Consider the following 57,671-nt stretch of genomic DNA (forward strand, 5'->3'; position numbering starts at 1 on the left):
GCGGGCACATCGCCTTCGCCATGGACAGCTTGAAAAACCTCGTGGCCAACGTCGCCGACCTGCTGGACCGGCAACTCGCGCTGCTGGTGGATGAGCGCTACAACCATGGCCTGCCGAGCAACCTGTCCGGCGCCACGGCGGACCGCGCCATGCTCAACCACGGTTTCAAGGCGGTGCAGATCGGCACCAGCGCCTGGACCGCCGAAGCACTGAAGAACACCATGCCGGCCAGCGTCTTTTCGCGCTCCACCGAATGCCACAACCAGGACAAAGTGAGCATGGGCACCATTGCCGCCCGGGATGCGATCCGCGTGCTGGAACTCACCGAACAGGTGGCGGCCGCCACGCTGCTGGCAGCCAATCAGGGCGTCTGGCTGCGCGCCCAGGCCGAAGATGCACGACCACTGCCACCCGCCCTGGCCGCCATGCACGAAGCACTGGCCAGGGATTTCCCGCCGGTCATCGAAGACCGCGCGCTGGAAGGCGAATTGCGCCTGTGCCTGCAACGCATCGCCGAACAACACTGGAGGCTGCATGCGTAGCAAGGGGTTCCTGCACACCGACACGGAAATCGTCGTACCGTTCTTTGACGTCGACAGCATGCACGTGGTCTGGCACGGCCATTACGTCAAATACCTGGAAGTCGCCCGCTGTGCGCTGCTGGACCGGATCGGCCACAACTACACGGCGATGAACGAGTCAGGCTACGCGTGGCCGGTGATCGACCTGCAATTGCGCTACGTGCGCGGCGCGGTGTTCGGCCAGAAACTCAACGTGCGCGCCAACCTGGTGGAGTGGGAGAACCGTTTGAAGATCAACTACCTGATCAGCGATCTGCAAACCGGTGAACGCTTGACCCGGGCCCTGTCGATACAGGTCGCCGTCGACCTCGCCAGCCGCGAGATGCAACTGGCCTCGCCGACTGTGTTCACCGACGCCGTAGAGAGAGCTCTGCGATGAATCACAGTCCTTCCCGCTCCCCTGTAGGAGCGAGCTTGCTCGCGATGGTCGTCAACGATAACGCTGGGTATCTGACACCCCGTGGCGCCCTCAGGTTTTTCGCGAGCAAGCTCGCTCCTACAGTCTTTTGCGTGTTACTGGGCATTCCTGGGCTGGCCAACGCCTTCGATCTGCAACAACTCAGCGATCAACTGGCCAGGCCCGAAGTCATCCACGGCAATTTCATCCAGGAAAAACACCTGCGCGCCCTGCCCCAGCCGCTGGTCAGCAAGGGCACGTTCGTCCTGGCAAAAAACCACGGCTTGTTGTGGCTGCTCAAAACGCCACTGCAACAGGACTATCGCATCAACGCCAAGGGCATTGCCCGACGTGACGGTATTGTCTGGCAAATGCTGCCGGGCAAAAGCGCCGGTGCCGAGCAGAACCGTTTGTTCCTGGCCGTGCTGCAAGGCGACAGCAGCGGCCTGCAACGGGATTTCGAGTTGTCCCTGAGCGGCGATGCGCAGAACTGGAAGCTCACGCTGGTGCCGCGCTCGATGTTGCTCAAGCAGGTGTTCAACCAGATCAACATTGCTGGCGCAGAACTGGTGCACAGCATCGAACTGCTCGAAACCCAGGGCGACAGTACTGTGTTGCGCATGCAGGACAGCACCGCCACCCAACCGTTGAGCGACGCGGAGCAACATGACTTTGCCGAGTGAACGGTTCCTGCCACGGCTGTTTCTGATCCTGTTGCTGGCAGTGCTCGCGCTCGCCGGTTGGCAATGGCGTGACGGCGCGCCACTGTCGGCCAATCTGATGGAGCTGGTGCCCGGCACGGCGCCCGATGCCCTGGAACTGCGCGCCGAACAACGCATGCAAGAACCACTGAATCGAGAAATGCTGGTGCTGGTCGGCCACACCGATCGCCAGCAGGCCGTCGCCATGGCGCAAGCCCTCGGCGAGCAATGGCAGGCCAGCGGATTGTTCGAAAAGGTCCAGTGGACCCTGCAAGCCGACTTGCCGGCGCTGCGCACGCAATTGCTGCAAGGTCGCCTGGCGATGCTCTCGGCGGCGGACCGACAACTGCTGGTCGAGCACCCTGATCTCTTTGTCCAGCAACGGGTGCAGGCCTTGTTCGACCCGTTCAACGGTTACAGCCTGGTGCCGAGCCAGGATGACTGGCTGGGCCTGACCGGGCGCATCCAGAACAGCCAGCCGCAACGCGGTTCGGTGCAACTGGACATCGGTAGCGGCGCCTTGATTGCCGATGCCGATGGCAAGAGCTGGGTGCTGCTGCGCGCACGCACCACCGGCAACGCCTTCGACATGAACCTGCCGCTGCAAGTGGCCGACCTGCTCAAGCACAGCCGCGAAGAAGCCGCACGACACCACGTGCAACTACTCGCCGCCAGCGGCTTGCTGTACGCAGCCAACGGGCAACAGCAGGCCACCCGGGAGATGACCTGGGTCGGTGGCGGCGCCACCCTCGGGATTCTGTTGTTGCTGCTACTGGCCTTCCGGCGCTGGCGCGTCTTGCTGGCGTTCGTGCCGGTGCTGGTGGGCATGCTCTTCGGTGCGGTGGCCTGCGTGGCGTCGTTCGGCCATATGCACGTGATGACACTGGTGCTGGGCTCGAGCCTGATCGGTGTCGCAGTCGATTACCCGCTGCACTACCTGTCCAAGAGCTGGAGCCTGAAACCCTGGCACAGCTGGCCCGCCCTGCGCCTGACCCTGCCCGGGTTGACGCTGAGCCTGATCACCAGCGGTATCGGCTACCTGGCCCTGGCCTGGACACCCTTCCCGGCGCTGACCCAGATCGCCGTGTTCTCTGCCGCCGGCTTGCTTGGCGCCTATCTGTCCGCCGTGTGCCTGCTGCCGGCCTTGCTCAAGGGCGTGGACCTGCGCCCGGCACAGTGGCCATTGCGCGCTTGTGTGTTTTTGCTGGACTGCCGCGAAGCGCTGCTCAGACTGGCGAAAACACCGGTCCTGCTGGCGCTGCTGATCGCCTTTTGCGTGGGCGGCCTGTTACAGCTCAACAGCAAGAACGACATCCGCCAGTGGATCGGCGCCCCCCAGCAATTGACCGACGAAGCCCGGACCATTGCGCGGATTACCGGCTATCAACCCACCAGCCAGTTCTTCCTGATACGCGCCGCCAACCAGCAGCAACTGCTCGAGCGCCAGACCGCCCTGAACGAGCGACTGGACCAATTGATCGGCCTGGAAAAGCTCCAGGGTTATCTGTCGCTCAATCAACTGGTCAGCCCGCCGAACGTCCAGCAACAGGTGCGCGAAGCGTTGAACAGACTGCCGTCGCTCTGGCAACCGTTGCTCGACATCGGCATTCCGGGCGAGGCGCTGCAAGCCGAGTTGACCAAGCTGCAGGCATTGCCGACCGTGGACATCGACGCAGCGCTCACCGGCCCGTTGGCAGAGCCCTACCGGGCCCTGTGGCTGGGGCCGACCGATGACGGCGTGGCGGCGATGGTCAGCCTGCAAGGCATCAACAACCCGGCCCTTCTGCGGCTCCAGGGTGAGGACCTGCCCGGCGTGACACTGGTGGATCGACTGGGTGAATTGAACAATGTCTTCGCGGCCACTCAAATCAGCGCCGCAGAACTGAAACTCGCCTCCTGCGTGCTGATCGTGCTGGTGCTGATCCTGCCCTTCGGTCTCGGCGGTGCGTTGCGCATCGTGTCCCTGCCGCTGCTGGCGGCCTTGTGCAGCCTGGCCAGCCTCGGCTGGCTGGGGCAACCGTTGACCCTGTTCAGCCTGTTCGGCCTGCTGCTGGTGACGGCGATCAGCGTCGACTACGCGATCCTGATGCGCGAACAGGTCGGCGGCGCGGCCGTGAGCCTGCTCGGCGCCCTGCTGGCGGCGTTGACCACTTGGCTGTCGTTCGGCCTGCTGGCGGTGTCGAGCACTCCGGCGGTGAGCAACTTCGGGCTGTCGGTGAGCCTGGGCCTGATCTTCAGCTTCCTGCTCGCGCCATGGGCCGGTCGACAGGTGCATGAGCCCGCGACCGTGGAGCGTGCAACGTGATGGTCGTGCTGTTCTGGGCAATGGCGCTGGCGTTGTTCGCGGTGGCGACCCGTGTCGGCCGGCATTTCGGTTTGATTCCCATCGTCAGCCAGTTGTTGCTGGCGACCCTCGGCTTGCCGCTGTTGATGTATTTCTGGATCGAGCCGAACTGGCAATTGAGCGGTGCGCAACTGGTGTCGCCGGGCTGGCTGAAGAACGTCTACAGCCTGAGCTTTGCCCTGTTGCTGGGCTACATCCTCAGCGATGTGATCGACCTGCACCTGGATCGCCAAAGCCTGAAAATAGCCCTGCCCAGCTTTTGCGTCCCGTTTGCCTGTGGCCTGGCCACGGCCGTCTGGTTGCTGGCGCCGCAACCCTGGATCAGTTCGCTGGCCGTCGGCCTGTTGTTCGCCATCACCGCGATTCCGGTGTTGTACCTGTACCTGCGGCACATCGATTACCCACCCGCCGCCACCCGGCGCTTGGTGCAAACCGCAATCCTCATCGACCTCGCCTGCTGGACCCTGTTCGGCATTGCCCAGGGCAGCCTGCACCTGGGCAGCCTGTTGCTGCCACTGGCCGGCGCCTGCCTGCCGGTACTGCTGCGGCTGCTGGGCCTGCGCCAGACGTGGCTCTACAGCCTGGGCTTTTTCGCCCTGCTGGTGGTCGCTGAACACTACAAGCTCAATGCGCTGATATTCGGCATCGGTTATGTGCTGATCATGGCCGCACTGAAGGCGCCGCTGGTGCTGCCGTTGCCGGCCGTGTGGATGAGTCGTTTGCAGACGTACATCGCCATTCCGTTGATCCTCACGTTCGGCATCGTGCAGATCAACGTGCACAGCGCGCTGGACAGCCTCGGCTGGATGCAATTGGCGGCCCTGCTGCTGTTGCCGATGCTCAGCAAACTGCTGGGCAACTGGCTCGGTCTCGGCTGGGCCGGGGCCTCGTTCAAAGGCGCCAGCCGCTGGCGGGAAAGTGTGCTGCTGAACATCCGTGGCCTGAGCGAGATCGTTTTTCTCAACCTGCTGCTGCAACAGCAACTCATCAGCCCGCCGCTGTACTTTGCCCTGATGCTGATGGGCCTGATCGCCACGCTGCTGCCGGCCCTGACCGGCATGCACCGAATCCCCCTGAAAACCGCTGTCCCGGCAAGGAGCCCCCATGCCAACCGTTGAAATGGAAAATCGCCAGGTCGTGGTCATCGGCGCCGGTCCTTCCGGTGCCATCGCCGCCGCGTTGCTCAAGCGCAAGGGACACGATGTGCTGGTGATCGAGCGTCAGCATTTTCCACGGTTTTCCATCGGTGAAAGCCTGTTGGCCCATTGCCTGGACTTCGTCGAAGAGGCGGGCATGCTCGACGCCGTCAACGCAGCTGGCTTCCAGTTGAAAACCGGTGCAGCGTTTGCCTGGGGCGAACGTTACAGCGCGTTCGATTTTGGCGAGACGTTCAGCCACGGCAAATCGACGACATTTCAGGTCCAGCGCGCCGACTTCGACAAGCTGCTGGCTGACCAGGCCACGCTGCAAGGCGTCGAGATCCGCTATGGCGAAACCATCGTCAGCGTCGACATTGATCCGGAAAAACCGCAGCTCGGTGTGCGCCGCGAAGACGGCAGCGAGTACCGCATCGAGGCCGGCTTCCTGCTCGACGCAAGTGGCTACGGCCGCGTGCTGCCGCGCTTGCTCGACCTGGAGGCGCCGTCGAACTTCCCGGTGCGCCAGGCCGTGTTCACCCACGTCGAAGACCGTATCGACCACCCGGCCTTCGACCGCAGCAAGATCCTCGTGACCACTCATCCGACCCAGCGCGACGTGTGGTTCTGGACCATCCCGTTCAGCAACGGGCGCTGCTCGGTCGGCGTGGTTGCCGCCGAGGAACGGTTCGCCGGCCGCAGCGACAACCTGGACGAGTGCCTGCGCGGCTTTATCGCCGAGACGCCAAGCCTGGCCGGCGTGTTGCAAAATGCGCAGTGGGACACCGCGGCCCGCACCATCGGCGGTTACTCGGCCAACGTCAAAACCCTGCACGGCCGGGGCTTCGCGCTGCTGGGCAATGCCGCGGAATTCCTCGACCCGGTGTTTTCCTCCGGCGTGACGATCGCCATGCGTTCGGCGAGCATGGCCGCCGGAGTATTGCACCGCCAGCTGCAAGGCGAAGCCGTCGACTGGCAAACCGAGTTCGCCGAACCGCTCAAGCGCGGCGTCGACACGTTCCGTTGCTATGTCGAAGGCTGGTACGCCGGGACTTTCCAGGATGTGATTTTCCATGAGAGCAGTTCGCCGGAAATCCGCGGGATGATCAGCTCCATACTTGCCGGATATGCCTGGGACCCGCGCAACCCGTTCGTCAGCGAAGCCCGGCGCCGGTTGAAGGTAATATCAGAGTTCTGTGCAAGGGATGCGTCATGAACGACTTGAGCGACACTTACGTCGAGGAAACCCGTTTCGGCTTGTGGTTCCTGCGCAGCCGGATCTGGCAACACTATGTGCTGCGGGCGGCAATCGACGATTTGCGCAACCTGTTCAGCGAAGCGCTGCCTGCCGGCCCGGTGCTGCTGGATGCCGGTTGTGGCCAGGGCAAGTCATTCCCCCTGCTGCGCCAGGCCTTTGCGCCCTCGCGCCTGATCGGCATCGATGCCGACCCGCAGAGCCTGGCCCAGAGCGCCGAAGAAGCGGCCCGCCAGGGCATGGACGTGGAGTTGATCGGCAGTGACTGCGCCAGCCTCAAGCTGCCGGACGCCAGTATCGACCTGCTGTTCTGTCACCAGACCTTCCATCACCTGGTGGAGCAGGAGCAGGCACTGGCCGAGTTCTACCGCGTGCTCAAGCCCGGCGGTTATCTGCTGTTCGCCGAATCCACCGAGGCTTACATTGATACCTGGGTGATCCGCTGGTTGTTCCGCCACCCCATGCACGTGCAGAAAAGCGCTGAGCAGTATCTGCAAATGATTCGCCGGCAGGGTTTCGAATTTACCGCGCAAAACGTGTCTTATCCGTACCTGTGGTGGAGTCGTGCCACGGATTTCGGCCTGCTGGAACATTTGGGTGTGTGCAAGCCGAAACCCTTTGGCCAACGGGAAGAAACCCTGGTGAATGTGGTGGCGCGCAAACCTTTTGAAGGAACTGTGTGATGTTCATTGCCAGTCGCTCGAAGCACAAAATCTGTGGGAGCGGGCTTGCTCGCGAAAGCGGTGGGTCAGCCGACATCAGTGTTGAAAGTACTGCCGTCTTCGCGAGCAAGTCGAATCGTCGCACCGCCGCTCCCACATGGATCGCAGGCATCTTACTGCTCACTGCAACCCTGCTACTGAGCGCCTGCACCAGCCGGGCACCGCTGCCCGAGAAAATCCCGGATCTGCCGTTGCCGATGCAACTGCACATCCAGCGCCTGCAGGACGACAAACGGCAGGACTGGGTGCTGGTGATCCAGCGCGAGGAGCCGGGTATTCGCTGGTCGATGATGGACCTGCTGGGCATTCCCCAGGCTCGCCAGAAACTGATCGATAAAACCTGGGAGTCCGACGGCTTTTTGCCACCCAACCCGGAAGCCCGGGAGCTGTTCGCGGCGCTGCTGTTTGCGCTGACGCCCAAGGATGAACTGGCGACCAACTATCCCACTGCCTGGCAGCACGGCACACAACGGTCCCTGCCCGAGCGCTGGGACATACGCTACGCACAACTGCAGAATTTTGAATTGAAGTTTCCGAAAGGTCCGACCTATCAAGTCACGCCCCTGAGCGGTGAAGCGCCATGACGGCCTACCTCAATGCCCTCGGCCTGGTCTGCGCGCTGGGCCGCGACAGGCAAGAGGTTGCCCGCAACCTGTTTGCCGGCGACTGTGGCGGCATGCGCGAACAAGCCGGGTGGGTGCCGCAACGCACGCTGCCGGTAGGAGCGGTCATGGGCAAGCTGGCAACCCTGCCAGCTGACATGTCGCACCATCACAGTCGCAACAATCAGCTGCTGCTGGAAGCTACGCTGCAAATCCAAGCAGACATCGACAGCGCGATCCAGACCTACGGCCGCGATCGCATCGGCGTCGTGCTGGGCACCAGCACCTCGGGTATCGACGAGGCCAGCCAGGGCCTGGCGCATTACCTGCGCGAAAAGCAGTTCCCTGCCGAGTACGACTATCAGCAACAGGAACTCGGGGCGCCGGCCAACTTCCTCGCCGAGTGGCTGCAATTGAGCGGCCCGGCCTATGTCATCTCCACGGCCTGCACCTCCAGTGCCCGAGCCCTGATGAGCGCCCGGCGCCTGTTGGACCTGGGCATTTGCGACGCGGTGCTGTGCGGCGGCGTCGACACCTTGTGCAAGCTGACCCTCAACGGTTTCTCTGCGCTGGAAGCGGTCTCGCAACAGCGTTGCAATCCGTTTTCGGTGAACCGCAACGGCATCAACATTGGCGAAGCGGCAGTGCTGTTCCTGATGACCAGGCGTGCAGGCGACAGCCAGCCGATTGCCTTGCTTGGCAGCGGCGCCAGCTCCGATGCGCATCACATTTCCGCCCCGGAGCCGACGGGTCGTGGCGCCCTGCAGGCCATGCGCAAGGCCCTGGGTCGCGCCAACCTGCAACCGCAGCAGATCGCTTATCTGAACCTGCACGGCACTGCCACCCAGCACAACGACGCCATGGAAAGCCAGGCCGTGGCAACGCTGTTCCCGGCCGGCGTGCCCTGTTCGTCGAGCAAACCCATGACCGGCCACACCCTCGGCGCCGCCGGGGCGCTGGAAGCGGCGTTCTGCTGGTTGAGCCTGAGCCCGGACAATCGCGAGCATGCCCTGCCGCCGCACGTCTGGGACGGGCAGCCCGACCCCGAACTGCCGCCGCTGCAATGGGTGACCCCGGCCACTCGCCTGACGTCCATTGCACCCCGCTACCTGATGAGCAATTCCTTCGCCTTCGGTGGCAACAACGTCAGCCTGATTATCGGAGACGCCCCATGATTGACTGGCCGCTCGCCGAACTGCTGCCCCACGCTGGCGACATGATCCTCATCGATCAGATCCTGGCGTTCGATGAAGAGCAGATTCACACCCGCCTGACCGTCAAGCCCGATGGCCTGTTCAGTCTCCCCGACGGCAGCCTGCCGGCCTGGGTCGGCATCGAACTGATGGCGCAGAGCGTGGCCGCCTTTGCCGGCTGCCAAGCGCGTCAGCGCGGTGATGCGGTGGAATTGGGCTTCCTGCTCGGCAGCCGCAAGTTCGAATGCAACGTTGAAAGCTTTCCGGCCGGCACCGAGTTGACCATCCACGGGATCCGCTCGCTGGAAGACGATAACGGCATGGGCGTGTTCGAATGCCACATCAACGCCCAGGGGATCCACGCCACCGCCCGTCTGAATGTGTATCGCCCACCCCAGGCCGCTCAATATCTCCATGAACCCGAAGGAGTCCAGTCATGACTGAATCCGTACTGGTCACCGGTTCCAGCCGTGGCATCGGCCGCGCCATCGCCTTGCGTCTGGCCCGGGCCGGGCACGACATCGTGCTGCATTGCCGCAGCGGCCTGGCCGACGCCGAAGCCGTCAAGGCCGAAGTCGAGGCCTTGGGCCGTCGTGCGCGGATCCTGCAGTTCGACGTGGCCGACCGCGCCCGTTGCAAGGAAATTCTCGAAGCAGACGTGGAAACCCACGGTGCCTATTACGGCGTCGTGCTCAACGCCGGCCTGACCCGCGACGGTGCTTTTCCGGCCTTGAGCGAGGAAGACTGGGATGTGGTGATGCGCACCAACCTCGACGGCTTCTACAACGTGCTGCACCCGGTGATGATGCCGATGATTCGTCGGCGCGCCGCCGGGCGGATTGTCTGCATCACCTCGGTGTCCGGGCTGATCGGCAACCGTGGCCAGGTCAACTACAGCGCCTCCAAGGCCGGGTTGATCGGCGCGGCCAAGGCATTGGCGATTGAGTTGGGCAAGCGCAAAATCACCGTCAACTGTGTCGCACCCGGCCTGATCGACACCGCCATGCTCGACGAAAACGTACCGCTGGAAGAACTGATGAAAATGATCCCCGCACAACGCATGGGCACCCCTGAAGAGGTGGCCGGTGCGGTGAATTTCCTGATGTCGGCGGAAGCCTCGTACATCACCCGGCAGGTTCTGGCCGTCAATGGAGGCCTGTGCTGATGAAGCGCGTCGTCGTCACCGGCATGGCCGGCATCACCTCACTGGGCAGCGATTGGGAGACCATCGCCGGCAACTTCGCGGCCAACCGCAGCGGCATCCGCCGGATGGACGAGTGGGATCGTTTCACCGAACTCAACACGCGCCTGGCCGGCCCCATCGATGACTTCAAGGTGCCGAGCCACTGGACCCGCAAGCAACTGCGCAGCATGGGCCGGGTTTCACGGCTTGCCGTGGGTGCGGCAGAGATGGCGCTGGCCGACGCCGGCCTGTTGGGCGACGAGTCGATCAAGGACGGGCGCATGGGCGTCGCCTGCGGCTCCTCCACCGGCAGCACCGACGAGATCAAGGCATTCGGCAACATGCTGCTCAACTCGGTGGCCGAAGGCCTGAACGCCAACTCCTACGTGCGGATGATGCCGCACACCACCGCGGCGAACATCAGCATCTTCTTCGGCCTCACCGGTCGCCTGATTCCCACCTCCAGCGCCTGCACCAGCGGCAGCCAGGGCATCGGCTATGCCTACGAAGCCATCAAGTTCGGGCGCCTGCCACTGATGCTCGCTGGCGGCGCCGAAGAACTGTGCCCGACCGAAGCCATGGTCTTCGACGCGCTCTACGCCACCAGCCTGAAGAACGACACCCCGCAACGCAGCCCGCGCCCTTACGACAGCGCACGCGACGGCCTGGTGATCGGCGAAGGCGGCGGCATGCTGGTGCTCGAAGAACTGGAGCACGCCCTGGCCCGTGGCGCACGCATCCATGCCGAAATCGTCGGTTTTGGCAGCAACGCCGACGGCCAGCACACCACCCGTCCCGAACAAGTCACCATGCGCCGGGCCATGGAACTGGCCCTGGAAGACGCCGGGCTGAAACCGTCGGACATCGGCTACGTCAACGGCCACGGCACCGCCACCGAACAGGGCGACATCGCCGAAACCCTGGCCACCAGCAGCCTGTTCGGCGAGCACATGCCGATCAGCTCGCAAAAAAGCTTCCTCGGCCACACCCTCGGCGCCTGTGGTGCTTTGGAGTCCTGGTTCAGCATCGAAATGATGAACCGCGACCTCTACGTGCACACCTTCAACCTCGACGAAGTCGACCCGCACTGCGGCAGACTCGACTACCTGCGCGGCGAGTTTCGGCAGATGAGCAACCGGTACGTGATGAACAACAACTTTGCGTTTGGCGGGGTGAATACGTCGCTGATTTTCAAGCGCTGGCCGTAACCTGAAATATTTCCCCTGTAGGAGCGAGCTTGCTCGCGATGGACGTCAACGATAACGCGGGCAGCCTGAATGAACGCGTAGCCCGGACGTTTTTCGCGAGCAAGCTCGCTCCTACAAGGGTTCTCGCCGCCCCGGACATTCACGGTGGATCAAGGTTATCCAACACCCGATTCACCGCCATTTCCCCCAACATGATCGACTGCTGAATCCCCAACAGCGTGTGGCCCTGCGAGCCCTTCAGGTTTCTGGCGAAGTCACTGGCCATGACATTGGCTGATGCCAGCGACACACAGGCGTATTCCAGCAGGGTGTGGTTGTCGATATCGGGGGCGATGAGGAAGATCGGCCCGGGTTGGCGTGGCGCGTCCGGATCGGTGTCCGGTGGCTTTGGCGTATGGGTCATGATTCAGCGTCCTGAAAAAGAAGGGTGGCAGCTGTACGCAGGTTAGTAGACCGGTCCACATCAATCCGGCGCACCCGAAGGCGCCCTGCGCACAGCTACCGTCAAGGGCAGGTATAGAGATACCTGCCTGTCAGGAGCGCCAATGCGCTAGATATGGAAAGCGGGCTACTAAACCCGGCCACTGACAATCAGTGACGCGAATCAAGTTAGCGATACCCCTCAAAGCGCACAAGCCGGCGGATTCTGGAGTAGTCGTAGGCAGCGCCGCAAGGCGCTGTAGCCTGTCCGGAACAGTTCAGAAATGTCCCACAAACAGTGGTAAAGCTTCTGATCTTCTGTAGGAGCGAGCTCGCTCCGGGCGGCGTTCCGACGATGGTCGTTAACGAAGACGCGTGCTTCCTGGATGCACGCGGCGCTCTACAGTCCATCGCGAGCAGGCTCGCTCCTACATTGCGAAAGAAACATCTACGAGCAATGAATCGCCACAAACCATGCCCCGCAAAGAAATGACACATTCGGAAACCGGAGTACGTCATTTCGGAAACGCCCCACAATCAGAATTTTGGTTACGCGTTAGAGTCATGACCCTCTGCAATATCTCGGAACACCCGCCACCATGATTAGGATCAATACAAGCAATCCAGCGTTGTACGTCACGACATTGGTAGTCTCCAGTGCGATGACCTATTACATGGTTCATTCAAATTACATCGATGGCATCTACCCGACCGACCAGGACTCGATAGCGATTCCACTGGTTGCTACTACCGGGTTACTGGCGATGCTTTTACTGTTATCCCTAAGCCAATACCCCCTGTACAAGCAGCTGAAATCCGGAAAACCATCAAGCCTGATTGCAACTTCATTCGCACTCTTTGCAACGACAATTTCGTCCATGCTGCTTATCGAAAGGGCAAGTTACTGGCTCAGCCCGAATCACTTCACCCTGTCCGCGCTATACTTCATCACGCTCTCGACCTACCTGTTCCAACAATTCAATTTGTACAAAAGGCTCGTCTCGCCGCTAAAACAAGACTCCCAAAGTGGGTAATCCGGTCGATAGAGCATTCATCCGCCTTTTTTACACCACGGACTCAACCTTCCTCGTCAACAACTCCACAAACGCCTTGGCCATCGCCGACTTCTGATCCTTGCGCTGCACCAGCCAAACCGCCGACACCGCCGCCGGATCCAGCAATGGCCGATAGACCACGCCATCAATGCGCATCCGCTGGTAAGAAGCCGGCATCACCGAAACGCCAAGGCCTGCCGCCACCAATCCGATGATGGTCATCGCCTCGCCAGCCTCCTGGGCAAAATGCGGCGTGAAACCGGCATCCCGCGCCAGGCTGAGCAACTGGGCGTACAAGCCGCTGCCGTAGCTGCGCGGGAAAAAGACGAAGGGCTCAAGCGCCAGGGCGGACAGGAACAAGCCCTCCTCGCTGCCCTCTACCAACGGGTGCTTGGAGCTGAGTACCGCGACCAGCGGTTCGCGCATCAGCTCGACCACGCTGAGGCAGTCCGGCAACCCGAGCGGGCGCATGATCCCGACTTCAATCGACTCGTCCACCAGCGCATCGGCCACCTGGGTGCTGCTCATTTCCCGCAGGTTCAGGTGTACCGCCGGGAAGCGCTGACGGAAAGAGAAGATCGCTTGAGGAATGGTCGAGTTGAAGGGTGCCGACGAGGTGAAGCCGATTTTCAGCTCGCCCAACTCACCCAGTTGCGCCCGTCGCGCGACATCCGCCGCTTTGTCGACCTGCGCCAGCACCAGCCGCGCCTCTTCGAGAAACAGCCGACCGGCCTCGCTCAGCTCGACCCGACGATTGGTACGTTCGAACAGCCGGGCGCCGACTTCCTGTTCCAGTGCCTGAATCTGCTGGCTCAGCGGTGGCTGGGAGATGCCCAGCACCTGTGCGGCGCGGCCGAAGTGCAGTTCTTCGGCGACGGCGATGAAGTAGCGCAGATGACGCAATTCCATGAAAACCTCATTAGGTCGTAAAAGCTATCAAACAGGTCGAACAATATATTGGATTGAATCATTAGCCAGCTATATGCTTTTTTCATTGCCTGACCGGCTGCGCTCCTGCGAGGTCCACCGTGAAAACTGCTGTCGCTCCACTCGCCCATGAAGTTCGTCCCGCCGCACCGGACGATGCCGTCGTCGGACTGAAAGAGATCTACATCGAAAAAGGCACGCCGGCGTTCATGCGCACGGTGCTGGCGTTGTTCTGCGGCGGTTTCGCGACCTTCGCCCTGCTCTACTGCGTACAACCGATGATGCCGCTGTTGTCCCACGAATATTCCATCAACGCGGCGCAAAGCAGCCTGATCCTGTCTATCGCCACCGGCATGCTTGCCATCGGCCTGCTGATCACTGGCCCGATTTCCGACCGCATCGGGCGTAAACCGGTGATGGTGACCGCACTGTTCGCCGCTGCGCTGTGCACCATGGCCAGTGCGATGATGCCGAGCTGGCACGGTGTGCTGCTGATGCGCGCGCTGATTGGATTGTCGTTGAGCGGTCTGGCCGCGGTTGCGATGACTTACTTGAGCGAAGAGATCCACCCACAGCACATCGGCCTTGCCATGGGCTTGTACATCGGTGGCAACGCGATTGGCGGGATGAGCGGACGCTTGATCACCGGGGTATTGATCGACTTCGTCAGCTGGCACACGGCGATGCTGGTGATCGGTGGCCTGGCCCTGATTGCCGCGGCGGTGTTCTGGAAAATCCTCCCGGAGTCGCGCAACTTCCGCGCCCGCTCGCTGCACCCGCGCAGCCTGCTCGACGGTTTCACCATGCACTTTCGCGACGCCGGCCTGCCGCTGCTGTTCCTCGAAGCCTTTGTGTTGATGGGCGCGTTCGTCACGCTGTTCAACTACATCGGCTATCGCCTGCTGGCCGCGCCGTACCACATGGAACAGGCCTTCGTCGGGTTGCTGTCGGTGGTGTACCTGTCGGGCATCTACAGCTCAGCGAAAATCGGCTCGCTGGCCGACAAACTCGGTCGCCGCAAAGTGCTCTGGAGCACCATCGCGCTGATGATCGGTGGTCTCGCCCTGACGATGTTCACGCCATTGCCGCTGGTGATCATTGGCATGCTGATCTTTACCTTCGGCTTCTTTGGCGCCCACTCGGTGGCCAGCAGCTGGATCGGCCGCCGCGCCACCAGGGCCAAGGGCCAGGCATCGTCCTTGTACCTGTTCAGCTACTACGCCGGGGGAAGCATCGCCGGTACGGCGGGTGGCGTGTTCTGGCACCTGGGCGGGTGGAACGGCATCGGGTTGTTCATCGGCACGCTGCTGGTGATTGCGTTGCTGGTCGCGTTGAAGCTGGCGAAGTTACCGTTGTTGCCGCAGAACACCTCGGCCACCTGAGCAACGGTCGCGCCTTCAGGCAATCGACCAGCAATCACCTGAAGGGCTATAGAGGGGGGCTTACAACTTGTCCCACGCCATTGGCCAGTGAGCACCGACACCCGGTTCAAATCCGTTGGCGACAGGGCTGTATTGCTTGCAGTAACCCGACTCAGGGAATGGCTTGCACTCAAAGACTTCGTTGGTCTTTGGTTGCAGAACTTTGGTACCGGCGGTGTAGCCGTTGATATTTTCGGGGAACACGAAATCGTATTCGACGCCCGCGCCTTCACCGGTCATCCGGGTGGTCTGGGTGTCCTGGCGTGTGGTGCGGCCATCCAGGGTGGTGCCGACCAGGGTCAGGGTGTGCACGCCCGGGTTGCTGCGCACATCCATGGACAGCCAGGTGGAGCCGCTGGCCACTTGTGCCGACGTGGTGCCTACCGGTTTGTTGTTCTGATCGAGCAAGGTGGCTTCGACATTCATCGAGCGGTTCGCAATCATGCTGAACTCGACCTTGGCCCGGCCTTTATCCAGAACGTATTCGGCTTGCTGCGAGGCCACCGACATACGCGCAGCGGTGTCTTCCTTCATGTCCAGCTGCACTTCATAGCGGACTATCCCGCTTTCTTTTTGTGCGTAGAGGCCGTTGGTACCTTTGACCGGCTCGACATTGCCGTTCTCATCGCGTTTACCGGCGCGAATCAGGGTGTGGGAACGGTTGATTTTTTCTGCCAGTTTGAACGACCAGTTTGGCGGCGCGCCTTCGTCAGCGTTATCGATGCTGATGAAGGCGCTGTAGTCCGGGCTCTCGCCATTGGCGGTGAACGCTCGGGCCTTGACCTTGTCACCCGGCAGCAACGCAGTCGCCGGCGCAATGCTGCCCACCGGGGACCACCCACCCGGCAGATCCGGTTCGACAAGGATGTTCACGTCTGCCGCGTTGTAAAACGCCGCATCGGTATCACCAACGGTCCAGATAGCCAGAATGACGTGATGGCCGGACTTGTCACCCGCAATGGTGCAGTTGTGCCTGGCGCCGGACTCCGGCTTCTGGTTGCCGCCGTCAATGGTGCAGAACGGCGCGCTTTCAAAGGAGGTGCGCTTGAGCGACTCGTTCGGATTCCAGCCGTCGCGGGTAATGAAATACTCGTGCCTGGTGGCAGGGTGAGCGGCGGTGTACTGCCATTGGAAATCGATGTTGCGATCCTTGATTTCCGTCAGGTGCCAACGGGTGGCTGTCTGTGCGTCAAGGGCAGAGAACAGCGAGTGACCGCCGCTGGCGATCTTGCCATCGACCGGCCCCTGCAAAGGGGCACCGCCGACTCCGGCCGGAAAGCCTTTGAAGGTTTCACCGACGCTCTGCGGCTCGAACCTGGCGCCACCGCAGTTGGTGTTCAAGCCTTTCTGGCAAGCCAATGCGCGCGAAGGCGGCACTTCCAGATAGCCATGGGCGGAAACGGTTTGAGAGGCCAGCAGGGTCGATAACAGGATCATCGATGAAGTGCGGGCCGTTAAGGCACTTCTTTTATCAGATGTAATTTTCATGATGCGTTCCAGACTGCTTATCGAAAACAAGGCGCCTTGCAGGCGACGATGTTCGCTTCGTTATTGCTCAGCGTTGTGCTGAGCAGGTCTCTGGAACCTTGCTGGGATGACCAAGAGTTCTATGTAGGAGTAATCATCGAACATGGCGGGAAAAGTCTACGCATTCAAATTCCCGACAAGAAAGGCAAAACACTCTTACTAAATGAAACGATTTTTCCGTGCCGTTTTTCTGGACATAAAAAAAGCCCATCCGGCACGAGGCGGGACAGGCTTCTGGAAAACGGCGTTGACCGTTATTCGTGATACTGCGCCGACAACTCATGCACCGCGCGCAGGAAGGCGCCAGCGTGTTCCGGGTCGACTTCCGGCGTAATGCCATGGCCGAGGTTGAACACGTGGCCACTGCCCTTGCCGTAGCTGGCCAGAATGCGCCCGACTTCAGCGCGAATGGCTTCCGGTTTGGCGTAGAGCACGGTCGGGTCCATGTTGCCTTGCAAGGCAACCTTGTCGCCGACACGGGCGCGGGCGCTGCCGATGTCGCAGGTCCAGTCCAGGCCCAGTGCATCAGCACCGGCGTCGGCGATGCTTTCCAACCACAGGCCGCCGCTCTTGGTGAACAGGATCACCGGCACCTTGCGACCTTCGTGCTCGCGGATCAGGCCGCTGACGATTTTCTTCATGTAGGCCAGGGAGAACTCCTGGTACGCCGCCGCCGAGAGGGCGCCGCCCCAGCTGTCGAAGATCTGCACCGCTTGGGCACCGGCCATGATCTGGCCGTTGAGGTAGCCGGTGACCGTCTGCGCGAGCTTGTCCAGCAGCAGGTGCAGGGCTTGCGGGTTGTCGTAGAGCATGGTTTTGGTCTTGCGGTAGTCTTTCGACGAACCGCCTTCGACCATGTAGGTGGCCAGGGTCCACGGGCTGCCGGAGAAGCCGATCAGCGGCACACGGCCGTTCAGTTCGCGGCGGATGGTGCTGACCGCGTCCATCACGTAACCCAGGTCTTTCTGCGGGTCAGGAATCGGCAGGGCTTCGATGTCGGCCAGGGTGCTGACGACTTTCTTGAAGCGCGGACCTTCGCCGGTTTCGAAGTACAGGCCCTGGCCCATGGCATCGGGGATGGTCAGGATGTCGGAAAAGAGGATCGCCGCGTCCAGTTGCGGATAGCGGTCGAGCGGCTGCATCGTGACTTCGCAAGCGAACGCCGGGTTCATGCACAGGCTCATGAAGTCGCCGGCCTTGGAGCGGCTGGCGCGGTATTCAGGCAGGTAGCGACCGGCCTGACGCATCATCCACACGGGGGTGACGTCTACGGGTTGCTTGAGCAGGGCGCGCAGGAAACGGTCGTTCTTCAGGGCAGTCATGTCGGCATCCGGAAAAAAAGTGAGGGCATTTTCTCAGAGCCGGGCGCAAAAGGCACGGATGCAGGTCAGCCTTTTGTCTATCGGGTCAATTTGTCGCAATGAATACACAGATTTCAGCAACACAGAGAAACAACTGTGGGAGCGGGCTTGCTCGCGAATTCGGTGTGTCAGACAACAAATCTGTCGACTGACACTCCCTCTTCGCGAGCAAGCCCGCTCCCACACTTTTGCTGCATTTCAGCTCGGGATCGCGGTTAGACGCCCAGGTAATCCAGGATCCCTTCAGCCGCATTGCGGCCTTCGAAGATCGCCGTCACCACCAGGTCAGACCCGCGCACCATGTCGCCACCGGCGAAGATTTTCGGGTTGCTGGTCTGGTGCTTGTACTGACCTTGTTCCGGTGCCACCACGCGGCCCTGGCTGTCGGTCTGGATCTCGAACTGCTCGAACCACGGCGCCGGGCTCGGGCGGAAACCGAAGGCGATGACCACGGCGTCGGCCGGGATGATCTCTTCGGAGCCCGGGATCGGCTCGGGGCTGCGACGGCCACGGGCGTCCGGTTCGCCGAGACGGGTCTCGACCACCTTCACGCCTTCGACCTTGTCTTCACCGACAATGGCGATCGGCTGGCGGTTGTAGAGGAATTTCACGCCTTCTTCCTTGGCGTTCTTCACCTCTTTGCGTGAGCCCGGCATGTTCGCTTCGTCACGACGATAGGCGCAGGTCACCGACTTGGCACCCTGGCGAATCGACGTACGGTTGCAGTCCATCGCCGTGTCGCCACCGCCGAGTACCACGACCTTCTTGCCTTTCATGTCGACGAAATCTTCCGGCGACTTTTCAAAGCCCAGGTTGCGGTTGACGTTGGCGATCAGGAAGTCCAGGGCGTCGTATACGCCCGGCAGGTCTTCACCGGCGAAACCGCCCTTCATGTAGGTGTAGGTGCCCATGCCCATGAATACGGCATCGTATTCTTCAAGCAGTTGCTCCATGGTCACGTCCTTGCCCACCTCGGTGTTGAGGCGGAATTCGATGCCCATGCCGGTGAAGACTTCGCGGCGATTGCTCAGCACGGTCTTTTCCAGCTTGAACTCGGGGATGCCGAAGGTCAGCAGACCACCGATTTCCGGGTTCTTGTCGAACACCACCGGGGTCACGCCGCCGCGCACCAAAACGTCGGCACAGCCCAGGCCCGCCGGGCCTGCACCGATGATCGCGACACGCTTGCCGGTCGGCTTGACCTTGGACATGTCCGGGCGCCAGCCCATGGCGAACGCGGTGTCGGTGATGTACTTCTCCACCGAACCGATGGTCACCGCGCCGAAGCCGTCGTTGAGGGTGCAGGCACCCTCGCACAGACGGTCCTGCGGGCACACCCGGCCGCAGACTTCCGGCAGGGTGTTGGTCTGGTGCGACAGCTCGGCGGCCTGGAGGATGTTGCCCTCGGCCACCAGTTTCAGCCAGTTGGGAATGAAGTTGTGCACCGGGCACTTCCATTCGCAATACGGGTTGCCGCAACCCAGGCAGCGGTGGGCCTGGTCGGCCGACTGCTGGGGTTTGAACGGTTCGTAGATTTCCACGAACTCTTTCTTGCGTTGACGCAACAGTTTCTTCTTCGGATCCTTGCGCCCGACCTCGATGAACTGGAAGTCATTATTCAGACGTTCAGCCATTTTAAAACCTCATCAAACTCTTCAGGCGCATATCACTGCGGGTTGGCACGAGTGCTGGAAAGCAACGATTTCAGGGAGGCAGCCTTGGGCTTGACCAACCAGAAACGGCGCACGTAATCGTCGAGGTTTTCGGCGAGTTCACGACCCCACTCGCTGTCGGTTTCCTCGACGTACTCGTTCAGCACGCGTTGCAAATGGCTGCGGTAGGCTTCCATCGCCTCGCCGCTGATCCGCTGGATTTCCACCAGTTCGTGGTTGACCCGGTCAACGAAGGAGTTGTCCTGGTCGAGCACGTAGGCGAAACCGCCGGTCATGCCAGAGCCGAAGTTGTAACCGGTCTTGCCCAAGACGCAGACGAAACCACCGGTCATGTACTCGCAGCAGTGATCGCCAGTGCCTTCCACGACGGTGTGGGCACCGGAGTTGCGCACGGCGAAGCGCTCACCTGCGGTGCCGGCGGCGAACAGCTTGCCGCCGGTGGCGCCGTACAGGCAGGTGTTACCGATGATGGCACTGTCCTGAGTACGGTAGACGCTGCCTTTGGGCGGCACGATTACCAGCTTGCCGCCGGTCATGCCCTTGCCGACGTAGTCGTTGGCGTCGCCTTCCAGGTACATGTTCAGGCCGCCGGCGTTCCACACGCCGAAGCTCTGCCCGGCCGTGCCTTTGAAGCGGAACGTGATCGGCGCGTTGGCCATGCCCTGGTTGCCGTGCTTGCGCGCGATTTCGCCGGAGATCCGCGCACCGATGGAACGGTCGCAGTTGCAGATGTCCAGGGCGAACTCCGCGCCGCTCAGGTCGTTGATCGCCGAGGTGGCCATGGTGACCATTTTCTCGGCCAGCAGGCCTTTGTCGAACGGCGGGTTGCGGTCTACGCCACAGAACTGCGGTTTGTCCGCCGGCACGTGGTCGCTGCCGAGCAACGGGGTCAGGTCCAGGTGATGCTGCTTGGCGGTCTGGCCTTCGAGGACTTCCAGCAGATCGGTACGGCCGATCAGCTCTTCGAGGGAACGCACGCCCAGCTTGGCCAGCCACTCACGGGTCTCGATGGCGACGTAGGTGAAGAAGTTCACCACCATATCGACGGTGCCGATGTAGTGATCCTTGCGCAGCTTCTCGTTCTGCGTCGCCACGCCGGTGGCGCAGTTGTTCAGGTGGCAGATGCGCAGGTATTTGCAGCCCAGGGCGATCATTGGCGCGGTGCCGAAGCCGAAGCTTTCAGCGCCGAGGATCGCAGCCTTGATCACGTCGAGGCCGGTTTTCAGGCCGCCGTCGGTCTGTACCCGGACTTTGCCGCGCAAGTCGTTGCCGCGCAGGGTCTGGTGGGTTTCGGCCAGGCCGAGCTCCCACGGAGCACCCGCGTATTTGATCGAGGTCAGCGGCGATGCACCGGTACCGCCGTCGTAGCCGGAGATGGTGATCAGGTCCGCATAGGCCTTGGCCACGCCGGCGGCGATGGTGCCGACGCCGGCTTCCGCTACCAGTTTTACCGAGACCAGCGCCTGCGGGTTGACTTGTTTCAAGTCGAAAATCAGCTGCGACAAGTCTTCGATCGAGTAGATGTCGTGGTGCGGCGGCGGCGAAATCAGGGTCACGCCCGGCACTGCATAACGCAGCTTGGCGATCAGCCCGTTCACTTTACCGCCCGGCAGTTGACCACCCTCGCCCGGCTTGGCGCCCTGGGCGACCTTGATCTGCAGCACTTCAGCGTTGACCAGGTATTCCGGGGTTACACCGAAACGACCGGTGGCCACTTGCTTGATTTTCGAGCTCTTGATGGTGCCGTAGCGCGCCGGGTCTTCGCCGCCTTCGCCGGAGTTGGAACGCGCACCGAGGCGGTTCATGGCTTCGGCCAGGGCTTCGTGAGCTTCCGGCGACAGGGCACCCAGCGAAATACCGGCGGAGTCGAAGCGCTTGAGCACCGATTCCAGCGGTTCGATTTCGCTCATGTCCAATGGAGTGTCGAGGGTTTTGACTTTCAGCAGGTCGCGGATCATCGACACCGGACGGTTGTCCACCAGCGAGGTGTATTCCTTGAACTTGCTGTAGTCGCCCTGCTGCACGGCGGCTTGCAGGGTGTTGACCACGTCCGGGTTGTAGGCGTGGTACTCGCCACCGTGGACGAACTTCAGCAGACCGCCCTGCTGGATCGGCTTGCGCGGACTCCAGGCTTCGGTGGCCAGCGCTTTCTGCTCGGCTTCGATGTCGACGAAACGCGCACCCTTGATGCGGCTCGGCACGCCCTTGAAGCTCAGGTTGCAGACTTCCTCGGACAGGCCGATGGCTTCGAACAACTGTGCACCACGGTACGAAGTGATGGTCGAGATGCCCATCTTCGAGAGGATCTTGAGCAGGCCCTTGGTGATGCCTTTACGGTAGTTCTTGAACACCTCGTAGAGGTCACCCAGCACTTCACCGGTACGGATCAGGTCGCCCAGCACTTCATAAGCCAGGAACGGATAGACGGCAGAGGCGCCGAAACCGATCAACACGGCGAAGTGATGCGGATCGCGCGCGGTGGCGGTTTCCACCAGGATGTTGGAGTCGCAGCGCAGGCCTTTCTCGGTCAGGCGGTGGTGCACCGCACCGGTCGCCAGGGAGGCGTGGATCGGCAACTTGCCCGGGGCGATGTGACGGTCACTCAGCACAACCTGGGTACGACCGGCGCGCACGGCTTCTTCAGCCTGATCGGCAACATTGCGGATCGCCGCTTCCAGGCCGACGCTTTCGTCGTAGTTGAGGTCGATGATCGCGCGTTCGAAGCCCGGACGATCGAGGTTCATCAGCGAGCGCCACTTGGCCGGGGAAATGACCGGCGAGCTGAGGATCACGCGCGAAGCGTGTTCCGGCGACTCCTGGAAGATGTTGCGCTCGGCACCGAGGCAGATTTCCAGCGACATGACGATGGCTTCGCGCAGCGGGTCGATCGGCGGGTTGGTGACCTGCGCGAACTGCTGGCGGAAATAGTCGTACGGCGTGCGCACGCGCTGGGACAGCACGGCCATCGGCGTATCGTCGCCCATCGAACCCACGGCTTCGTAGCCTTGCTCGCCGAGCGGACGCAGCACCTGGTCGCGCTCTTCGAACGTGACCTGGTACATCTTCATGTATTGCTTGAGCTGGTCGACGTCGTAGAACGCCGAACCGTGGTCGTTGTCTTCCATGGTCGCCTGGATGCGCAGGGCATTCTTGCGCAGCCATTGCTTGTACGGATGACGGGACTTCAAACGGTTGTCGATGGCGTCGGTGTCGAGGATCTGACCGGTTTCGGTGTCCACGGCAAAGATCTGGCCAGGGCCGACACGACCCTTGGCGATCACGTCTTCAGGCTGGTAGTTCCAGACACCGATTTCCGAGGCCAGGGTGATGAAGCCGTTCTTGGTGGTGACCCAACGCGCCGGGCGCAGACCGTTACGGTCGAGCAGGCACACCGCGTAGCGACCGTCGGTCATGACCACACCAGCCGGGCCGTCCCACGGCTCCATGTGCATCGAGTTGTACTCGTAGAACGCACGCAGGTCCGGGTCCATGGTCTCGACGTTCTGCCACGCTGGCGGAATGATCATCCGCACGCCACGGAACAGGTCGATGCCGCCGGTGACCATCAGCTCGAGCATGTTGTCCATGCTCGAGGAGTCGGAACCGACGCGGTTGACCAGCGGGCCGAGTTCTTCCAGGTCCATCAAGTCGTTGGTGAACTTGGTGCGACGGGCCACGGCCCAGTTGCGGTTGCCGGTGATGGTGTTGATCTCGCCGTTGTGCGCCAGGAAGCGGAACGGTTGGGCCAGCGGCCATTTCGGCAGGGTGTTGGTGGAGAAGCGCTGGTGGAACACGCAAATCGAAGTTTGCAGGCGCTCATCGCTCAGGTCCGGATAGAAGGCGGTCAAATCCGCCGGCATCATCAGGCCTTTGTAAATGATGGTCTTGTGCGAAAAGCTGCACACGTAGTGATCGACGTCGGCGGCGTTGGCCACGGACGAGCGACGACGGGAGGTGAACAGCTTGACGGCCATGTCCTGATCGCTCAGGCCTTCACCGCCGATGAACACTTGCTCGATCTGCGGCAGGCGCTCAAGGGCCAGGCGGCCGAGGACGCTGGTGTCGATCGGCACTTTGCGCCAGCCGACCAGCTGCAGGCCGGCGGCCAGGATCTCGCGGTTCATGTTTTCGCGAGCGGCTTCGGCTTTGACCGGGTCCTGGTTGAAGAAGACCATGCCTACAGCGTATTGCTTGGGCAGTTCGACGCCGAAGGTTTCCTGGGCGATGGCTCGCAGGAACACGTCCGGTTTTTGAATCAGCAGACCGCAACCGTCACCGGTCTTGCCGTCGGCATTAATCCCACCGCGGTGGGTCATGCAGGTCAGGGCCTCGATGGCCGTTTGCAAAAGGGTATGACTGGGCTCGCCCTGCATATGGGCTATCAGGCCGAAACCGCAGTTATCCTTGAATTCATCTGGTTGGTACAGACCTGCTTTCATAGACACTTTCTCACCAGGCTGCCTCTGATCGAGGCAAATTTCTTTTCAATTCAACCACTTGCCATCCGCGCCGAACGTACGCCAGCTTTGCGGGGGCAAAAGGGAGGTCATTGTACACACCGACACTTCGCCTCACAAATTTGACGACGAAATGTCGCAAATCTATGTCGCATTTGTGAAAGGTTTAAAGCGATCTGCTGTGCTAGTCAAAACTTTTTTAGTTTTGACCGCAACGACTCAAAGACTACTGTGACGCAGACACCACAAGGCACGCAGTCTGTAGAGACGGCGCGCACTTGTAGAAATTTTGAGGTGCTTGGAGAGGCGGCCTGGGTAAGGCCGCCGAATCTTCAGCGAGTTGTTGCCAGTTCCTGTTGGACGCTGGCGACAGTGCGAGGCCAAGGTTTACCAGCCTGAACCTTCGCTGGCAAGGCCTTGATGGCGGAAACGGCTGCATCACGATTGGCGAAGTTGCCGTAGGTGATCACGTAGAGCGGCTTGCCATTAAGGACTTTCTTGAAATAACGGTACTCGCCGCCCTGCTCCTTGACGAAGTTTTGCGCGGTCGCTTCGGAGCTGGTGCCGAGAATCTGCACCACGTAGTTGTTCGGCGCCTGACCTGCGTACCAGGTGCCACCAGCCGCCTTGGCCACCGGAGCCGGTTTCTCGGCAGGCTTGGCAGCAACGACTGGCTTGGCCGGCGCCGGTGCAGGTTTAGCCACTGGAGCAGGCGCTGGAACAGGCGCTGGCTTGGCGGTCGCGACCTGAGTCGGCGCAGGGGCCGGCTTGGCGGCTGGCGTCGGCGCAGGGCCGGCAGGAACGCCCACAGGTGGTGCCGTGGTGGTAACGGTCGGCGGCGTAGCGCTGGAACCCTCGACCGGCACGCCATCGTCACCCTCGGTGATGCCGCCCGCGGCTTCAGCCAGCGGGCCACGCATGACCGGTTGCGAGTTACCGACCAACGGCAACGGCATCGGTTGCGTGTTGCCGGCGAATTCGACGGCCGGAGCACCGCCATTCGCTGTCGGCTTACCCTGACCGAGCGGCAGCTGCGCCTGCTCGTTGGCCGGTGCACCCGTGGTCGGCGCCTTGTTGCGACCCGGTATCAACCAGGCGGCAGCTACCGCGACCACGACAACAGCGGAAATCGCCAATACGTGTTTCTTCGGCATATTGAACCCCATTTTTGGACGCTTGACCGCTGTGCGGCTGGCGATCATGGCTTCGATCATTGCATCGCGGGCCACCTGGTTGATGCTGCCAGGCCAACCTTCGGAGCTTTCGTGAATATCAGAGATCTGATCTGCGGTGAAAAGTTCGATACCGCGACCGGCGCCTTCAAGCCGCTGCTCCAGATATTCGCGGGTTTCTTCCTCGGTGTAGGGTTGCAGTTCGATGACATGGAAGCGCTCTTCCTCGAGGTGCAAAGCCTCGAGCTGGGCAATCATCGAGGATTCACCGAACAGGAACACATGCGGGCGGCCTTCAGGCGCGCCGGCAGCCAGGATCATCAGCGCCTCAAGGGCGGACTCGTCGAGTTGTTCGGCGTCATCGACCAGCAGATAGACTTCCTGCCCGGTCAGCGCAAGCTGCACCACTTGCGCCAGAATGGCGTCGGCATCAGCCTGGCCGACGTTCAGCGCCTGGGCCACCTGACGCAATACCCCGGCCGCATCGCCGGCACCGCGGGCAGAAACCACCACACTCTGTACCGATTGCTTGTTGGTGCTGGCGACCAGGGCCTGACGCAACAGGGTCTTGCCACTGCCCTCTGGACCGGTGACCACCAGCAGCAACTGACTGTAACGGGCCAGGTGATGCAATTGTCCCAGCACGGGCTTGCGCTGGGCCGGGAAAAATTTGAAGCCAGGCACCCGTGGAGCAAAAGGGTCATGACTCAACTGGTAATGGCCGAGGAAAGCCTCGTCGGCATGCAAACTAGTCATCGTGTTCTTATTAACCTTTAAGCTGAGCCAGGGCGCGGTAGTCTGCCCCCAGCGTGGCCTGTAGAACCTCTTTCGGATAATCGTCGGTCACCACCGCTTCACCCATGCGGCGCAGCAGCACCAGGCGCAAACGACCGTCGATCACTTTTTTATCAATGGACATGTGTTCGAGGAAATCGGCTTCTGTCATTTCTTCCGGCGGAATGACCGGCAGCCCCGCTCGCTGGAACAGTCGAATGCCGCGATCGCGTTCCTGCTCGCCGATCCAGCCCAGTCGCGTGGACATTTCCAGCGCCATTACGGTGCCAGCAGCCACCGCCTCACCATGAAGCCACACACCATAGCCCATGTGGGTTTCGATGGCGTGGCCAAAAGTGTGGCCCAGGTTCAGCGTGGCACGCACGCCCGTCTCCTTCTCATCGGCACCGACCACCGCCGCCTTGGCCGCACAGGAGCGCTCGATGGCATAGGTCAGGGCTTGCTGATCCAGGTTGCGCAGACGGTCGACGTTGTCTTCGAGCCAGGTCAGGAACGGCTCATCACAGATCAGCCCGTACTTGATGACTTCGGCCAGTCCGGCGGACAGTTCGCGCGCAGGCAGGGTATTGAGGCTGGCGGTATCGATCAGCACCACGTTCGGCTGATAGAAGGCGCCGACCATGTTCTTGCCCAGCGGATGGTTGATCCCGGTCTTGCCGCCCACCGAAGAGTCGACTTGCGACAGCAGCGTGGTCGGAACCTGGATGAAATCGACGCCACGCTGGTAGCAGGCGGCGGCAAAGCCGGCCATGTCACCGATCACACCGCCACCGAGGGCGATCACCGTGGTGCGACGATCATGCCGGGCGGTCAGCAGGCCATCGAAAATCAGTTGCAGGGTTTCCCAGGTCTTGAAGGCTTCGCCGTCGGGCAGCACCACGGAAATCACCGAGAACTGCGCCAGGCTGCGGGTCAGACGCTCGAGATAGAGCGGCGCAACAGTCTCGTTGGAGATGATCGCTACTTGCCGTCCGCGAATGTGCGGGGCCAGCAACTCGGGCTGATCCAACAAACCTTCGCCAATATGAATCGGGTAGCTGCGCTCGCCTAGATCGACCTTGAGTGTCTGCATGTGTCCCCACAGTGAAGATGAATCAGGCGTCCTGCCCTGAGTTAACGAATATCCACGGCCTCTGCTGGTGTGACGCCGTTCGGTAGCCATCCGCCACAACCTTGAGCGGTCATGGCGGGACGCCGAGGATAGCGCATTTCGCGCGGCGCTTTAACGGGGTGGCAGCTGCTGCAGGCGCTCCAGAATGTCGAGTACGACCATTCGTGGCGGCCGCTCATCGGTTTCGACCACCAGGTCGGCAATTTCCCGATAAAGCGGATCGCGGATCGCCAACAGATCCCGAAGGGTCTTGGCCGGATCGGCAGTACGCAGCAATGGCCGATTGCGGTCGCGGGCCGTGCGGCCGACCTGCTGCTCGACCGAGGCATGCAGATAAACCACCCGCCCACCGGCATGCAGTGCCCGACGATTGGCTTCGCGCATGACCGCGCCCCCACCTGTCGCCAGCACCACACCGTCGTAATCGCACAGCTCGGCAATCATTGCCTGCTCGCGATCACGAAAGCCCGGTTCGCCTTCTTTATCGAAGATCCAAGGGATATTGGCGCCCGTGCGCAATTCAATTTCCTTATCGGAATCTTTGAATGGCAGGCGCAGCTCTTTGGCCAGCAACCGGCCGATGGTGCTTTTTCCAGCCCCCATCGGTCCAACAAGAATCAAATTTCGCACAGAATCAATGACTCACAGCAATCGCCTGGTTATTCATGATACGCGGAGTGAGGAATACCAACAGCTCGGATTTTTTCTCCGAAACCACATCACGCCGGAAAAGGCGGCCAAGATACGGCACATCGCCAAGAAATGGCACCTTATCTACGACCTTGCTTTGAGTATTTGAGAAAACGCCGCCAATGACGATGGTCTCGCCATCGTTGACCAGGACCTTGGCGTTGACCTCGTTTTTCTTGATGGGCGGTACATCCTGGACCTTGTTCAGGTAGTCCGGCTCGTCCTTGGTCACCTTGACCTCCATGATGATCCGGTTGTCGGGTGTGATCTGCGGCGTCACTTCCAGCGACAGCGAAGCCTCCTTGAACGACACGGAAGTGGCGCCACTGGAACTGGCTTCCTGATAGGGAATCTCGGTGCCCTTGAGGATTTTGGCGGTCTCCTTGTCGGACGTGACCACCTTGGGTTGCGAGACGACTTCCCCATTGCCGGTTTTTTCCATCGCCGTCAGCTCCAGGTCCAGCAAGACGTTATCGGTGATGAACGCGATGCCGATTCCCGAGGTGTTATTGGCCGCGCCCATGTCGACGAACGGTGAATTGGTACTGGTACTGCCGGGCGTGCCAATGGTCGACGAACCGTTGACCCCGTTGCTGACGCCGGAGGTGTTCCAGTTGCCCCTGTTCTGGATCGAACCACCCCAGCGCACCCCGAGGCTTTTGTCGTAGTCGACGTTGGCTTCGACGATCCGCGCCTCGATCATCACCTGGCGCACGGGGATATCCAGCTGTGCGACGATCCTGCGCAGCTCGTCGAGCCGATCCTGGGCCTGGTAGGCAATGATGTTGTTGGTGCGCTCATCGACGGTGATCGACCCCCGTTCGTCGGGTTTCGCTTCGGCACTGGTCACCGACTGGAAGAGCTTGGCGATGTCCGCCGCCTTGGCGTAATTCACCTGCAACAGTTCCCGACGCAACGGCGCCAGATCGGCAATCTGCTTCTGTGATTCCAGCTCCTGGCGCTCACGGGCAGCAATTTCATCGGCCGGCGCCACCAGCAGGACATTGCCGACCTTGCGCTTGTCCAGGCCCTTTGTTTTCAACACCAGATCCAGCGCCTGATCCCACGGCACGTTCTGCAGGCGCAGCGTGATGCCACCTTGCACCGTGTCACTGGCCACCAGATTGAGGTTGGTGAAATCGGCGATCAGTTGCAGCACCGAACGCACATCGATGTCCTGGAAATTCAGCGAAAGCTTCTCGCCGCTGTAGGCCTGCTGCCCGGCATTGCGCTTTTGCAGCTCGTCGACCGTCGCCGGGCGAACGCTGATCGTGAGCTTGCTGTCTGTCTGGTAGGTCGAGTAATCGAACCTGCCACCCGGCTCAATGCTGATAGTGGCTCGATCACCGCTCGCACTGGCATTGACGAACTGCACCGGCGTGGCGAAATCCTTCACATCCAGTCGCACGCGCAATGGCTCGGGCAATCGGGTTTTGGCAAAACCAACGATGATCTTGCCCTCGCGCTCTTGTATGTCGGGCGCCATCGCCGGGTCCGACAGGTCGATCACCACATTGCCTTCGCCCTGCGTGCCTCGCTGAAAATCCACACCCCGAATGGCCTTGCCTGTCGTTACAGCGGCTCGTGCCGGAACCGGCATGGCCGGGGCCGTCGGCCTGGAGGTCGACGATTTGACACCCTGCCCGACAACCACCAGCAAATTGTTACCTTCAATTCGCGAGTCGTACGGGGCCGGCCGGGCCAGGTTGATGATCAATCGCGTGCGGTCCCCGGCTTCCACCACCGTTGCACTGCGGGCATTTCCACTGCCGAGATCGCGGGTCTTGCTGGTCAGTTTATTGGCGACACCCGGCAAATCCAGCGCAATCCGCGCCGGTGACTCTGTCGTGTAACCGTGGGGCACCGGGGGTGGCTCATCGAACGACAACTTCAACTCGATGCGGTCTCCCGGCAGCGCAGCGACATCCAGCGCCTTGAGATTGGCCGCTTGTACCATCGGCGACAGCAACGCTATCCATAGCGAAAGGCCGAAGGTTGAGAAAATCCTGTTCATTATTCGAGTTCCACTATGAGTGCTCTTTCAAAAGGATGATCCGGGGACGCTCCAGCCACGCGCCCTGACCATCAGGGACAATTTCAACCACCTCGACTTGCGAGCCATTGATCGCAACGATCCGTCCGTCGTTACGCCCCAGGTAATCGCCGACTTTCAGCCGGTGCACCCCACCCGCTCCGCGCAGCAGGGCAAAGGAGCCCGTTGCATTGGAAAGGGTGCCGACCATTTCAAACTGCTCGATATTGAAACCTTCGAGGTATTGCCTGACCCGGCCAGGGTCAGGTTTGACATTGCTGGAACTTCGCCGCCGGGCTGCCGGATCAATGCTGATCTGCGGTGAAAACGGGCTGCGCAGATTCGCCGCGTTGTAAGTGAATGTCGGGTAAGACCGGAATTGCGGCGTTGGTTCAATCCGGCCCGGCCCAGCCAGGCGCATTTCGTTCATGTACGCGTCCAGATCGCTGTAGTCATCGCCGGCACCACAACCGGCCAGGGCAGACAGCAACACAACCGCCGAAAAACAACGTATCGGACTCATTGATGCGACCCCTTGTCGTTGTAGCGATAGGTCCTGGCGAGGATGCTCAAGCGCAGTTTCGAACCGCCCTCGGGGCTGACGGGGGCAAGGTCGAAATCGTGCAAGGTGACGATTCGCGGCAACCCGGCCACACCACTGACAAAGGTGGCCAGAGCGTGGTAATCCCCGGTGACGGTGATCTGGATCGGCAGCTCGATGTAGAACGGCTGGGCGACCTCCGGCAGCAGCTTGATTTCCTCGAACTCCAGGCCGCTGCCCAGGCCGGTACGCGTGATGTCTTCCAGCAAGCCGGGCACTTCGGTATCGCCGGGCAGTTGCCGCAACAGCGCGCCAAAGGAGTTCTCCATCTCCTTCAATTGCCGGGTGTAGAGGTCCAGGTTCGCCGCCATGCGGGCTTTGCCGGCGAATTGCTCCTTGAGTGTCGACTCTTCCTCGCGCTTGAGATCGAGCTGGCTCACAAGGTCGCGAGTGGAAAAGTTGTAGCCCAGGGCCAGCATCAGCAGCATGAGTAATCCGGCCACCAGGAACTTGATCACCGGCGGCCAGGAACCCATGTTGCCGGTATCCAGATCATTGATGTCGATCCTGCGCAGGCCTTCGAACCATTTGGATAGCCTCATTGGCTCTCCTCCGGTGCTGCGGGTCGAGTCTGGCGTACGGTCAACCGGAAGACGTTGGCCGGCTCCGCCTGACCGGCAGTCGTGGCCTTGACTTCGGTCAGGCTCGGCGCATCGAACCAGTCTGATGCCTCGAGATTGCGCATCAGGTCTGAAACACGGTTGTTGGATTGCGCAGCACCGGTGATGGACAAGGTCTTTCCGGTCATTTTCACTTCGGTGAAATACACGCCGTCGGGCAGGGCTCGCACCAACTGATCAAACACGCGCCCGCTGATTTGGCGATTGCCTTGCAGGTCCCGGATGGTGCGCATGCGCTCGACCAATTGCTGACGGCGTGCCTTGAGTTCATTGATCTGTGTGATCCGCTCATCGACCAGGGCGATTTGCTTGCCGATGTATTCATTACGGGTAATTTGCCCGTCGATGGCACCGCTGATCGCCTGGTTGGCGACCAGCACCGCGCCCATCGTGCCCACCATCACCGCCACCAGGACCAGCAGGAAGCGCTTGCGGCGCGCTTCACGCCGCTCCTCGCGCCAAGGCAGAAGGTTGATCCGCGCCATCAGTCAAAGCTCCTGAGGGCAAGACCACAGGCGATCATCAATGCCGGGGCATCACTCGCCAGTGCAATACCGTTGACCTTGCTGCCCAGGCCCATTTCGGAAAAAGGATTCGCGACCTGGGTCGGCGTGCCCAGTTGCTGCTCGACCAAACGGTCCAGCCCCGGGACCGACGCGGTACCGCCGGCCAGCAGGATATGGTCGACGGTGTTGTACTGGCCGGACGCAAAGAAGAACTGCAACGAGCGCGACACCTGCTGCACCAGTGCCTCTCGAAATGGCTGCAAGACCTCGCCGGCATAGTCACCCGGCAGGCCGCCCTTCTTTTGCGCCAGGCCCGCCTGCTCGAGCGTCTGGCCATAACGACGCTGGATTTCCTCAGTCAGCTGCCGACCGCCGAACAGTTGTTCGCGGGTATAGATAATCCGCCCGTCGTACAGCACGCTCAGGGTGGTCATGGTGGCGCCGATATCCACCACTGCGACCGTCAAATGCTCCCCCGGGCCCGCGAGCCGACTGGCCAGCAGCCCGAATGAGCGCTCCAGCGCGTAGGCCTCGACATCGACCACGCGGGCGGTCAGCCCCGCCAGCGTCAGGGCGGCCTCGCGGACTTCGACGTTTTCCTTGCGGCAAGCGGCGAGCAGCACGTTGACACGTTCCGGATTGCGCGCGGAGGTGCCCTGGACTTCAAAGTCGATCGCAACTTCATCCAGAGGATAGGGAATGTACTGATCAGCCTCGATCTTCAGCTGACTTTCCATCTCGTCTTCGCAAAGCCCGGCATCCATCTCGATGATCTTGGTGATCACCGCCGAGCCTGCCACGGCCACGGCCACGTTCTTGAGGCCGGTCCTGGACCTGGCCAGCGCGCGAGTGAGGGCCAGCCCCACGCCTTCGAGCTCAGCGATGTTTTTCTCGATCACAGCGCCGACCGGCAAGGGCTCGACCGCATAGGCTTCGACCCGGTAGCGCTCGCCCTGACGGCTCAACTCCAGAAGCTTCACCGAGGTGGAGCTGATGTCGATTCCCAGGAGCGTACTGGATTTTTTGTTGAAGAGTCCTGGCACTACCAATTCCCTATGACTTTCCGTGAGTTACGGACTCTGCAATGTCCATTGCGTTCAATCCGCCCGTCTTGACAGCAGCGCCAACCACGCTCCCGATCAGAAAAATGCTTATAATGCCCAGCGTTTTTTTTCCGCATTTGCTCAAGCGCGGGTCGTTCTCATTTAGCCCGAACCCTGTTGCCCAATTCATTTTTGTCCTGGATGTCCAAAAGCCTTGATTCGTCTGCTGAAGTTTTTCGGTTGGTCCATCGTCGCGGTTTTCTGCGGACTCCTTCTGGGTCTGAGCGGGGCGTACCTCTACCTTAGTCCCGGGCTGCCGTCCGTGGAGGCGCTGAGAAGCATCCAGTTGCAGATTCCATTGCGGGTCTACAGCAGCGATAACAAGTTGATCGCAGAATTCGGCGAAATGCGCCGTACTCCGATCCGTTTCGCCGACATTCCCCCCAATTTCATCAATGCGTTACTAAGTGCTGAAGACGACAATTTCGCCAACCACTATGGTGTCGATCCGAGCAGCCTGATGCGTGCCGCGACCCAGCTGGTCAAAAGCGGACACATCCAGTCCGGCGGCAGCACGATCACCATGCAGGTGGCGAAGAACTTCTTCCTGACCAGCGAACGCAGCTTTTCGCGCAAGACCACCGAGATCCTGCTGGCCCTGCAGATCGAACGACAGCTGACCAAGGACGAGATCCTCGAGCTGTACGTCAACAAGATCTATCTGGGCAACCGCGCCTACGGTATCGAGGCGGCGGCGCAGGTCTATTACGGCAAATCGATCCGTGATGTCAGCCTGGCGCAGATGGCGATGATTGCCGGCCTGCCCAAGGCGCCGTCGCGCTTCAACCCGCTGGCCAACCCGGCGCGCAGCAAGGAGCGTCGCGACTGGATCCTGGGGCGCATGTACAAGCTCGGAAAAATCAGCGAGGCCGACTACACCGCGGCGGTCAACGAGCCGCTCAACGCCAGCTATCACGTGCCGACTCCGGAAGTGAACGCCCCGTACATCGCCGAAATGGCCCGCGCCGAGATGGTCGGACGCTATGGCAGCGACGCGTACACCGAAGGCTTCCGCGTCACCACCACGGTGCCGAGCGACCTCCAGGAACTGGCCAACACCGCAGTCCACGAAGGCCTGATGACCTACGATCAGCGCCACGGCTATCGCGGCCCCGAGTCGCGCCTGCCGGGCAAGACTCGCGAAGCCTGGGCAACCGAGCTGACCAAACAACGCACCATCAGCAGCCTGGAACCGGCCATCGTGACCCAGGTCGACAAGAACGGCCTGCAAGTGCTGACCCGCACCGGTCAGGAACACGTGAGCTGGGACACCATGAAATGGGCCCGGCCGTTCCTGAATACCAACAGCATGGGCGCCAACCCGAAACAACCGTCGGACGTGGCCCAGGTCGGCGATCTGATTCGCGTGCAGCGCCAGCCGGACAACTCGCTGAAGTTCAGCCAGATCCCGCAGGCCCAGGGCGCACTGGTTTCCCTGGACCCGCAGAACGGTGCCATTCGTTCGCTGGTCGGCGGTTTCGCCTTCGAACAGAGCAACTACAACCGCGCGTTGCAGGCCAAGCGCCAGCCGGGTTCGAGCTTCAAACCGTTCGTCTACAGCGCTGCACTGGATAGCGGCTACACCGCCTCCAGCCTGGTGAACGACGCACCGATCGTGTTCGTCGACGAGTACCTGGACAAGGTCTGGCGTCCGAAGAACGACACCAACACCTTCCTTGGTCCGATTCGCCTGCGTGAAGCGCTGTACAAGTCGCGCAACCTGGTGTCCATCCGCTTGCTGCAAGCGATGGGTGTGGGCAAGACCATCGACTACATCACGCGTTTCGGCTTCAACAAGCAGGACCTGCCACCCAACCTGTCCCTGGCACTGGGCACCGCGACCCTGACGCCCATGGAAATCGCCACTGGCTGGAGCGCCTTCGCCAACGGCGGCTACAAGATCACCCCGTACATCATCGACAAGATCGAAAGCCGCAACGGCGACACCCTGTTCGTCGCCAACCCGCCGAGCGTGCCTCAGGGTGGCGCGGCCAGCGATGGCATTGCTGCGCCAACTGCCCAAGCCTTCACGGTCAACGCAACGCCGGGCGAAGCCCCGGGCGCCACGCCGACGCCACAGGCACCCGCGGTGGCCGAACGCATCATTGACGGGCGCACCACGTACATCCTCAACAGCATGCTCGAGGACGTGATCAAGCTCGGCACCGGTCGCCGCGCACTGGCCCTGGGCCGCCCCGACATTGCCGGCAAGACCGGTACGACCAACGAATCCAAGGACGCCTGGTTCTCCGGCTACAACGCCGATTACGTGACGACCGTGTGGACCGGTTTCGATCAACCGGAAAGCCTGGGTCGCAAGGAATTCGGCGGCACCGTCGCACTGCCGATCTGGATGAACTACATGGGCCCGGCGCTCAAAGGCAAACCGCCGCATACGCAGCCGGAGCCGGAAGGCATCCTCAGCCTGCGCGTCGATCCGGTCAGCGGCCGCGCGGCCAGCCCGGGCACGCCAGGCGCCTACTTCGAGCTGTTCAAGGCCGAAGACACGCCACCGTCGGTCAACGAGATCGGCAATGGCACGGTACCGGGCAGTCCGTTGCCAGCGGATGAACAGGCACCGATCGATTTGTTCTGATCACGGCATCAACTAAAAGCCCCGCTCTTCTTCTGGAAGGCGGGGCTTTTTTTGTATCCGGGTTTCCTGTCAGATCGCTTTCGCGAGCAGGCTCGCTCCCACAATGGAACGCGTACCCCTGTGGGAGCGAGCCTGCTCGCGATGGCGATCGGACAGACAACACAAAGGCAACAGGCAATAAAAAGCCCCGACTCTAACGAGCCGGGGCTTTTGGTTGAAGCGCTACAACGGCTTAGCCGTTGAACACGTCATCCACGCTTTTCAGCGGGTAGTTCTTCGGATACGGCAGGGTCGCCACACCGGTCTCGATGGCGGCTTTGGCCACGGCATCGGAGATCAGGGTGATCAGACGGGCATCCATTGGCTTCGGAATGATGTACTCGCGACCGAATTCCAGCTTGATGCCGCCATAGGCGTCGCACACTTCCTGAGGCACTGGCAGCTTGGCCAGCTCACGCAGGGCGTTGGCCGCCGCCACTTTCATTTCTTCGTTGATGCGCTTGGCGCGAACGTCCAGGGCACCACGGAAGATGAACGGGAAGCCCAGTACGTTGTTGACCTGGTTCGGGTAGTCGGAACGACCGGTGGCCATGATCACGTCGCTACGGGTAGCGTGTGCCAGCTCCGGGGAGATTTCCGGATCAGGGTTGGAGCACGCGAACACGATCGGGTTGGCCGCCATGGACAGCAGGCCTTCAGGGCTCAGCAGGTTCGGGCCGGACAGGCCTACGAACACGTCAGCGCCTTGCAGGGCGTCAGCCAGGGTGCGCTTGTCGGTCGCGTGAGCGAACACAGCCTTGTACTGGTTCAGGTCGTCACGGCCGGAGTGGATCACACCGGTACGGTCGACCATGTAGATGTTTTCGATGTTGGCGCCCATGCTCACCAGCAACTTCATGCAGGAGATGGCGGCAGCGCCGGCACCCAGGCAGACGATCTTGGCTTGCGACAGGGTTTTGCCAGCGATTTCCAGGGCGTTGATCATGCCGGCGGCGGTCACGATAGCGGTGCCGTGCTGGTCATCGTGGAATACCGGAATATCGCACTGCTCGATCAGGGCGCGTTCGATTTCAAAGCACTCTGGTGCCTTGATGTCTTCCAGGTTGATGCCACCGAAGGTGATGGAGATGCGCTTGACGGTGTCGATGAAGGCCTGCGGGCTTTCGGAGTCGACTTCGATGTCGAAAACGTCGATGCCGGCGAAGCGCTTGAACAGTACGCCTTTACCTTCCATCACTGGCTTGGAAGCCAATGGGCCAAGGTTACCCAGGCCGAGAATCGCGGTGCCATCGGAAATGACTGCAACCAGGTTGCCTTTGCCGGTGTACTTGTAGGCCAGTTCAGGATCGCGGGCGATCTCGCGTACTGGTTCGGCTACGCCCGGGCTGTAGGCCAGCGACAGGTCGCGAGCGGTAGCAGTGGCCTTGGTGAGCTCGACACTCAGCTTCCCTGGACGAGGATTGGCGTGATATTCGAGAGCGGCAGTTTTCAGATCAGACATTTTGGCATTCCGCTTTTACTGTTGGACAGACTGGTCAGCGAGGATACGCGCCTCGCAAAGTCCCCACAAGACTGACTGGTCACCCCTGTCAAGCGCCCTGCCCTACGACTTTGGGCCAAGAGCCACGGCACACAAGGGCTTGACTGTTCACAATCGACAGAAAAAATGTCTACAATTTTTTATCACGGTTCCGCTTGAAGCATCGCCGGGTCGGTCAAGGGCAACATCCAGCGCGCCTGACCTTCCTTGAGACCGCCTTTGCGCGAGCGATCCAGCACCCAGCCACGCGCCTCGACCTGCTTGCCCTTGAGGCTTTCCAGCGAACTCACATCGAAACGCGCCAGCAGATTGGGTGCAACGCGCAATACAACCGAGTCCTGCAACTCGATCCAAACTCCGCCGCGATTGCGTTGCACCTTGCTTACACGACCGCTGAGCACGGCAAAACCGGAAGCGCTGATCTGATCCGCTTTCAGTACAGGCGACTGGCGCCAGACACCCAACCCGGCCTGTCGAGCGTTGCGCTCTGCGGCTTGCTGACAGTCGACCAGATCGACATTCGGTGCCACGGCCACCAGAAAACCCAGGCCTTCAGCGAGCATCTGCGCTTCCAGGTTGGCACCATCCACCCCGTAGACATGGGCCAGGGTGCGGCCGTAATGATCCTTGCCTTCTTTGCCAGGCACCAACCCGACCCGCCCGTCACTCGCCGCCACCAAGGCTTCGAGGCGTTTGCGCGCGGCCACGGCGAACGGTTCGTCGGAACGGCCCTTTTTGCCCAGCTCCGGCGTGTTCAAGCCGATCATGCGCACATTGCGACCATCGCTCAGGCGCAGGGTGTCGCCGTCCACCACCCGCTGCACCGCAACAGGCGTCAGGCCGCTTGGCGCCGGGCAAAAGGCCTCGGCGCCAGGCAGCCAAATCGCGGACATAAAAAAGGCGCCCGCAAGGGACGCCTTCTTCATCAGCATGGAAAAACCGTGGCGGCTTCCCAAGTTGATCGGCCTTAGGCCTTTTTCGCGCCGAAAGCACCGAAACGGTCGGCGAACTTCTGTACGCGACCACCGGTGTCCAGAGTCTTCTGCTTACCGGTGTAGAACGGGTGGCATTCGTTGCAAACGTCGATCGCCATGGCTTTGCCGAAGGTCGAACGGGTTTCGAACTTGTTGCCGCAGCTGCAGGTAACAGCAACTGCTGGGTATTCTGGATGGATATCAGCTTTCATGGTGTCTTCCTCAGGCTAGCGTGCCGCCACCCAACACTATTGTTGAATACCGCACGTAATTAGGCCGCGGATTCTACCAGACAATCCTGATCACGCAAGCTGTCGCTTCTACCGACCGTCTGCTAGGCTCCCGACCCTTGAGCACACTCCAATGTGGGAGCGAGCAGGCTTGCTCCCACAGGTCATGCATCACCCTTCTTTGCTTATCGAGATCTCCCGCGTGCCCGACGCCATTCTGCGCCTCGCCCTGCCTTCGCCGCTGCGCCGCCTGTTCGACTACCGCGCTCCGGCCGGCGTCCTGCGCAGCCAGCTGCACCCCGGCATGCGCCTGCGGGTACCGTTCGGCCGGCGCGAGATGATCGGCATCCTGGTGGAAGTCACCAACACCAGCGAAGTGCCGGCCGAGAAACTCAAGCCGGCCCTGGCCCTGCTCGACGCCACCCCGCCGCTGCCGCCCGCGCTGTTCAAGCTGTGCCTGTGGACTTCCCAGTATTACCAGCACAGCCTCGGCGACACCTTGAGCTGGGCGCTGCCGGTGCTGCTGCGCCAGGGTGAGCTAGCCGAAGCGCGTCAGGAACGTTTCTGGTCCGCCGCGCCGGGCGCCAGCCTCGATGATCCGCGCATCGCCCGCGCCCCGCGCCAGCGCGAAGCACTGGCCACGCTGGCCCAGCATCCCCACGGCGTCGCCCATCAACTGCTGAGCAAACTGATGCTGAGCAAGGACAGCCTGGATTTGCTGCTGGCCAAGGAGCTGGTGCAAGTCGAGATCCGCCGCCACGCTCCCGGTGCACGCCACGAACACTGGCTGGCGCAACCGGAACTGCCGCTGAACCCGGAGCAACGCGCCGCCTATGAGGCGATTCGCGCCGGCTTCGACAGTTATCACGCATTCCTGCTGGCCGGCGTCACCGGCAGCGGCAAGACCGAAGTCTATTTGCAGTTGATCCGCGAAACGCTGGAGGCCGGCAAGCAGGCACTGGTGCTGATCCCGGAAATCAACCTGGGCCCGCAGACCCTGGCGCGCTTCGAGCAACGCTTCAATGCCCGCATCGCACTGATCCATTCGGCGGTGAATGACCGCGAACGCCTCGACGCCTGGCTGGCCGCCCGGGACGGTGAGGCCGACATCATTATCGGCACGCGCTCGGCCCTGTTCACGCCGATGAAGAACCCCGGCCTGATCATCATCGACGAAGAGCACGACGGCTCCTATAAACAGCAGGAAGGCTTGCGCTACCACGCCCGCGATCTGGCACTGGTGCGGGCGCGACAGGAACGCATCCCGATCGTCCTCGGTTCCGCCACCCCTTCGCTGGAAAGCCTGCACAACGCCTACACCGGCCGCTACGGACTCCTGCGCCTGAACGAGCGCGCCGGCGGTGCCAAGCAGCCGCGCTTCCTGCGCCTGGATGTCAAAAGTCGCCCGCTGGACAGCGGCATTTCCGGGCCGATGCAGCAAGCCATCGGCCAGACCCTGGCCGCCGGGCAGCAGGTCCTGGTGTTCCTCAATCGCCGCGGCTTCGCCCCGACCCTGTTGTGCCATGACTGTGGCTGGATGTCCGAGTGCCAGCGCTGCGATGCGCGAATGACCGTGCATCAGCGTTACGGCGAGTTGCGCTGCCATCATTGCGGCTATGTCGAACGAGTGCCGCGCCAGTGCCCCAAGTGCAACAAGGTCGACCTGCGCCCCGTTGGCGCCGGTACCGAACGGGCCGAGGAGCGCCTGGCGATCCTGTTCCCGGACTATCCGGTGCTGCGGGTCGACCGCGACAGCACATCGCGCAAGGACGCGATGAACCAGTTGTTCGCAACCATTCAAAAAGGCCAGCCGTGCATCCTGATCGGCACGCAAATGCTTGCCAAAGGCCACCACTTTCCGCGGGTGACGCTGGTGTCGATCCTCGACGCCGACGGCGGCCTGTTCTCCGGCGACTTCCGCGCCAGCGAGCGCATGGCACAGCTGATCGTCCAGGTCGCCGGCCGCGCAGGCCGCGCCGAAGAGCCGGGCAAGGTGATTATCCAGACGCACCTGGCCGACCACCCGCTGCTGGTGCAACTGACCGAGCAGGGCTATTTCGCCTTTGCGGAGCAAGCCTTGAGCGAACGGCGTGCGGCGGGCTTGCCGCCATTCGCGCATTTGGCATTGCTGCGAGCCGAGGCGCACAAACCGGGCCAGGCCGAAGGCTTCCTTGATGAGGCCTGCAGCGAGGCCGAGCGTTTGCTGGCCGAGCAGAACCTGACCGGCATCGAACTATTGGGGCCGGTACCGGCTCCGATGGAGCGTCGGGCCGGGCGATATCGAGCGCAGTTGTTGCTGCAGGCGACGGCGCGGGCGCCTTTGCATCGGTTGCTGGCCAGCTGGTTGCTGGTGCTGGAACAGATGCCGAGCGGGCGGGCGGTGCGTTGGTCGCTGGATGTTGATCCCGTCGACTTGTATTAGTAGAAAGATTGTTATCGCGAGCAGGCTCGCTCCCACAGTTGACCGCGTTGCTCAGGAAAACCCGGTTCCCTGCTCGTGATGACGGCCAATTTGTCACCACACATCCACATCCTGCCTGCTAAGGTTGGCAAGCCCGACTTCGCAACGGATAATGCCCAGTTTTTCCACCAGCGCACGATGCGCCGCCGCGCCTGCGGTCGAAAGAGAAGACCATGAAAGACACCATTCGCCAGCTGATCCAACAAGCCATCACCCAACTCGTCAACGAAGGTGTGTTGCCTGAAGGCCTGTCGCCGGCGATCCAGGTGGAGAACTCCCGCGACAAGAAGAACGGTGACTTCGCCAGCAACATCGCCATGATGCTGGCCAAGCCGGCCGGCATGAAACCCCGCGATCTGGCGGAAAAAATCATTGCCGCGCTGCCGGCTGACGAAAACGTCGCCAAGACCGAAATCGCCGGCCCTGGCTTCCTGAACTTCTTCCAGAACACCGACGCCCTGGCCGCACGCCTGGACGCCGCCCTGGCCGATGCCAACATCGGCGTGCGCAAGGCCGGCCCGGTACAGCGCACCGTGGTCGACCTGTCGGCGCCGAACCTGGCCAAGGAGATGCACGTCGGCCACCTGCGCTCGACCATCATCGGTGACGGCGTGGCCCGTGTGCTGGAGTTCCTCGGCGACACCGTGATCCGTCAGAACCACGTCGGCGACTGGGGCACCCAGTTCGGCATGCTGATGGCTTACCTGCAGGAAAACCCGATCACCAGCGACGAACTGTCGGACCTGGAAAACTTCTACCGCGCCGCCAAGCAGCGCTTCGACGAATCCGAAGAGTTCGCCGACCGCGCCCGTGGCCTGGTGGTCAAGCTGCAGGCTGGCGATGCCGATTGCCTGGCGCTGTGGACCAAGTTCAAGGACATCTCGCTGTCGCACTGCCAGAAGATCTACGAACTGCTCAACGTCAAGCTGACCATGGCCGACGTGATGGGCGAAAGTGCCTACAACGACGACCTGATCAATGTGGTCAACGACCTCAAGGCCGCCGGCATGCTGGTCGAAAGCAACGGCGCCCAGTGCGTGTTCCTCGACGAATTCAAGAACGCCGACGGCGACCCGCTGCCGGTGATCATCGTCAAGGCTGACGGCGGCTACCTGTACGCCACCACCGACCTGGCGGCCGTGCGCTACCGCAGCGGCACGCTCAAGGCCGATCGCGCGCTGTACTTCGTCGACCAGCGTCAGGCCCTGCACTTCCAGCAAGTGTTCGCCGTGGCGCGCAAGGCCGGCTTCGTGACCCATCCGATGGAAATGGAACACATGGGCTTCGGCACCATGAACGGCGCTGACGGCCGTCCGTTCAAGACCCGTGATGGCGGCACCGTGAAGCTGATCGACCTGCTGACCGAGGCCCAGGAACGTGCCTACACCCTGGTCAAGGACAAGAACCCGGAGCTGGCCGAAGCCGAGCTGCGCAACATCGCCAAGGTCGTGGGCATTGGCGCGGTGAAATACGCCGACCTGTCCAAGCACCGCACCAGCGACTACAGCTTCAACTTCGACCTGATGCTCAACTTCGAAGGCAACACCGCGCCGTACCTGTTGTACGCCTACACCCGCGTGGCCGGCGTGTTCCGCAAGCTCGGCAAGGACTTCAGCGAAGTCGAAGGCCAGATCGTTCTGGAAGCGGCGCACGAACACGAACTGGCGGCGAAGCTCGCGCAGTTCGGTGAAATCCTGAACAACGTGTCCGAAAAAGGCACCCCGCACATCCTCTGCACTTACTTGTACGACGTCGCCGGCCTGTTCTCCAGCTTCTACGAGAACTGCCCGATCCTCGCCGCCGATACCCCGGCACAAATGCAGAGCCGCCTGCGCCTCGCCGCGCTGACCGGACGCACCCTCAAGCAAGGCCTGGAACTCTTGGGCCTGGAAACTCTGGAGCGTATGTAAGTTGGCTGCCAAGAAAAAACCTGCACCCAAGCGTGGCGCCAGCCGTTACCAAGCTCCTGCAAAACAACCGATTCCGGGCTGGCTGTGGATGGCCATCGGCCTGACGGTCGGCGCGTTCATCGTATTCCTGATGAAACTGGAACCGGGCAAGGGCAGCGACACGGTCAAGCGTGAAAAGGTCGAGCAACAGCAACAACAGAAAGCCACCAAGATCGCCGAGGCCAACAAGACCCCGCCGAGCCCGACGCAGCCTGTGAAGCCGAAGTACGACTTCTACACCTTGCTGCCGGAATCGGAAGTCATCGTGCCGCCGGATGCCGTGCCGGAAAAAACCCTGCCGACGCCACAAGTGCCGGCCATCCCGACAACGCCGGTCACCCCGGCCGAAGCGGCGAAAATCGACACGGCTCGCGCCCAGGCAGCCCTGGCCGGGATCACACCGCCGCCAGCGCCTCCGGTCAAGGCGGCACCGGTGACCAAATTCTTCCTGCAGGCCGGTTCGTTCCGCAAGGAGGCCGATGCGGACAAGGTCCGGGCGCAGATCATCCTGCTGGGCCAGGCTGTTTCGGTCGAGTCCGGCACGGTGAAGGACGAGACCTGGTATCGGGTACTGGTCGGGCCGTTCAGCAACCGCGAACAACTGACCACCGCCCAGAAACAATTGGCCGGCGCCGGCTTCAGCAATCTGTTGTTACAACAACGCCAGAGCCGCTGAACCGGTCGGCTAATCCGCGTCTTCGTTCTTCGCGAGCAGGCTCGCTCCCACAGGGTTTAATCGGCCCCTGTGGGAGCGAGCCTGCTCGCGAAGGCGTCAGCACTGCCTCCATACGCAAGAACACCGCTCGTCCCCCGTCTCCGTCCACAGTTGAAATCCTTTCCACCACCCCCATATGTGTTGGCATAAGGCATTTTCGCCCTGCTGCGTGGAGACTCTTCCCTTGACCACCATCGTTTCAGTTCGCCGCCACGGCAAAGTCGTCATGGGCGGCGACGGCCAGGTTTCCCTCGGCAATACCGTGATGAAAGGCAACGCGAAAAAAGTTCGTCGCCTGTACCACGGCCAGGTCATTGCCGGGTTTGCCGGCGCCACCGCGGACGCCTTTACCCTCTTCGAACGTTTCGAAGGCCAGCTTGAAAAACACCAGGGCCACCTGGTTCGCGCCGCCGTCGAACTTGCCAAGGAATGGCGCACCGACCGCTCCCTGAGCCGCCTAGAAGCCATGCTCGCGGTCGCCAACAAAGACGCCTCGCTGATCATCACCGGCAACGGCGACGTGGTCGAACCGGAAGACGGCCTGATCGCCATGGGCTCCGGTGGCGCCTACGCCCAGGCCGCCGCCAGCGCGCTGCTGAAAAAGACCGACCTGTCGGCCCGGGAAATCGTCGAAACCGCCCTCGGTATCGCCGGCGACATCTGTGTATTCACCAACCACACCCAGACCATTGAGGAGCAGGACTGCGCCGAGTAAGCCCGTGCAGCCCATCGCACCACGGCTCATTCTTGCTTGAGGTCCACTGAATATTATGTCCATGACTCCCCGTGAAATCGTCCACGAACTCAACCGCCACATCATCGGCCAGGACGATGCCAAGCGCGCCGTCGCCATTGCCTTGCGCAACCGCTGGCGCCGCATGCAGCTGCCTGAAGAGCTGCGTGTTGAAGTCACGCCAAAAAACATCCTGATGATCGGCCCGACCGGCGTCGGTAAAACCGAGATCGCCCGTCGCCTGGCCAAACTGGCCAACGCACCGTTCATCAAGGTCGAAGCGACCAAGTTCACCGAAGTCGGCTACGTCGGCCGCGACGTCGAATCGATCATTCGTGACTTGGCTGACGCTGCGATCAAGCTGCTGCGCGAACAGGAAATCGTCAAGGTACGCCACCGCGCCGAAGACGCTGCCGAAGAGCGCATCCTCGACGCCCTGCTGCCCCCGGCACGCATGGGCTTCAGCAGCGACGATGCCCCGACCCAGGATTCCAACACCCGCCAGCTGTTCCGCAAGCGCCTGCGCGAAGGTCAGCTGGACGACAAGGAGATCGAAATCGAAGTCGCCGAAATGGCCGGCGTCGACATCTCCGCGCCACCGGGCATGGAAGAAATGACCAACCAGCTGCAAAGCCTGTTCGCCAACATGGGCAAGGGCAAGCGCAAGAGCCGCAAGCTCAAGGTCAAGGAAGCGCTCAAGCTGGTGCGCGACGAAGAAGCCAGCCGCCTGGTCAACGATGAAGAGTTGAAGGCCAAGGCCCTGGAAGCGGTCGAGCAGCACGGCATCGTGTTCATCGACGAAATCGACAAGGTCGCCAAGCGTGGCAATTCCGGTGGCGTCGATGTATCCCGCGAAGGCGTACAGCGCGACTTGCTGCCGCTGATCGAAGGCTGCACCGTCAACACCAAGCTGGGCATGGTCAAGACCGACCACATCCTGTTCATCGCTTCCGGTGCGTTTCACCTGAGCAAGCCGAGCGACCTGGTGCCGGAGCTGCAAGGTCGCCTGCCGATTCGCGTCGAACTCAAGGCCCTTTCGCCAGAAGACTTCGAGCGCATCCTCAGCGAACCGCACGCCTCGCTCACCGAGCAATATTGCGCGCTGCTGAAAACCGAAGGCCTGGGCATCGAGTTCCAGCCGAGTGGCATCAAGCGCATCGCGGAGATTGCCTGGCAGGTCAACGAGAAAACCGAAAACATCGGTGCCCGTCGCCTGCACACCTTGCTCGAGCGCCTGCTCGAAGAGGTGTCGTTCAGCGCCGGCGACCTGGCCAGCGCCCATGACGACAAGGTGATCCTGATCGACGCCGACTACGTCAACAGCCACCTGGGCGAATTGGCGCAGAACGAAGACCTTTCCCGTTATATCCTGTAAGCCATACTTGTAGGAGCGAGCTTGCTCGCGATGAACTTGAGGGCAACGCGTTTCTTCGGAAAACACGCGTTATCGTTAACGTCCATCGCGAGCAAGCTCGCTCCTACAGGGTTCCATCCAAAACGGAACGGCGCTCATGACCCAACTTCCCACCGACATCAAGCTGCACAAAGCCTCGAAAACCCTGTCGCTGAAATACGCGTCCGGCGAGGAATACACCCTGCCCGCCGAATTCCTGCGCGTGCACTCTCCTTCCGCCGAGGTCCAGGGCCACGGCAAACCCATCCTGCAATTTGGCAAGATCAACGTAGGCTTGACCAAGGTAGAACCGGCCGGTCAGTACGCACTGAAACTGACCTTCGATGACGGTCACGACAGTGGTCTGTTTACCTGGGAATACCTCTACGAACTGGCGCGACGTTATGACGCACTCTGGGATGATTACCTGGCCGAACTGAAAGCGGCCGGAAAAACCCGCGATCCGAACGAATCCGTCGTCAAGCTGATGCTCTAGCCTGAGCCTCTTGCTCTTTAGAGGGCATTTTCTAATTTCATCTGTTTGAATGCTCCGCTCCAGGGCCGCCGATTGGCCTGCTTGCGAAAAAAATTAAAGTCGGGTAACCAATGGAACTGGCAAGTTCCCTGCAGTGCTCTCTGCATTAGAAAAGCAGCGATGCAGTATTAACGGTCACCCCGAGCAGTAGTACCTGGCATTGGCTGTGTGACTACACAGCAGGACCCGGTACTCGTCTCAGGACAATGGAGCGTCGTAGATGAGTAACAAGAATAACGATGACTTGAAGTATCAAGCCTCGGAAAACACCTTGGGGCTGAATCCTGTCGTTGGACTGCGTGGAAAGGATCTACTGGCTTCTGCTCGCATGGTACTCAGGCAGGCCATCAAACAACCGGTTCACAGCGCCAGGCATGTTGCGCATTTCGGTCTTGAACTCAAGAACGTGCTGCTCGGCAAATCCGAACTGCAGCCGACCAGCGATGACCGTCGCTTCGCGGATCCGGCCTGGAGCCAGAACCCGCTCTACAAACGTTATCTGCAAACCTACCTGGCGTGGCGCAAGGAACTCCACGACTGGATCGACGACAGCAGCCTGCCGGCCAAGGACGTCAGCCGCGGGCACTTCGTGATCAACCTCATGACCGAAGCCTTTGCCCCGACCAACACGGCGGCCAACCCGGCGGCGGTCAAGCGCTTCTTCGAAACCGGCGGTAAAAGCCTGCTCGATGGCCTCTCGCATCTGGCCAAGGACCTGGTGCATAACGGCGGCATGCCGAGCCAGGTCAACATGGGTGCATTCGAGGTCGGCAAGACCCTGGGTGTGACCGAGGGTGCGGTAGTCTTTCGCAACGACGTGCTGGAGCTGATCCAGTACAAGCCGATCACCGAGCAGGTGCATGAACGCCCACTGCTGGTGGTACCGCCGCAGATCAACAAGTTCTACGTCTTCGACCTGAGCCCGGAAAAAAGCCTGGCGCGGTTCTGCCTGCGCAACAACGTGCAGACCTTCATCGTCAGCTGGCGCAACCCGACCAAGGAGCAGCGCGAGTGGGGCCTGTCGACCTACATCGAAGCGCTCAAGGAAGCGGTTGACGTGGTCACCGCCATCACCGGCAGCAAAGATGTGAACATGCTCGGTGCCTGCTCCGGCGGCATCACCTGCACCGCGCTGCTGGGCCACTACGCGGCAATCGGCGAGAACAAGGTCAACGCCCTGACCCTGCTGGTCAGCGTGCTCGACACCACCCTGGACAGCGACGTGGCCCTGTTCGTCGACGAGCAGACCCTTGAAGCCGCCAAGCGCCAATCGTACCAGGCCGGCGTGCTGGAAGGCCGCGACATGGCCAAGGTCTTCGCCTGGATGCGCCCCAACGACCTGATCTGGAACTACTGGGTCAACAACTACCTGTTGGGCAACGAACCGCCGGTCTTCGACATTCTGTTCTGGAACAACGACACCACCCGGTTGCCTGCGGCGTTCCATGGCGACCTGATCGAGATGTTCAAAAATAACCCGCTGACCCGCGCCGATGCACTGGAAGTGTGCGGCACGCCGATCGACCTGAAGAAGGTCACCGCCGACATCTTCTCGCTCGCCGGCACCACCGACCACATCACGCCGTGGCGCTCCTGCTACAAGTCGGCGCAGCTGTTCGGCGGCAATGTTGAATTCGTGCTGTCCAGCAGCGGGCACATCCAGAGCATTCTGAACCCGCCGGGCAATCCGAAATCGCGCTACATGACCAGCACCCAGATGCCCGCCAACGCTGACGACTGGCAGGAAGAGTCGACCAAGCACGCCGACTCCTGGTGGCTGCACTGGCAGGCATGGCAGGCACAGCGTTCGGGCAACCTGAAAAAAGCACCGGCAAAACTGGGCAACAAGGCCTACCCGGAAGGGGAAGCCGCGCCAGGCACTTACGTGCATGAGCGGTAACTGACACACCTCGCTATCCCTGTAGGAGCGAGCTCGCTCGTGAAGGACGTTAACGATAACGCGTGCAATCTGGATAACGCGTTGCCCGCACGTTTTTCGCGAGCAAGCTCGCTCCTACAGGGGGGCGGGGAAGAATTTGAGAAAGCGACCCACAGGGCCAGAAGCATGCCGCAACCCTTCATATTCCGTACCGTCGAGCTGGATGGCCAGACGCTCCGCACGGCGGTACGCCCCGGCAAGCCTCACTTGACGCCCCTGCTGATTTTCAACGGCATTGGCGCCAACCTGGAGCTGGTGTTCCCGTTCATCGCGGCGCTGGACCCGGACCTGGAAGTCATCGCTTTCGACGTACCCGGCGTCGGCGGCTCGTCGACACCGAACCGGCCGTATCGTTTTCCGGGGCTGGCCAAGCTCACGGCGCGGATGCTCGACTATCTCGACTACGGGCAGGTCAACGTCATCGGTGTGTCCTGGGGTGGTGCCCTGGCCCAACAGTTCGCTTACGACTATCCCGAGCGCTGCAAGAAACTCGTGCTGGCGGCGACGGCGGCGGGTGCGGTGATGGTGCCGGGCAAGCCGAAAGTGTTGTGGATGATGGCCAGCCCGCGACGTTACATCCAGCCGTCCCACGTGATCCGCATTGCGCCGATGATCTACGGCGGCGCGTTCCGTCGCGACCCGACGCTGGCCGCCAGCCACGCGGCCAAGGTGCGTTCGGCGGGCAAGCTCGGTTACTACTGGCAGCTGTTCGCCGGCCTCGGCTGGACCAGCATTCACTGGCTGCACAAGATCCGCCAGCCAACCCTGGTACTGGCCGGCGACGATGACCCGCTGATCCCGTTGGTCAACATGCGCTTGCTGGCCTGGCGGATTCCCAACGCGCAGTTGCACATCATCGATGACGGGCATTTGTTCCTGATTACCCGGGCCGAAGCGGTGGCCCCGATCATCATGAAATTCCTGGAAGAGGAGCGCCAGCGCGCGGTGATGCATCCGCGTCCGGCGCCATTGGGCAGCTAAAGCGCTGCATCAGCGGCCGGCAGGACGCCACGCCGCGCAACAACCCGTTACAGCGTCTATGGTGTTCTGGTTCGGTGTTTTTGTTTTTGGCCTGAAGACGAAGGAGTGTTGACTCATGCGCGAGAAACCAGCGAGGGATTCCTTACCGACTCCCGCCGCGTTCATCAATGCACAGAGTGCGATTACCGGCCTGCGCGGTCGGGATCTGTTATCGACCCTGCGCAGTGTGGCCGCCCATGGCTTGCGCAATCCGGTGCACAGTGCCCGGCATGCCCTCAAACTCGGTGGCCAGCTTGGCCGTGTGCTGCTGGGCGAAACCCTGCACCCGACCAATCCGCAGGACACTCGCTTCGCCGATCCGGCGTGGAGCCTCAACCCGTTTTATCGGCGCAGCCTGCAGGCCTATCTGAGCTGGCAGAAGCAGGTCAAAAGCTGGATCGACGAGAGCAACATGAGCCCGGACGACCGTGCCCGCGCCCACTTCGCTTTCGCCTTGCTCAACGACGCCGTATCGCCCTCCAACACCCTGCTCAACCCACTGGCGGTCAAGGAACTGTTCAATTCCGGTGGCAACAGCCTGGTGCGTGGCATCGGCCATCTGGTGGACGATCTGCTGCACAACGATGGCCTGCCCCGGCAAGTCACCAAGCAAGCGTTCGAGGTCGGCAAGACGGTTGCCACCACCACCGGCGCCGTGGTGTTTCGCAACGAACTGCTTGAGCTGATCCAGTACAAGCCGATGAGCGAAAAGCAGTACTCCAAACCCCTGCTGGTGGTGCCGCCGCAAATCAACAAGTACTACATTTTCGACCTGAGCCCGCACAACAGCTTCGTCCAGTACGCGCTGAAAAATGGCCTGCAAACCTTCATGATCAGCTGGCGCAACCCGGATGTGCGCCACCGTGAATGGGGGCTGTCGACCTACGTGGAAGCCGTGGAAGAAGCCATGAACGTCTGCCGGGCGATCACCGGCGCACGCGAGGTCAACCTGATGGGCGCCTGCGCCGGCGGGCTGACCATTGCCGCCTTGCAGGGCCACTTGCAGGCCAAACGGCAGCTGCGCCGGGTGTCGAGCGCGACGTACCTGGTGAGCCTGCTCGACAGCCAGCTGGACAGCCCCGCCACGCTGTTCGCCGACGAACAGACCCTGGAGGCGGCCAAGCGCCGCTCCTATCAGAAAGGCGTGCTGGACGGCCGCGACATGGCCAAGGTCTTCGCCTGGATGCGCCCCAACGATTTGATCTGGAGCTACTTCGTCAACAACTACCTGTTGGGCAAGGAGCCGCCGGCGTTCGACATCCTCTACTGGAACAACGACTGCACGCGCTTGCCTGCGGCCCTGCATGGCGACCTGCTGGATTTCTTCAAGCACAACCCCCTGACCCACCCGGGCGGCCTCGAAGTGTGTGGCACGCCGATCGATTTGCAGAAGGTCACTGTCGACAGCTTCAGCGTCGCCGGCATCAACGATCACATCACGCCGTGGGATGCGGTGTATCGCTCGACGCTGTTGCTCGGTGGCGATCGGCGCTTCGTACTGTCCAACAGCGGTCATGTGCAGAGCATCCTCAACCCGCCGAGCAACCCGAAAGCCAACTACGTCGAGAACGGCAAACTGAGCAGCGACCCCCGCGCCTGGTACTACGACGCCAGGCATGTCGAGGGCAGTTGGTGGAGCCAATGGCTGGGCTGGATTCAGGAACGCTCCGGCGCGCAGAAGGAAACCGACATGGCGCTCGGCAACCAGAACTATCCACCGATGGAAGCTGCGCCCGGTACTTACGTACGTGTGCGCTGAACCTAAAAAAGGCCGCAGTCAGTCTCCGACCCGGTAGGAGCGAGCATGCTCGCGATGGATATCCAGACGCCGCGGGTCATCAGGTAGCCCGCGTAATCGTTGACGACCATCGCGAGCATGCTCGCTCCTACAGGACTGGAGGTTGGCCTGGCACGAACATTAAGAAGACTGGATGAAAACCCGCGACCGGATCCTCGAATGTGCCCTGCAATTGTTCAATCAAAAGGGCGAACCGAATGTCTCCACCATGGAAGTTGCCAACGAAATGGGCATCAGCCCGGGCAACCTCTACTACCACTTCCACGGCAAGGAACCGCTGATTCTCGGCCTGTTCGAGCGCTTCCAGGGTGAACTTGCCCCGCTGCTCGATCCACCGGCCGATGTCGAACTGGCGCCGGAGGACTACTGGCTGTTCCTGCACCTGATCGTCGAACGCCTGTCCCACTACCGGTTTCTGTTCCAGGACCTGTCGAACCTCGCCGGGCGCCTGCCGAAGCTGGCCAAGGGCATTCGCAATCTGCTCAATGCGCTCAAGCGCACACTGGCGTCGCTGCTGGCACGATTGCAGGCGCAAGGGCTGCTGGTCAGCGATACCCAGGCACTGGGGCAACTGGTGGAGCAGATCACCATGACGCTGCTGTTCTCACTGGATTACCAGCGGATTCTCGACCGTGAAGGCGAGGTGCGCCTGGTGGTTTACCAGATCATGATGCTGGTGGCGCCACACTTGCTGGCACCGATCAAGGCGGCGACCGAGCAGATGGCGATGGAGTACCTCAAGGAACACGAATAACCCCGACCACAACCAACCCACCCTGTAGGAGCGAGCTTGCTCGCGAAAAAGGTACAGCCGACGCTACACAGCGCCTGTAATACCATCGCGAGCAAGCTAGCTCCTACAGGAGGGGGGCAGTGCTGGCCTCGAATTGTGCACAAACAAAAACGCCCGACCTTCACAGGCCGGGCGTTTTCTTGAGCCCCGGAAATCAGGACTGACTGGTTGGCGTCGATGGAGTTGGCGCGACAGTCGGGGTGACAGCAGGGGTTGGCGCGGCAGCGGAGTTCGATGCGCTGACCGGAGCTGCCGGCGTTGCCGGTTTGGCAGCTGCCACTGCTGGTTTTGGCGCGGCGGCTTTTGGAGCTGCCGGCTTTTTCACTGCAGGTTTTTTCGCCGCAGCAGGCTTGGCCGCAGCCGTTTTTGCTGCTGGCTTGGCTGCCGGTTTAGCCGCAGGCTTGGCGGCGGCTTTTGCGGCGACCGGTTTGGCTGCCGGCTTGGCCGCTGCCGGTTTGGCGGCAGCGGTTTTAGCCGCAGGCTTGGCTGGCGCTTTTGCCAGTGGCTTGGCAGCAGTCTTGGCTGCCGGCTTGGCGGCGGCAGTCTTGGCAGCAGGTTTGGCCGCTGCGGTTTTCGCCGCAACAGGCGCAACCTTGGCACCGGTCAGTTTTTCGATTTGCTTGGTCAGGGTATCGACCTTGCTGTGCAGTGCCTTGACTTCGTTGCGGCTCGGTACGCCCAGACGCGAAATGGCGCTGTTCAGACGCTTGTCAAAAGCGCCCTCCAGCTCATCCCACTTGCCCAGTGCGCGATCTTTCACGCCGCTGATGCGCGACTTGGCCGAAGAAGCGGAGTCCTTGGCGGCGTCGACAGTCTTGCCAACAGCGCTCTTGGTGAGCTTCTCGGCTTTCTCGCCGTCCTTAACCAATGCATCGAAGAGTTTGCTGCCGTCAGTGTCGATCTTCGAGTACACGCCTAAACCAGCCAGCCAGATTTTTCGGGAGTAATCTTCAACCTTCCCGATCCACGAGCTGCCTTCTTTTTCGGTTTTCTTTTTAACAGCCATCCCGTTCTCCTTAAGATTTACGCGCGACGCTTTCGAGCAATGCCGTCAGCTCATCGAGCTTAGCAGAGAGTGCCTCAACGTCATGTTTAGACGGAATGCCGATACGATTCAAGGTACTTGCGACACGCGTATCGAACGCCTTCTCGACCCTGTCGAGTTGAACTTCGACCTTGCCTTTGAAAGTGCTGACTTCAGTCTTGGCTTCATCGATCTCGGCATTGGCCGCTTCAAGTTTCTCAGCGACTACCTTTTTGCCTTTCTTTTCAACAACCTGACCTGCTTTGACCAGCTCTTGAAAGTACTCGCTACCTTCTTGGCCGACCTTGGTGTAGGCACCCAGGCCTGCCAGCCAGATCTTGCGGGCATAGCTTTTGACGTCGCCCAGCGTGCTGGTCGATGCGTCGGTTTTTTTCTTCAAAATAACTTTGGCCATGGTGCACCTCACGCGCAGAAGGTTTGAGGAACTGCCCGGACAAGTGTCGGGCTCTGGCACAAAGTAGGGAGAAAAATTAGAAACGGCACCCTAACAACTGACATAAACAGCAGAGGCGCCACAAAACAAATGTGGGAGCGGGCTTGCTCGCGAAGGCGGTGGGTCAGTTGATAAAAATTTCACTGACACACCGCCTTCGCGAGCAAGCCCGCTCCCACAGGGGATATGATTTCAATCGGAAATCAGGCCAACGCTTTATCCAGCGCCTTTTCGATTTCCGCCTTGATCATGCCGCTCATGGCCGACATCATCAGGCCCAGTTCCACGTCGACGCGAATCGAATCCTCGGCGACATGCACCGCGCCCTTCACACCCGAGCGCTTGAGGTTCAGGGTGTCGCCGGACCACTGCGGCTGCAGGCCATACTGATCGGAAAGTTTCTGCGCCAGCTTGTCGGCTTTCTCGCGAGCCGCTTCCTTACCCAGGCCATGGGCACGTTCAACACTAATACTGGCCATCAAATGACTCCTGCTTTATGAATGCTCATTCGGTGCATCCTGACCGCCGCTGCGGCAAAACGTCCCGAGGTTGATCCATCTTACCTTCAGCCTTGCCAAGACAAAGCATCCCTTGGGGATTAGAATGTCGCGCATTCTCTTTTGGTGACAGCGATATGACTGATCAGCGCAAAGGCAACGATGCCGAACCCACCACTCACTTCGGCTTCAAAAACGTTCCGGAAAGCCAGAAAGCGGAAAAAGTCGCTGAGGTTTTCCACTCGGTAGCCGCCAAGTACGACCTGATGAACGACCTTCTGTCGGGCGGCATGCACCGTCTGTGGAAGCGTTTCGCGATCGAACTGTCGGGCGTTCGTGCCGGCAACCGCGTGCTCGACATCGCCGGCGGCACCGGCGACCTGACCCGGAAGTTCTCGCACCTGGTAGGCCCGACCGGCCAGGTCGTGTTGGCCGACATCAACGAATCCATGCTCAAGGTCGGTCGTGACCGCCTGCTGGACCTCGGTGTGGCCGGCAACGTCGAATTCGTCCAGGCCGATGCGGAAAAACTGCCGTTCCCCGACAACCATTTCGACTGCGTGACCATCGCCTTCGGCCTGCGCAACGTGACCCACAAGGAAGATGCGCTGCGCTCGATGCTGCGCGTGCTCAAGCCTGGTGGTCGCCTGCTGGTGCTGGAGTTCTCCAAGCCGACCAACGCGCTGATGTCCAAGGCCTACGACGCCTACTCGTTCGCCTTCATGCCGCTGATGGGCAAGCTGATCACCAACGACTCGGAAAGCTATCGCTACCTGGCCGAATCGATCCGCATGCACCCGAATCAGGAAACCCTGAAGTCGATGATGGTCGAGGCCGGTTTCGACCGCGTGACCTATCACAACATGACCGCAGGCATCGTTGCCCTGCACCGTGGCATCAAGCCCTGATGCTGCTCGCCGGCCTGCTCGCCAGCGTTGAGCTCGGCCTCAACCGGGTGCTGCGTCTCGACAGCACGGCGCTGCCACGGCTGGCGCATCTGACCGGCAAGGTGATTGCCGTCGACTGCCGCAGCCCGGCGCTGCAACTGTTCATCCTGCCCAGCGACGAAGGCCTGATGCTCGCCTCCCAGTGGGAAACCGGCGCCGACTGCACCCTGCGCGCACCGGCTTCGAGCCTGTTGAAACTGGCCATGAGCAAGGACAAGACCGCGATCCTGCACAGCCCTGAAGTCGAACTCGACGGTGACAGCGGCGTGCTGCTGGAACTGGCGGCGATCCTCCAGGACCTTGAGCTGGACTGGGAGTACGAACTCTCGCGCTGGCTGGGGCCGGTGGCCACGCAACTGGTCGGCGGTCACCTGCGCAGCCGCGCCCGCTGGTATCAGCAAGGCTTTGCCAGCCTGGGCCAGAACCTGGGCGAATACCTGGCCGAAGAGTCGCGCACCCTGGTCGGTCAGCGCGAAGCCGAAGCCCGATTCAGTGAACTGGACCAGATCAAGCTCGATCTGGAACGTCTCGAGGCGCGTTTCGAGCGCCTTTCCCGATCCCTCGACCCAAGCGATAACGCATGAAGCTGCTTGCCGTCCGCCGTCTGTTGCGCATCCAGCGCGTCGTGATCCGCTACCGCCTCGATGACCTGCTGTTCGACCTGCCACTGCCCTGGTTCCTGATGGCGCTGCGCTATGCCTTGCCGTGGCGCTGGTTCCCGCGCAAACCGCTGGACCTGAGCCGCGGCGCGCGCCTGCGCCTGGCGCTGCTGGACCTGGGGCCGATCTTCATCAAGTTCGGGCAGATCCTGTCCACTCGCCGCGACCTGTTGCCGGAAGACATCGCCGATGAGCTGATGAAACTGCAGGACCGGGTGCCGCCGTTCGATTCCCAGGTGTCGGTGAAGCTGATCGAAGAGCAGCTGGGCAAGAAAATCAGTGACGTGTTCAGCCGTTTCGACGTAGAACCGCTGGCCTCGGCCTCGGTGGCGCAGGTGCATGCCGCGCAACTGAAAACCGGTGAAGAAGTCGTCGTCAAGGTGATCCGCCCGGGCCTCAAACCGGTCATCAAGCAGGATCTGGCGTGGCTGTTCATTCTCGCGCGCGCTGCCGAAAGAGTGTCTGCCGATGCGCGCCTGCTGCACCCGGTGGACGTGGTCAGCGATTACGAAAAAACCATCTACGACGAACTCGACCTGCTGCGCGAGGCGGCCAACGCCAGCCAGTTGAAGCGTAACTTCGACGGTTCGCCGCTGCTGTACGTGCCGCAAGTCTACTGGGACTGGTGCCGGCCGAAAGTGCTGGTGATGGAGCGCATCTACGGCATCCAGGTCACGGATCTGGCGACCCTGGCCGACCAGCGCACCGACATGAAAATGCTCGCCGAGCGTGGCGTGGAGATCTTCTTCACCCAGGTGTTCCGCGACAGCTTCTTCCACGCCGACATGCACCCCGGCAACATTTTCGTCAGCACCGTGAATCCGTGGAGCCCGCAGTACATTGCCATCGACTGCGGCATCGTCGGCAGCCTGACCCCGGAAGACCAGGATTACCTGGCGCGCAACCTGTTCGCCTTCTTCAAGCGTGATTACCGCCGCGTGGCGCAATTGCACATCGATTCGGGCTGGGTGCCGGCGGAAACCAAACTCAACGAATTCGAAGCGGCGATCCGTACCGTGTGCGAGCCGATCTTCGAAAAACCGTTAAAGGATATTTCCTTCGGTCAGGTGCTGATGCGCCTGTTCCAGACCGCGCGGCGCTTCAACATGGAGGTGCAGCCGCAGTTGGTCCTGCTGCAAAAAACCCTGTTGAACATCGAAGGCCTGGGCCGCCAGCTGTACCCGGACCTCGACCTGTGGAACACCGCGCAGCCCTTCCTCGAACGCTGGATGCGCGAGCGCGTCAGTCCCAAAGCCTTGTTTGGCAACGTGCAGAGCCAGATCGAACAGATCCCGCACCTGGCCAACATGACGCGTGACCTGCTCGAACGCCTGTCCCAGCCCCATGCCAACGATCCGCCTCCAGCATGGCATCGACGCCGGGACGACTGGTTCCTGCGCCTGCTCGGCACGGCTCACCTGGCGGGTGGCGCCGTCCTTGCTGCCGGGGGGCCGCTGAACCAGTTGGCTTACTGGCCGGCTGGCATCATGATGGCGGTCGGTTTGTATCTGGTCGTTCGCCGATAGCCAGTCGTGCAACACGCTGGCACACTGTTTGGACGCTGCATTGAACGCAGGCCCCCGATTTTTGAAGTGCGGGCCGTATCGGAGTCGTTGATGAAGAATTGGCTGGACGAGATCAAGTGGGATGCCGACGGCCTGGTGCCGGCGATTGCCCAGGATCACAAGACCGGGCGCGTCCTGATGATGGCCTGGATGAACCGCGAAGCACTGGAACTGACCGCTGCCGAGAACCGCGCCATTTACTGGTCGCGTTCGCGTGGCAAGCTGTGGCGCAAGGGCGAAGAGTCCGGCCATGTGCAGACCCTGCACGAGATGCGCCTGGACTGTGACGCCGACGTCATCATCCTGATGGTCGAGCAGATCGGCGATATCGCCTGCCATACTGGCCGCCAGAGCTGCTTCTACCGTGTTTTCGAGAACGGCGACTGGAAAACCGTCGATCCGGTCCTGAAAGATCCGCATGCCATCTATTCCGCAGGGCACACACATGAGTGACACTCTCACCCGTCTGGCACAGGTACTGGAAGAGCGCAAAGGCGCCGCCGCCGACAGCTCGTATGTCGCCAGCCTGTACCACAAGGGCCTGAACAAGATTCTGGAAAAAGTCGGCGAAGAGTCGGTCGAGACCATCATTGCCGCCAAGGATGCCGCCGTCAGCGGTGACTGCAGCGATGTGATCTACGAAACCGCCGATCTGTGGTTCCACAGCATGGTCATGCTTGCCCAATTGGGGCAGCATCCACAGGCTGTACTCGATGAACTGGACCGACGTTTCGGTCTCTCCGGACACGCCGAGAAAGCCTCGCGCCCGTCCGCCTGAATAACTATTAGAGAGGAGCAGCAGCATGGGCATTTTTGACTGGAAACACTGGATCGTCATCCTGGTTGTCGTGGTACTGGTATTCGGCACCAAGAAACTGAAAAACCTCGGCACCGACGTCGGTGAATCGATCAAGGGCTTCAAGAAAGCCATGAACGACGACGAGAAACCGGCCGACCCGGCAGCGACCCCGACCCAACCGGTTCCGCCGGCTCAGCCGCAGGCCTCGGTGAACCAGCCGCACACCATCGATGTGCAGGCGCAGAAAGTCGAAGAGC

The 57,671-nt window shown here is 61.4% G+C and carries 51 protein-coding genes (2 of these 51 cut by a window edge); 31 read left to right on the top strand and 20 right to left on the bottom strand.

What is annotated here, in order from left to right:
- The 12 genes in view from ACLD1X_RS05140 to ACLD1X_RS05195 are tightly spaced (each overlapping or abutting the next) and all read left to right on the top strand, a layout consistent with a single transcriptional unit that may run on beyond the window.
- A protein-coding gene (locus tag ACLD1X_RS05140) for an HAL/PAL/TAL family ammonia-lyase (protein WP_429366405.1) crosses the window boundary here: on the top strand, positions 1-542 show its 3' end. 1,003 nt of this gene lie to the left of the window's left edge; the window shows 542 of its 1,545 coding nt (coding positions 1,004-1,545); its start codon lies off the left edge, out of view; it ends in the stop codon at positions 540-542.
- A complete protein-coding gene (locus tag ACLD1X_RS05145) occupies positions 535-960 on the top strand; it encodes an acyl-CoA thioesterase (RefSeq protein WP_429366406.1) in 426 nt (141 codons plus the stop codon). Before ACLD1X_RS05140 ends, ACLD1X_RS05145 begins: the two co-directional genes overlap by 8 nt.
- Positions 957-1,661, top strand: coding sequence for an outer membrane lipoprotein carrier protein LolA (locus ACLD1X_RS05150; RefSeq protein WP_429366407.1), 705 nt, complete (start codon positions 957-959; stop codon positions 1,659-1,661). Before ACLD1X_RS05145 ends, ACLD1X_RS05150 begins: the two co-directional genes overlap by 4 nt.
- Positions 1,645-3,984 carry an MMPL family transporter gene (locus ACLD1X_RS05155; protein ID WP_429366408.1) on the top strand — a complete coding sequence of 780 codons (2,340 nt, stop codon included), beginning with the start codon at positions 1,645-1,647 and terminating at the stop codon, positions 3,982-3,984. The genes ACLD1X_RS05150 and ACLD1X_RS05155 overlap by 17 nt, the downstream gene beginning before the upstream one ends.
- Complete coding sequence (locus ACLD1X_RS05160) at positions 3,984-5,141, top strand: sodium:proton antiporter (RefSeq protein WP_429366462.1); 1,158 nt, start codon at positions 3,984-3,986, stop codon at positions 5,139-5,141. Before ACLD1X_RS05155 ends, ACLD1X_RS05160 begins: the two co-directional genes overlap by 1 nt.
- Positions 5,128-6,375, top strand: coding sequence for an NAD(P)/FAD-dependent oxidoreductase (locus tag ACLD1X_RS05165; RefSeq protein ID WP_429366409.1), 1,248 nt, complete (start codon positions 5,128-5,130; stop codon positions 6,373-6,375). Before ACLD1X_RS05160 ends, ACLD1X_RS05165 begins: the two co-directional genes overlap by 14 nt.
- Positions 6,372-7,097 carry a class I SAM-dependent methyltransferase gene (locus ACLD1X_RS05170; protein ID WP_429366410.1) on the top strand — a complete coding sequence of 242 codons (726 nt, stop codon included), beginning with the start codon at positions 6,372-6,374 and terminating at the stop codon, positions 7,095-7,097. The genes ACLD1X_RS05165 and ACLD1X_RS05170 overlap by 4 nt, the downstream gene beginning before the upstream one ends.
- A complete protein-coding gene (locus ACLD1X_RS05175) occupies positions 7,097-7,720 on the top strand; it encodes a hypothetical protein (protein WP_429366411.1) in 624 nt (207 codons plus the stop codon). Before ACLD1X_RS05170 ends, ACLD1X_RS05175 begins: the two co-directional genes overlap by 1 nt.
- Positions 7,717-8,913 carry a beta-ketoacyl-[acyl-carrier-protein] synthase family protein gene (locus tag ACLD1X_RS05180; protein WP_429366412.1) on the top strand — a complete coding sequence of 399 codons (1,197 nt, stop codon included), beginning with the start codon at positions 7,717-7,719 and terminating at the stop codon, positions 8,911-8,913. The genes ACLD1X_RS05175 and ACLD1X_RS05180 overlap by 4 nt, the downstream gene beginning before the upstream one ends.
- Positions 8,910-9,371, top strand: coding sequence for a hotdog family protein (locus ACLD1X_RS05185; RefSeq protein ID WP_429366413.1), 462 nt, complete (start codon positions 8,910-8,912; stop codon positions 9,369-9,371). Before ACLD1X_RS05180 ends, ACLD1X_RS05185 begins: the two co-directional genes overlap by 4 nt.
- Complete coding sequence (gene fabG / locus ACLD1X_RS05190; protein ID WP_429366414.1) at positions 9,368-10,096, top strand: 3-oxoacyl-ACP reductase FabG; 729 nt, start codon at positions 9,368-9,370, stop codon at positions 10,094-10,096. The genes ACLD1X_RS05185 and fabG overlap by 4 nt, the downstream gene beginning before the upstream one ends.
- The gene (locus ACLD1X_RS05195; RefSeq protein ID WP_429366415.1) at positions 10,096-11,322 is read left to right on the top strand and encodes a beta-ketoacyl-ACP synthase; all 1,227 of its coding nucleotides are present in this window, start codon (positions 10,096-10,098) and stop codon (positions 11,320-11,322) included. The genes fabG and ACLD1X_RS05195 overlap by 1 nt, the downstream gene beginning before the upstream one ends.
- 139 nt (positions 11,323-11,461) lie before the next feature.
- On the opposite strand, the gene ACLD1X_RS05200 is transcribed toward ACLD1X_RS05195, so the two are convergent.
- A complete protein-coding gene (locus ACLD1X_RS05200; protein WP_429366416.1) occupies positions 11,462-11,725 on the bottom strand; it encodes a DUF6124 family protein in 264 nt (87 codons plus the stop codon).
- 616 nt (positions 11,726-12,341) lie between these two features.
- On the opposite strand from ACLD1X_RS05200, the gene ACLD1X_RS05205 reads away from it, so the two are divergent.
- Positions 12,342-12,776: a hypothetical protein gene (locus tag ACLD1X_RS05205; RefSeq protein WP_429366417.1), complete on the top strand. Its 435-nt coding sequence runs from the start codon at positions 12,342-12,344 to the stop codon at positions 12,774-12,776.
- A 30-nt stretch (positions 12,777-12,806) separates the two neighbouring features.
- Here ACLD1X_RS05205 and ACLD1X_RS05210 read toward each other — a convergent pair whose 3' ends face one another.
- Positions 12,807-13,706, bottom strand: a complete 900-nt coding sequence (locus ACLD1X_RS05210) for a LysR substrate-binding domain-containing protein (protein ID WP_429366418.1) — start codon at positions 13,704-13,706, stop codon at positions 12,807-12,809.
- Positions 13,707-13,825: 119 nt separating this feature from the next.
- Between ACLD1X_RS05210 and ACLD1X_RS05215 the strand changes: the two genes are divergently transcribed.
- Positions 13,826-15,106 (top strand): MFS transporter, encoded by a 1,281-nt coding sequence (locus ACLD1X_RS05215; RefSeq protein WP_429366419.1) that lies wholly within the window; start codon positions 13,826-13,828, stop codon positions 15,104-15,106.
- 60 nt (positions 15,107-15,166) lie between these two features.
- Here ACLD1X_RS05215 and gbpA read toward each other — a convergent pair whose 3' ends face one another.
- The 12 genes from gbpA to ACLD1X_RS05275 form a co-directional block, all read right to left on the bottom strand.
- Positions 15,167-16,633 carry an N-acetylglucosamine-binding protein GbpA gene (gbpA, locus tag ACLD1X_RS05220; RefSeq protein WP_429366420.1) on the bottom strand — a complete coding sequence of 489 codons (1,467 nt, stop codon included), beginning with the start codon at positions 16,631-16,633 and terminating at the stop codon, positions 15,167-15,169.
- A gap of 293 nt (positions 16,634-16,926) precedes the next feature.
- The gene (hemE, locus tag ACLD1X_RS05225; RefSeq protein WP_429366421.1) at positions 16,927-17,994 is read right to left on the bottom strand and encodes a uroporphyrinogen decarboxylase; all 1,068 of its coding nucleotides are present in this window, start codon (positions 17,992-17,994) and stop codon (positions 16,927-16,929) included.
- Between the two features lie 254 nt (positions 17,995-18,248).
- Positions 18,249-19,667, bottom strand: coding sequence for an FAD-dependent oxidoreductase (locus ACLD1X_RS05230; RefSeq protein WP_007975602.1), 1,419 nt, complete (start codon positions 19,665-19,667; stop codon positions 18,249-18,251).
- Between the two features lie 32 nt (positions 19,668-19,699).
- Entirely contained in the window at positions 19,700-24,145 is a 4,446-nt protein-coding gene (gene gltB / locus ACLD1X_RS05235; protein WP_429366422.1) for a glutamate synthase large subunit, read from the bottom strand.
- A 350-nt stretch (positions 24,146-24,495) separates the two neighbouring features.
- Positions 24,496-26,091, bottom strand: coding sequence for an AAA family ATPase (locus ACLD1X_RS05240; RefSeq protein WP_429366423.1), 1,596 nt, complete (start codon positions 26,089-26,091; stop codon positions 24,496-24,498).
- A gap of 10 nt (positions 26,092-26,101) precedes the next feature.
- Positions 26,102-27,202, bottom strand: coding sequence for a 3-dehydroquinate synthase (gene aroB / locus ACLD1X_RS05245; RefSeq protein ID WP_429366424.1), 1,101 nt, complete (start codon positions 27,200-27,202; stop codon positions 26,102-26,104).
- 150 nt (positions 27,203-27,352) lie between these two features.
- Positions 27,353-27,871: a shikimate kinase AroK gene (gene aroK / locus ACLD1X_RS05250; RefSeq protein WP_015093141.1), complete on the bottom strand. Its 519-nt coding sequence runs from the start codon at positions 27,869-27,871 to the stop codon at positions 27,353-27,355.
- A 4-nt stretch (positions 27,872-27,875) separates the two neighbouring features.
- Positions 27,876-29,945, bottom strand: coding sequence for a type IV pilus secretin PilQ (pilQ, locus tag ACLD1X_RS05255; protein WP_429366425.1), 2,070 nt, complete (start codon positions 29,943-29,945; stop codon positions 27,876-27,878).
- A gap of 13 nt (positions 29,946-29,958) precedes the next feature.
- The gene (locus tag ACLD1X_RS05260) at positions 29,959-30,486 is read right to left on the bottom strand and encodes a pilus assembly protein PilP (protein ID WP_429366426.1); all 528 of its coding nucleotides are present in this window, start codon (positions 30,484-30,486) and stop codon (positions 29,959-29,961) included.
- On the bottom strand, positions 30,483-31,106 hold the full coding sequence (pilO, locus tag ACLD1X_RS05265; RefSeq protein ID WP_429366427.1) for a type 4a pilus biogenesis protein PilO: 624 nt from the start codon (positions 31,104-31,106) through the stop codon (positions 30,483-30,485). Before pilO ends, ACLD1X_RS05260 begins: the two co-directional genes overlap by 4 nt.
- The gene (locus ACLD1X_RS05270; RefSeq protein ID WP_429366428.1) at positions 31,103-31,669 is read right to left on the bottom strand and encodes a PilN domain-containing protein; all 567 of its coding nucleotides are present in this window, start codon (positions 31,667-31,669) and stop codon (positions 31,103-31,105) included. The genes pilO and ACLD1X_RS05270 overlap by 4 nt, the downstream gene beginning before the upstream one ends.
- Positions 31,669-32,733 (bottom strand): pilus assembly protein PilM, encoded by a 1,065-nt coding sequence (locus ACLD1X_RS05275; RefSeq protein ID WP_429366430.1) that lies wholly within the window; start codon positions 32,731-32,733, stop codon positions 31,669-31,671. The genes ACLD1X_RS05270 and ACLD1X_RS05275 overlap by 1 nt, the downstream gene beginning before the upstream one ends.
- A gap of 217 nt (positions 32,734-32,950) precedes the next feature.
- Here ACLD1X_RS05275 and ACLD1X_RS05280 point away from each other — a divergent pair, with 217 nt between their 5' ends.
- The gene (locus tag ACLD1X_RS05280; protein WP_429366463.1) at positions 32,951-35,389 is read left to right on the top strand and encodes a penicillin-binding protein 1A; all 2,439 of its coding nucleotides are present in this window, start codon (positions 32,951-32,953) and stop codon (positions 35,387-35,389) included.
- A gap of 232 nt (positions 35,390-35,621) precedes the next feature.
- On the opposite strand, the gene ACLD1X_RS05285 is transcribed toward ACLD1X_RS05280, so the two are convergent.
- The 3 genes from ACLD1X_RS05285 to rpmE form a co-directional block, all read right to left on the bottom strand.
- Positions 35,622-36,890 carry a malic enzyme-like NAD(P)-binding protein gene (locus ACLD1X_RS05285; RefSeq protein ID WP_429366431.1) on the bottom strand — a complete coding sequence of 423 codons (1,269 nt, stop codon included), beginning with the start codon at positions 36,888-36,890 and terminating at the stop codon, positions 35,622-35,624.
- Positions 36,891-37,072: 182 nt separating this feature from the next.
- A complete protein-coding gene (locus ACLD1X_RS05290) occupies positions 37,073-37,861 on the bottom strand; it encodes a thermonuclease family protein (RefSeq protein ID WP_429366432.1) in 789 nt (262 codons plus the stop codon).
- Between the two features lie 35 nt (positions 37,862-37,896).
- Positions 37,897-38,115, bottom strand: coding sequence for a 50S ribosomal protein L31 (gene rpmE / locus ACLD1X_RS05295; RefSeq protein ID WP_007989302.1), 219 nt, complete (start codon positions 38,113-38,115; stop codon positions 37,897-37,899).
- 220 nt (positions 38,116-38,335) lie between these two features.
- On the opposite strand from rpmE, the gene ACLD1X_RS05300 reads away from it, so the two are divergent.
- The 10 genes from ACLD1X_RS05300 (at position 38,336) to ACLD1X_RS05345 (ending at position 51,430) form a co-directional block, all read left to right on the top strand.
- The gene (locus ACLD1X_RS05300) at positions 38,336-40,555 is read left to right on the top strand and encodes a primosomal protein N' (RefSeq protein ID WP_429366433.1); all 2,220 of its coding nucleotides are present in this window, start codon (positions 38,336-38,338) and stop codon (positions 40,553-40,555) included.
- A gap of 212 nt (positions 40,556-40,767) precedes the next feature.
- A complete protein-coding gene (argS, locus tag ACLD1X_RS05305; RefSeq protein ID WP_429366434.1) occupies positions 40,768-42,504 on the top strand; it encodes an arginine--tRNA ligase in 1,737 nt (578 codons plus the stop codon).
- A 1-nt stretch (position 42,505) separates the two neighbouring features.
- Positions 42,506-43,219, top strand: coding sequence for an SPOR domain-containing protein (locus ACLD1X_RS05310; protein ID WP_429366435.1), 714 nt, complete (start codon positions 42,506-42,508; stop codon positions 43,217-43,219).
- A 223-nt stretch (positions 43,220-43,442) separates the two neighbouring features.
- Entirely contained in the window at positions 43,443-43,973 is a 531-nt protein-coding gene (hslV, locus tag ACLD1X_RS05315; protein ID WP_007975582.1) for an ATP-dependent protease subunit HslV, read from the top strand.
- Between the two features lie 55 nt (positions 43,974-44,028).
- Positions 44,029-45,366, top strand: a complete 1,338-nt coding sequence (gene hslU, locus ACLD1X_RS05320; RefSeq protein WP_429366436.1) for an ATP-dependent protease ATPase subunit HslU — start codon at positions 44,029-44,031, stop codon at positions 45,364-45,366.
- A gap of 136 nt (positions 45,367-45,502) precedes the next feature.
- Complete coding sequence (locus tag ACLD1X_RS05325; RefSeq protein ID WP_008017032.1) at positions 45,503-45,880, top strand: gamma-butyrobetaine hydroxylase-like domain-containing protein; 378 nt, start codon at positions 45,503-45,505, stop codon at positions 45,878-45,880.
- Positions 45,881-46,139: 259 nt separating this feature from the next.
- Entirely contained in the window at positions 46,140-47,819 is a 1,680-nt protein-coding gene (gene phaC, locus ACLD1X_RS05330) for a class II poly(R)-hydroxyalkanoic acid synthase (RefSeq protein ID WP_429366437.1), read from the top strand.
- Positions 47,820-47,984: 165 nt separating this feature from the next.
- Positions 47,985-48,839 carry a poly(3-hydroxyalkanoate) depolymerase gene (gene phaZ, locus ACLD1X_RS05335; protein WP_008017034.1) on the top strand — a complete coding sequence of 285 codons (855 nt, stop codon included), beginning with the start codon at positions 47,985-47,987 and terminating at the stop codon, positions 48,837-48,839.
- Positions 48,840-48,954: 115 nt separating this feature from the next.
- Positions 48,955-50,637: a class II poly(R)-hydroxyalkanoic acid synthase gene (gene phaC / locus ACLD1X_RS05340; RefSeq protein WP_429366438.1), complete on the top strand. Its 1,683-nt coding sequence runs from the start codon at positions 48,955-48,957 to the stop codon at positions 50,635-50,637.
- Between the two features lie 172 nt (positions 50,638-50,809).
- Positions 50,810-51,430 carry a TetR/AcrR family transcriptional regulator gene (locus ACLD1X_RS05345; protein ID WP_111289461.1) on the top strand — a complete coding sequence of 207 codons (621 nt, stop codon included), beginning with the start codon at positions 50,810-50,812 and terminating at the stop codon, positions 51,428-51,430.
- 193 nt (positions 51,431-51,623) lie between these two features.
- Here ACLD1X_RS05345 and ACLD1X_RS05350 read toward each other — a convergent pair whose 3' ends face one another.
- From ACLD1X_RS05350 to ACLD1X_RS05360, 3 genes are all read right to left on the bottom strand, one after another.
- On the bottom strand, positions 51,624-52,475 hold the full coding sequence (locus ACLD1X_RS05350) for a phasin family protein (protein ID WP_429366439.1): 852 nt from the start codon (positions 52,473-52,475) through the stop codon (positions 51,624-51,626).
- Between the two features lie 10 nt (positions 52,476-52,485).
- Entirely contained in the window at positions 52,486-52,908 is a 423-nt protein-coding gene (locus tag ACLD1X_RS05355) for a phasin family protein (protein ID WP_429366440.1), read from the bottom strand.
- Positions 52,909-53,150: 242 nt separating this feature from the next.
- Positions 53,151-53,426, bottom strand: a complete 276-nt coding sequence (locus tag ACLD1X_RS05360; protein WP_429366441.1) for a polyhydroxyalkanoic acid system family protein — start codon at positions 53,424-53,426, stop codon at positions 53,151-53,153.
- A gap of 155 nt (positions 53,427-53,581) precedes the next feature.
- Between ACLD1X_RS05360 and ubiE the strand changes: the two genes are divergently transcribed.
- The 6 genes from ubiE to ACLD1X_RS05390 form a co-directional block, all read left to right on the top strand.
- On the top strand, positions 53,582-54,352 hold the full coding sequence (ubiE, locus tag ACLD1X_RS05365) for a bifunctional demethylmenaquinone methyltransferase/2-methoxy-6-polyprenyl-1,4-benzoquinol methylase UbiE (RefSeq protein ID WP_223447390.1): 771 nt from the start codon (positions 53,582-53,584) through the stop codon (positions 54,350-54,352).
- Entirely contained in the window at positions 54,352-54,975 is a 624-nt protein-coding gene (locus ACLD1X_RS05370; protein ID WP_429366442.1) for a ubiquinone biosynthesis accessory factor UbiJ, read from the top strand. The genes ubiE and ACLD1X_RS05370 overlap by 1 nt, the downstream gene beginning before the upstream one ends.
- A complete protein-coding gene (gene ubiB / locus ACLD1X_RS05375) occupies positions 54,972-56,576 on the top strand; it encodes a ubiquinone biosynthesis regulatory protein kinase UbiB (RefSeq protein WP_429366443.1) in 1,605 nt (534 codons plus the stop codon). Before ACLD1X_RS05370 ends, ubiB begins: the two co-directional genes overlap by 4 nt.
- A gap of 90 nt (positions 56,577-56,666) precedes the next feature.
- Entirely contained in the window at positions 56,667-57,068 is a 402-nt protein-coding gene (gene hisI, locus ACLD1X_RS05380; protein ID WP_007899278.1) for a phosphoribosyl-AMP cyclohydrolase, read from the top strand.
- Positions 57,061-57,393 (top strand): phosphoribosyl-ATP diphosphatase, encoded by a 333-nt coding sequence (locus ACLD1X_RS05385; protein ID WP_046816939.1) that lies wholly within the window; start codon positions 57,061-57,063, stop codon positions 57,391-57,393. Before hisI ends, ACLD1X_RS05385 begins: the two co-directional genes overlap by 8 nt.
- Positions 57,394-57,418: 25 nt before the next feature.
- On the top strand, positions 57,419-57,671 hold the 5' portion of the coding sequence (locus tag ACLD1X_RS05390) for a twin-arginine translocase TatA/TatE family subunit (RefSeq protein ID WP_429366444.1). 20 nt of this gene lie beyond the right edge of the window; the window shows 253 of its 273 coding nt (coding positions 1-253); it begins with the start codon at positions 57,419-57,421; the stop codon falls past the right edge of the window.

Source organism: Pseudomonas sp. 18173 (assembly GCF_050432945.1).
Lineage (GTDB): Bacteria > Pseudomonadota > Gammaproteobacteria > Pseudomonadales > Pseudomonadaceae > Aquipseudomonas.

What these genes read in the sequence shown, in the direction of transcription:
- ACLD1X_RS05145 (WP_429366406.1), top strand. Translation starts at nt 535, where the DNA reads ATGCGTAGCAAGGGGTTCCTGCACACCGACACGGAAATCGTCGTACCG.
- ACLD1X_RS05150 (WP_429366407.1), top strand. Translation starts at nt 957, where the DNA reads ATGAATCACAGTCCTTCCCGCTCCCCTGTAGGAGCGAGCTTGCTCGCG.
- ACLD1X_RS05155 (WP_429366408.1), top strand. Translation starts at nt 1,645, where the DNA reads ATGACTTTGCCGAGTGAACGGTTCCTGCCACGGCTGTTTCTGATCCTG.
- ACLD1X_RS05160 (WP_429366462.1), top strand. Translation starts at nt 3,984, where the DNA reads ATGGTCGTGCTGTTCTGGGCAATGGCGCTGGCGTTGTTCGCGGTGGCG.
- ACLD1X_RS05165 (WP_429366409.1), top strand. Translation starts at nt 5,128, where the DNA reads ATGCCAACCGTTGAAATGGAAAATCGCCAGGTCGTGGTCATCGGCGCC.
- ACLD1X_RS05170 (WP_429366410.1), top strand. Translation starts at nt 6,372, where the DNA reads ATGAACGACTTGAGCGACACTTACGTCGAGGAAACCCGTTTCGGCTTG.
- ACLD1X_RS05175 (WP_429366411.1), top strand. Translation starts at nt 7,097, where the DNA reads ATGTTCATTGCCAGTCGCTCGAAGCACAAAATCTGTGGGAGCGGGCTT.
- ACLD1X_RS05180 (WP_429366412.1), top strand. Translation starts at nt 7,717, where the DNA reads ATGACGGCCTACCTCAATGCCCTCGGCCTGGTCTGCGCGCTGGGCCGC.
- ACLD1X_RS05185 (WP_429366413.1), top strand. Translation starts at nt 8,910, where the DNA reads ATGATTGACTGGCCGCTCGCCGAACTGCTGCCCCACGCTGGCGACATG.
- fabG (WP_429366414.1), top strand. Translation starts at nt 9,368, where the DNA reads ATGACTGAATCCGTACTGGTCACCGGTTCCAGCCGTGGCATCGGCCGC.
- ACLD1X_RS05195 (WP_429366415.1), top strand. Translation starts at nt 10,096, where the DNA reads ATGAAGCGCGTCGTCGTCACCGGCATGGCCGGCATCACCTCACTGGGC.
- ACLD1X_RS05200 (WP_429366416.1), bottom strand. Translation starts at nt 11,725, where the DNA reads ATGACCCATACGCCAAAGCCACCGGACACCGATCCGGACGCGCCACGC.
- ACLD1X_RS05205 (WP_429366417.1), top strand. Translation starts at nt 12,342, where the DNA reads ATGATTAGGATCAATACAAGCAATCCAGCGTTGTACGTCACGACATTG.
- ACLD1X_RS05210 (WP_429366418.1), bottom strand. Translation starts at nt 13,706, where the DNA reads ATGGAATTGCGTCATCTGCGCTACTTCATCGCCGTCGCCGAAGAACTG.
- gbpA (WP_429366420.1), bottom strand. Translation starts at nt 16,633, where the DNA reads ATGAAAATTACATCTGATAAAAGAAGTGCCTTAACGGCCCGCACTTCA.
- hemE (WP_429366421.1), bottom strand. Translation starts at nt 17,994, where the DNA reads ATGACTGCCCTGAAGAACGACCGTTTCCTGCGCGCCCTGCTCAAGCAA.
- ACLD1X_RS05230 (WP_007975602.1), bottom strand. Translation starts at nt 19,667, where the DNA reads ATGGCTGAACGTCTGAATAATGACTTCCAGTTCATCGAGGTCGGGCGC.
- gltB (WP_429366422.1), bottom strand. Translation starts at nt 24,145, where the DNA reads ATGAAAGCAGGTCTGTACCAACCAGATGAATTCAAGGATAACTGCGGT.
- ACLD1X_RS05240 (WP_429366423.1), bottom strand. Translation starts at nt 26,091, where the DNA reads ATGACTAGTTTGCATGCCGACGAGGCTTTCCTCGGCCATTACCAGTTG.
- aroB (WP_429366424.1), bottom strand. Translation starts at nt 27,202, where the DNA reads ATGCAGACACTCAAGGTCGATCTAGGCGAGCGCAGCTACCCGATTCAT.
- pilQ (WP_429366425.1), bottom strand. Translation starts at nt 29,945, where the DNA reads ATGAACAGGATTTTCTCAACCTTCGGCCTTTCGCTATGGATAGCGTTG.
- ACLD1X_RS05260 (WP_429366426.1), bottom strand. Translation starts at nt 30,486, where the DNA reads ATGAGTCCGATACGTTGTTTTTCGGCGGTTGTGTTGCTGTCTGCCCTG.
- pilO (WP_429366427.1), bottom strand. Translation starts at nt 31,106, where the DNA reads ATGAGGCTATCCAAATGGTTCGAAGGCCTGCGCAGGATCGACATCAAT.
- ACLD1X_RS05270 (WP_429366428.1), bottom strand. Translation starts at nt 31,669, where the DNA reads ATGGCGCGGATCAACCTTCTGCCTTGGCGCGAGGAGCGGCGTGAAGCG.
- ACLD1X_RS05285 (WP_429366431.1), bottom strand. Translation starts at nt 36,890, where the DNA reads ATGTCTGATCTGAAAACTGCCGCTCTCGAATATCACGCCAATCCTCGT.
- ACLD1X_RS05290 (WP_429366432.1), bottom strand. Translation starts at nt 37,861, where the DNA reads ATGCTGATGAAGAAGGCGTCCCTTGCGGGCGCCTTTTTTATGTCCGCG.
- rpmE (WP_007989302.1), bottom strand. Translation starts at nt 38,115, where the DNA reads ATGAAAGCTGATATCCATCCAGAATACCCAGCAGTTGCTGTTACCTGC.
- argS (WP_429366434.1), top strand. Translation starts at nt 40,768, where the DNA reads ATGAAAGACACCATTCGCCAGCTGATCCAACAAGCCATCACCCAACTC.
- hslU (WP_429366436.1), top strand. Translation starts at nt 44,029, where the DNA reads ATGTCCATGACTCCCCGTGAAATCGTCCACGAACTCAACCGCCACATC.
- ACLD1X_RS05325 (WP_008017032.1), top strand. Translation starts at nt 45,503, where the DNA reads ATGACCCAACTTCCCACCGACATCAAGCTGCACAAAGCCTCGAAAACC.
- phaC (WP_429366437.1), top strand. Translation starts at nt 46,140, where the DNA reads ATGAGTAACAAGAATAACGATGACTTGAAGTATCAAGCCTCGGAAAAC.
- phaZ (WP_008017034.1), top strand. Translation starts at nt 47,985, where the DNA reads ATGCCGCAACCCTTCATATTCCGTACCGTCGAGCTGGATGGCCAGACG.
- phaC (WP_429366438.1), top strand. Translation starts at nt 48,955, where the DNA reads ATGCGCGAGAAACCAGCGAGGGATTCCTTACCGACTCCCGCCGCGTTC.
- ACLD1X_RS05345 (WP_111289461.1), top strand. Translation starts at nt 50,810, where the DNA reads ATGAAAACCCGCGACCGGATCCTCGAATGTGCCCTGCAATTGTTCAAT.
- ACLD1X_RS05350 (WP_429366439.1), bottom strand. Translation starts at nt 52,475, where the DNA reads ATGGCTGTTAAAAAGAAAACCGAAAAAGAAGGCAGCTCGTGGATCGGG.
- ACLD1X_RS05355 (WP_429366440.1), bottom strand. Translation starts at nt 52,908, where the DNA reads ATGGCCAAAGTTATTTTGAAGAAAAAAACCGACGCATCGACCAGCACG.
- ACLD1X_RS05360 (WP_429366441.1), bottom strand. Translation starts at nt 53,426, where the DNA reads ATGGCCAGTATTAGTGTTGAACGTGCCCATGGCCTGGGTAAGGAAGCG.
- ubiE (WP_223447390.1), top strand. Translation starts at nt 53,582, where the DNA reads ATGACTGATCAGCGCAAAGGCAACGATGCCGAACCCACCACTCACTTC.
- ACLD1X_RS05370 (WP_429366442.1), top strand. Translation starts at nt 54,352, where the DNA reads ATGCTGCTCGCCGGCCTGCTCGCCAGCGTTGAGCTCGGCCTCAACCGG.
- ubiB (WP_429366443.1), top strand. Translation starts at nt 54,972, where the DNA reads ATGAAGCTGCTTGCCGTCCGCCGTCTGTTGCGCATCCAGCGCGTCGTG.
- hisI (WP_007899278.1), top strand. Translation starts at nt 56,667, where the DNA reads ATGAAGAATTGGCTGGACGAGATCAAGTGGGATGCCGACGGCCTGGTG.
- ACLD1X_RS05385 (WP_046816939.1), top strand. Translation starts at nt 57,061, where the DNA reads ATGAGTGACACTCTCACCCGTCTGGCACAGGTACTGGAAGAGCGCAAA.